This is a genomic window from Ammoniphilus resinae (genome assembly GCF_017873965.1).
Taxonomy (GTDB): domain Bacteria; phylum Bacillota; class Bacilli; order Aneurinibacillales; family RAOX-1; genus Ammoniphilus_A; species Ammoniphilus_A resinae.
The window spans coordinates 287,972-345,642 of sequence record NZ_JAGGKT010000001.1 but is presented as its reverse complement, the minus strand read 5'-3'; the positions used below and the strand labels follow the sequence as shown (position 1 = coordinate 345,642).

Sequence of the window (57,671 nt, the reverse complement as noted above, 5' to 3'; positions counted from 1 at the left end):
CTGATCACCAGGCATGGCTGCTATCAAGTTGATTGCAATCATCGAAATAATGATGACCTGCAAGCACCCAAACAACGCACCTAACCATCGATTAAAATAAGAAATGACAGGAAGGTCGGCTAAGCTGTCAACTAATTTTCCAAATATATTCCACAGAATCTTAGCAATTAAAAAAAGTAAAACAAAAGCAACGGCTGAATAAATCATATTCTGTAAGGTTACCATACCTAAGACAGCTTGAATGAGAGGATTTGGACTATCCTTAGGGAGAGGAAATTGTTCTTGGAGGTATACTGCTGTACTTTGGGAGAACGTATAGGCGAAGGCTAAAGAAATCAGGATCCCTAATAAACCAATTGCCTGATTGACAAAGCCTTTACGGTACCCATAAAAACAGCTCATGATGAGAAAAGCAACTAAAACAAGATCCACCGCATTCATTCCATCTTTTTCTCCTCTTCTTCAAGGATTCGAAGTAATTCATCATATTCTTCCCTTAGCCGAAAATACTCATCAGCAATGTTAATTGCAGACAATACAGCAAGCTTAGCTGTATCTAGACGTGTATTCCCACCGGCAATTTGACGCATCTTTTCATCCACATAATTAGCGACAGCACGCAAATGAGCTGTACTAGCTTTTCCTACCATCCGATATTGTTGGCCATATATATCCACGTTTAGCTTATTTTTTTCCTCTTCACGCACAAATACCATTCTCCTTCACTTTTATCATATCCTTCCTTCGTATTATACATACTTTATCACTTGAAAAAAAGAAGGAGCTGACAATTCAATCAGCTCCTTCCCATTTTGTTTTACATCCTAAGCTCCGCCTGATATTTTGCTGTAAGTTCCTGAAGGACCCGTTCCTGCGCTTCATTTACTTCCTGATCAGTCAGGGTTGCTTCTGGGTTTCGATAAAGCAGAGAGAAGGCCAGGCTCTTTTTCCCGGCTCCAATTTTTTCCCCGGTAAATACATCAAACAGGTGAACATCTTCCAATATCGCTCCTGCAGCTTCAACAATCGTTTGTTCGATATCTCCTGCAGAAATTGCTTGGTCCACGACGATACTAAGGTCGCGGGAACTTGCTGGATATTTTGGAAGTGGTGTGTAATCATTTGTGCGTTTGACAAGTGGAAATAACTTTTCTAAATCTATATAAAATACGTAAGCCTCTTGTATATCGTATTTATTTTGTAATTCCGGATGAATTTGCCCGGCATATCCGACAGGTATATTTTGAACCAAAATTTCTGTTGTTCTTCCTGGGTGCATTCCTTTTAGGTTCTCAGCTGAACGATAAACGACTTGCTCAGCTCCGATTGTGGCAAACAACATCTCCAGGATCCCCTTCATGTCATAAAAATCAACAGACTGAGGCTTGTTGGTCCATTGCTGTGGCAGCCAAGTCCCTGTCAAAAGTCCTCCAAGACAAAGTTTTTCCTTCGGAAGTTTTGTCAACTCCGCTTCTTCGGTCAAGAACACCCTGCCCATTTCAAAGATGGAAAGATCGTTGTTTTGTCTATTTTGGTTATAGGACGCTGTCTCCAGTAAATGAGGCAAGAGATGCACTCTCAGATGGCTTCTCTCTTCACTCATTGGCATCGTTAATGGAATTCCCTTATGTTCAGCTTCGAATGGAGCGAAGTCATACATCACCTTTTCGTCAGAAAAAGCATAAGTAAAAACTTCAAACAATCCTGCAGACGTTAAGGTGTTGCGAATGGTACGCTGCCATTGCTGATAGTCCGTTAGCCCTCCTCTGGTTGTTCCACCTTCGGGAAGACTAATTGGAATCTGATCGTACCCATGCAATCTGGCGACTTCTTCGATTAAATCCACTTCCCTAGTGATATCCTGCCTTCTTAAGGGAACCGTAACTTGAAGCCCTTGCTCGGATTCAGCTGCCGCAAACCTCAAACGACGCATGATCTCTTGAACTTGCCCAACTTCTAATGAAGTTCCAAGGTAGCCATTTACCCGTTCCAATCGTAGAGAAATTGTTGGTTCTTTCCATTCTTTCGTCGTTTCAACCGCTACCCCTTTGGCAACTTTTCCGCCACCTAAGGTTATCATCAATTGCGCAGCCCGGTTTAAAGCATCCATAACGGCATCCGGATTCACTTCTTTTTCAAAGCGTGAACTTGCCTCGGAGCGCAGCCCTAGTTTTTTCGCTGTTTTTCGAATGGACACTCCGGAGAATTGTGCAGATTCCAAAAGGATCGAAACCGTATCGACGTTGACTTCTGAATTGGCGCCACCCATAACCCCTGCAATTCCGACAGGTTTTGAGACGTCTGTAATTAAAAGCATATCTGGATCCAATTTCCGTTCGATGTCATCCAAGGTTTGAATGGTTTCGTTTGGATGGGCAAGGCGAACGATAATTTTGCCATTTTCCACTCTGTCATAATCAAAAGCGTGCAACGGTTGCCCCTGTTCAAGCATGACATAGTTGGTAATGTCGACAATGTTATTAATCGGGCGAACTCCTGCAGCCATTAAGCAGCTTTGCATCCAGAACGGAGACGGTCCAAGCTTGATTCCCGTGATTAAACGTGCTGCATATTTTGAACAATGTTCAGGTGCTTCAATTTGCACATGTACTTTATCCTCAATGGATGCACCTTCTTCTTCAAGCGACAGATCTGGCAGTTTTACTTCACGGTCTAGAATGGCAGCAACCTCATAGGCCACACCGATCATACTTAAACAATCCGAACGATTTGGTGTTAACCCTAGCTCTAAAACTGCGTCATCGAGTCCCAGGTAGGAAATAGCATCCTGACCGACTTCGGCCTCTTCAGGCAAAACCAAAATCCCTTCTTGCTGGTCTTTCGGGAGTAATTTGTCATTCATTCCTAATTCTTTCGCGGAACAAATCATCCCTTGTGACTCTACCCCGCGAAGCTTTGCTTTCTTAATCTTGAGTCCGCCAGGAAGCTGTGCCCCGACGACAGAAACAACCACTTTCTGCCCAGCATCCACGTTTTTAGCCCCGCAAACAATTTGCAATCTCTCCGCTTGACCCACATCGACCTGACACACATTTAATTTGTCCGCATCAGGATGCTTTGCTTTTTCGGCCACATACCCGATGAAGATTTGGCTGACCCCTTTATTTCTATTTTCTATTCCTTCTACCTCAACCCCGCTCCGCGTGAGTTTTTCGGCAAGTTCCTCTGGAGACACACCCTGCAAATCAACATACTGCTTTAACCAGTTATAGGAAACCTTCATTTTTTACCCTCCGCTTTTCATTAAATCAATTATCTATCGGTTAAACTGTTTTAAAAATTTCAGATCATTGGTATAAAAATGGCGGATATCTTCAATTCCGTACTTTAGCATGGCAATCCGCTCTACACCCATCCCAAAAGCAAAACCTGTGTATTTTTCTGGATCATATCCCGACATTTCCAAAACCTTCGGGTGAACCATTCCGGATCCGAGGATTTCCAGCCATCCCGTTTCTTTACAAACCCTGCATCCCGATCCCTTACAAACAGCACAGGTCACATCAACTTCTGCACTTGGCTCGGTAAATGGGAAAAAGCTCGGACGTAAACGGATCTGCACATCTTCCCCAAACATCTCCCTGGCAAAGGCAAGCAGAACCCCTTTAAGATCGCTCATGCGGATGTTTTTATCAATATAAAGCCCCTCAATTTGGTGGAACATATGGGAATGTGTTGCGTCATCATCATCGCGGCGATACACTCTTCCAGGGCAAATAATTTTTACAGGGACTTCCCCTTTACGTGATTCCATTGTGCGAACCTGGTTAGGTGAGGTATGGGTCCGCATTAGGATTTCTTCAGAAATATAGAAGGAATCCTGCATATCTCTTGCTGGATGGTCTTTTGGAAGATTCAAGGCTTCAAAATTATAATAATCGGTTTCCATTTCCGGTCCTTCCGCAACCGTAAAACCTAAGCCAATGAAAATATCTTCTATTTGTTCAACGATCTGTGTTAACGGATGTGTATTTCCCTTTGCTACCTTTTTTCCAGGAAGAGTTACATCAATCCGTTCTTTGCTTAATCTATCGTTAATAGCAGCCTGTTCGAGGGAAACCTTTCTTTCCTCCAGCAATTGTTCAAGGGCATCCCTTACTTCATTGACCAATTGCCCAATCAAAGGCCGTTCCTCCGCAGGGAGTTTTCCCATTCCTTTGAGGATTTCGGTGAGTTCACCTTTCTTCCCCAAATATTGGACCCGTAATTCATTTAAACTGTTTAAAGATGAAGCCTGTTGGAACTGCTCAAGTGCTTCTGTTTTCAGTTGAACTAGTTTATCACGCATCTTCTTTTCCTCCTGTCATCACATAAAAAAGACCTCTCATCCCAAGGGACGAGAGGTCGCGGTACCACCCTTTATTAGAACAATGAAAGATTCATTGGTTCTCACTTCATTTCTTTAACGATGCTTCTACACCGGTACCCTCTACATTAAAACGGTTCAAGGGACAGCTCCAGAGCGAATTCCATAGTTACCACTGTAGAGGACTTCCAGTCGCGTTCCTCATTCCCTGCAGAGCATGGGTTCCATACTCCTTACAGTTTTTATGCTATGTACTATTCTCTATCATCACTTTTCAATCTTTTGCATTTTAAACCTTATTATAATAAATATGCATTAACCTTGCAACTTCCTTCGCTGCCTTGCCGCCTCATAGAGAATGATTCCCGCTGCCACCGCAGCGTTCAGAGATTCTGCCTGACCGTAGAGGGGAATTTTGACTTTTGTTGTAGAACACTGCAAGATTTCTTGTGAAACGCCGTTTGCTTCATTTCCGATCACGATCACAACAGCATCCGCATACTGAGGTTCATCATAGGCGACAGCACCTTCTAGGGAAGTCGATACAATGCGAAAGCCTTTTTCCTTCAAGCGTGGAATCTCAACAGTCAAATCCAATTGAAAGATAGGTAAATGAAATATAGAGCCCATTGTCGAACGTATGACCTTTCCATTATAAAGATCAACTGTCCCTTTCCCCAAGATTACCCCATCGATCCCAGCAGCATCTGCCGTCCGAATGATTGTTCCTAAATTCCCGGGATCCTGCAACCCATCAAGGGCGAGTAAAATTGGCCTTCCCTCCGTTAATTCGCTCAAACTATGCTTGTTAATCTGAACAACAGCACAAATTCCCTGTGGAGTTTGTGTTTCGGAAAGCTTGTTCATTACTTGTTCAGATACCAAATAACTCGGTGCGCGGCATTCATCAATCCACCCCTGGTATTTCTCCTGCATGGTTTCTTGTATAATCAAGCACTGTATGAGTTCCTCAGCTTTCATTGCTTCTTCTACAAGATGCTCGCCTTCAACAAGAAAAGCGTGCTCCTGTTCCCGGCCTTTTTTGCTAATAAGTTTAGCCCATTGTTTGACCTTAGAATTCTGGATCGATTGAATAAATTCCATCCCTCTTTAACCTTTCTATTATTTAGCTCTATCCTCCAACTTTTGCAAATCCTCATTGTGTCCAATTACAACAAGGATGTCATCTTCCTGGATTGTATCTTCCGCTTTTGGGGCAATATTAATTTTTCCCCCACTTTTAATGGCAACAACGTTCACGCCAAATCTGGCGCGGATATTCAAATCAATTAGACTTTTGTTGTACATCCGGCTAGAAGCAACAATCTCAGCGACACTATAATCCTCTGCAAGCTCAATAAAATCCAAGATATTAGGTGACACAAGATTATAGGCTACACGGTGTCCCATGTCCCTTTCCGGAAAGACAACACGATCGGCTCCAACTTTATATAAAACTTTTCCGTGTCGTTCATTTTGAGCCTTTACAACAATTTGCTTTACCCCAAGCTCTTTTAAAATTAATGTGGTTAAAATGCTTGCTTGGATATCTTCACCGATGGAAACGACGACCACGTCAAAATTTCGAATTCCCAACTCTTTTAAGGCTTTTTCATCTGTAGAATCGGCTTGAACAGCATAAGTAACATACTGAATGTGTTCCTGAATTCTTTCTTCATTTGCATCAAGTGCCATCACATCATGACCCATTTCATATAATGTTTTTGCAACACTAGAACCGAAACGCCCCATGCCGATGACAGCAAAAGTTTCAGACATCTGTTCTCCTCCAAAAGCGAATTAATCTGATCTTTCCCCGACATTAAGAGGTCAGGCCTCAGCCGGAATTTGCGAAGGTAAAAAGCCGTTCAAAAGATTAATCAGTTATTTCTTTGTGTAAATTTAACAAATTCTGACTGAGGTCTGACCCCGTTTGACACATTATACCACAACCCTTATTTCTAGTTTAGATATTTGGATGAAAATGATACATAGCGTAAAAAATACAAATGATTACGGAAAAAGTGATAGGGAGGTGCTCGTGGTGAACCCTAGTCAAGTCGATCTGAGACAGGCTGTACTCGATAACGTGGCTGATTCATCCACAACGGATTTGAAAAGTACGGTGGTTGATGCCGTGCAAAGTGGTGAGGATAAAATCCTCCCAGGGCTTGGCGTGCTTTTTGAGGTATTGTGGAAAAACTCTGATATACAGGGACAAGAACAGATGATCCAGTCCATTTATCAGGGGATGCATAGTACAAGAGGTTAGAAGGTGAAGGTATTTTTATAACAGACCTTCCTTCCCAGTGCCACACCTTCCAGCTTCGGAGGGGGTGGCCTTTTTATTAATTAAGAAGGATAGGACGCGTGTAAGTATAGGTATTTCTATTCCTTATAGGCACTATCCCATTGAGTAAGGAAGAATGGGATGTTGTCGGGTTACCCCAATTTTTTATGTTTGGAGGAGGGCAGATAAGGAAATATGTTTTTAGATCCTTTTGACTACTATTCCATTTACTCAGGTTAAATCCTTTCTAGTATTCCACTTTTATAAATTTAGGTTTAGAACTATTTAATGGAACAAACGCTCTGTGCCTCTTAACAGCCAGAAGGGTTCATAACAATTAAACGTATGCCGGCATTTTCTTTTGTTTTTTCCTCCTTCTTGTCACCTGCCAGTAGTTCGCCTTTTTTGTTGTTCCACACAGCTGAATAAGACTCTCGAAAATAGGAGCCTGATCCAGTGCCTGATTGACCCGAAAACAAAACTCATCTAAATAAGCCTGCAAATGGCGTACGCCCAAACCATGAAAGGTGTCGTTTATCCACTGGGAAGCTTTTTTAAAATAGGGGTACCCGATCTTCAGTCTGCGTGGTTTGAGTCGTTGCGTGATATATTCCACTTCAGAATCCGCTGCCTCAATATACCTCTCCGCAAACGACTTTTTTTCTGGAGTCGAAATAAACTTCTCTCTAGGTGATTCCATGAGAAGCTTCATTTTGATATAGGTAGGTTGTTTTTGTTCATTCAGGGATGTACCCACAAGGAGAAAATGCTCTTTGGGATGGGTCTGGTGGGTTATGTTGTAGGGGTGGCCGTAGCAAGCATCATGCACTTGGACCATGCCGGACAAGAGGTGTGTGGCATCAGACGTACTCATGGCCCGACGGATCTTCTGAAGGATTAGCCAGGAGGTTTTGTAGGTGACTTGGATGATCTCTTTCAGTTGCACGGCGTTGATCCCAGGAGAGGGACGGGAGGCCAAAAAGATGGCAGTAAACCATTTTTGCAAGAGGGTCGGGCTCCCTTCCATAACGGTTCCAACAGTTAAAGACGTTTGATGGCTGCAGTGGGTACACTCGTAGAGGGGAAGCCGGCGGGTAGTGATCCGATAGAAATGCCGATGGCTGCATTTGGGGCAAACAAACCCATGGGGCCATTTGATTTGAAACAAGTAATCGACACAGACATCTTCCGAATGAAAACGATCTTGAAATTGATCTAGGGTTAGCGTATCCATTAATGAATCCTCCTCCAAACCAAACATTCATTCTACTTGCACGATATCAAACGTGTGTTCTTATGTAAAGAAGAAGTTTTCGACAAAGTGGCTGAGCTAGCACCTGACAAAGAGGGATAGTGGCCAGAGGAAGTGGGTAGTTAGGTTGATCAAAGCGGTCGAATGAATGCTGAGCAAGCCTCCTGAACGAGAGGGATAATGGTAATAAGGTTGAGGAAGTTAGGATACTCAATGATGGTGCTGACAAAAACAAAATCTACGTTGCCTTCCTGACAGGGTGGGATAGTGGTCAAAAGGACGCAAAAGAAAGACCTAATAGCGGAGTAACTTTTTCGCTATTAGGCCTAATTTCGATCAAAAGAAGATTGCTAAACGCTTCTAATATCATTCAATTTACTTTGATCCAATCGCTTAATGACTTCCACCAAAAGCTGGACGGCGTTTTCGAAGTCATCGCGATGTAAAATGGCTGCATGGCTGTGGATGTACCTAGTCGCTATACTGACAACTAACGAAGGAACACCTTTATTATGAAGATGCATCTTTCCCGCATCGGTTCCCCCGCCTGACATCATGTCAAATTGGAAGGGAATTTTACATTCTTCAGCGACATCAACCACAAAATCTCTCAATCCGCGGTGAGGAATCATGGACGCATCATAGAGAAGAAGTTGCGGCCCTGCGCCAATCTTGGATTGAACGTCTTCTTTTTTGATTCCCGGTGTATCTCCAGCAATTCCTACATCAACGGCAAAAGAAATATCCGGCCCTACTGCATTGACAGAGGTTTGCGCTCCTCGTAATCCAACCTCCTCCTGAACTGTTGCCACACCATAGACCGAATTAGGGTGACTTTCCCCTTTCAATCGTTTCAGTACTTCAATGGCAATGGCACACCCAATGCGATTGTCCCAGGCCTTTGCCATGAGAAGCTTTGGATTTTTCATTACGGTAAACGGACAAATAGGAATGACGGTATCCCCTGGACGAATGCCGAACTCCTCCGCTTCTTCCTTGCTTGAAGCGCCAATATCAATAAACATGTTTTTCTTCTCTACGGGCTTTTTCCTCGCCTCCGGCGATAGAATATGAGGTGGCGTCGAACCGATAACCCCTTCAATCGGACCTTTCCTTGTATGCACGGTAACTCTTTGCGCTAACATGACTTGTTCCCACCATCCGCCAAGCGGCTGGAAACGTAAGAACCCTTTTTCCGTGATCATCGTAACCATAAAAGCAACCTCATCGAGGTGCCCTGCAACCATAATTTTCGGTCCACCTTCTGGACCTGCTTTTTTGGCAATTAAACTTCCTAGGTTATCCGTATAGATTTCATCAGCATAGGGGGATATGTACTTCTTAACAACTTCCCGAACCGGCCCCTCATGTCCGGGTGCTCCGGGTGTTTCGGTCAATTCTTTAAACATCGACAACAATTGGTCTTCCATCGAAGCCCTCCTTATCAATGGTAAAATTACCCTTCCCCTTATTATACTCTACAAATCCAATATTTTCACACCAAGGGATGTGCAAGGGGAATCTCTGCCACATCTTCCGAGACACTGTAAAACCGCGGCCCTTGTCCCAGTTCATAGTATACAATTAACAAACAAGTTGATTCATAAATTTCCCCAGTTTGTAGATATTTCTTTAGATCAAAAGGAAGGATTTCCATGATAGTATGCTTATGAAGTTCTTTTTCATCAAGTTTAAGGGCTACAAATTCCTCTCCCAGAACTTCAGGACGTTCTGCAATCCATCGCATAATGTGCTGCATATCTTGTTTTTCCACTGCGAATTTCCACCAGGTTTTTCGCGGTTTGTTCTTTTGGGTTAGAAAATAATCAAGCTGCATTAAACCTTTAATGACTGGTAGTTCATGGATTTGGCGCTTCTCTAGAAATTCATACAGATGGCTAAACAAATCCTCCAGCTGATGCCCTATGCGCTGCCAACCCTGTGACTCCCAGTAATCCCCAAACTCCTGAAAGAAATCAAAAGGAGTTTCAAACACTTTCGTTACTAAAAATTCTACCGTGTAGTCCATCCGATGTGCATTCCAATATTTCTCCAGCACATCCTCCACCCGTTTAATTCGGATGATATCCGTAAAGGGAAGAATATCGTTGCCTAGTATTTCGTAAGGTGCACGTTTCATCCAGACATATCCATATTTTTCAGCACTTATTCTAATACCAGTTCCCCTTAACATCTTTAAGAAACCAAGCTGCAGTTCTTCCGGCCGAAGGGCAAACACATCGTTAAATGTTTTTCTGAAAGAAATATAATCTTCTTCCGGAAGACCCGCAATTAAATCAAGATGTTGATCGATGTTCTTGGCATTTTTTATCGTTTGTACGGTACGTGTGAGTTTGTTAAAGTTTTGTCGGCGGTTTACCAATAAATTTGTTTCATCGCGTGTAGATTGTACGCCGATTTCAAATCGAAAAACTCCAGGTGGCGCATTTTCCGTTAAATAATCCAGTACCTCAGGACGCATAATATCTGCGGTAATTTCAAACTGGAAGACCGTCCCCTGATGATTCTCGATGAGGAATTGGAAAATCTCCATCGCATAATCACGCTTAATATTAAACGTCCGATCTACAAATTTAATGAGTTTAACACCACTGTCTATTAAATACAGGAGTTCCTGCTTCGTCCGTGCAATGTCAAAATAGCGTACACCTACTTCAATCGAAGAGAGGCAGAAGCTACAGGAAAAAGGGCAGCCTCTTGATGTTTCAAAATAAACCACGCGATTCCGCAATTCCTCAATGTCATCAAATCCCTGATATGGCGAAGGAATTGTATTCAAATCCAATTTAGGTCTCGGAGGATTAATCAGGATTTCTTCATTTTTCCGATAGGCAATTCCAAAAACCATATGGTATTTCTGGTCTGTAGAAATTTCCGTCAACAAATGATGAAATGTTTCTTCCCCCTCACCAACGACAATAAAATCAACTTCCGTTAATCTCTCCATCCACTCTTTTACATCGTACGAAACCTCAGGGCCACCCAACACGATCTTTATTGAAGGATTAATCTTTTTCAACATATCGATAACAACAATCGTTTCTTCGATATTCCAAATATAACAGGAGAATCCGACGACATCCGGGTTGTGCAGGACGATATCTGTAACAATATTCATCGGTGTATCTTTGATCGTAAATTCAACCATTTCTATATCGAAGTCTTTTTGACAATAAGCCTTCAAGTACCTTAACGCTAAAGAAGTATGTATGTATTTTGCATTTAATGTGGCAATCACAGTTTTCATTGTTCAGCAACATTCCTTTCCAACTCATGTGATTTATGATATCAAAGAAGCATTAAAAACAAAAACAAAAGAAAAATGAATCGATTTTGTCTTTAAAACGTATAGAATGATGATCAAGTAGTGATCGGAGGAATACTGACATGCCAATCTTTTTTCGTTTTATCCTGTTCATAGTATTTGTGGTTTCTCTTATTTGGATCATTACCTATTTAATAAATCCCAAACGAAAGCTGCAATCAGCTTTGGAATCCGGTACAACTTTGTTAATGGATAACCGAAAAAGTGTTCATCAAAATCTGTTTTTGGCCTACAAAGGGGTTCTATTTGAAGGAGAAAAATATATGGGAACGACCGATGATGCCTTCCACATTATTAAAATCCACCTCTGGCCCAAAACAAAGGATAGCTTAGTCGGATTGGACAAAGCGGATTTCAAACGTATTGAGCAGATCATCCTAACCCATTACCCCCACAGTCAGGTTTTGTGGGGCACCCCGGTTCGGGAATTCTTAAATGAGCAGAAAGATTAGGAGGGGGAACAGCGAACAGTTGGTTGGGGACTCCCACTCGTAAACAACAAAAAAGGCTGTCCGTAAAAGGATCGGTTTAACGACCCTTTATAGGACAGCCTCTTTTATTTGCCTGTTAATACAGACAAGATTTGCTCTGTCATTTCTTTGGTGCCAATTGCCTTTTCCCTATCTTCCGCAATATCGGAGGTGCGAACACCACGATTAAGTACTGTTTCTACCGCTTCTTCAATTCTTTGGGCTGCTTGATCTAAACCAAAAGAATAACGGAGCATAAGTGCTGCGGAAAGGATGGTTGCAATCGGATTAGCTAACCCCTTGCCAGCTATGTCAGGTGCGGTTCCATGAATGGGCTCGTAGAGTCCGAAGTTACCGTCACTTAAACTGGCAGAAGCAAGCATTCCAATCGAGCCGGTCAACATGGAAGCTTCATCACTGAGAATATCGCCAAACATGTTCTCAGTCACGATGACATCGAATTGTTTAGGAGCCCGGACGAGCTGCATGGCACAGTTATCTACTAACATGTGGCTGTACTCTACTTCGGGATAATCCTTCGCTACTTTTTCAATGATGCTTCTCCATAAACGAGAGCTTTCCAAAACGTTGGCCTTATCAACAGAGACAAGTCTCTTATTTCGCTTCATCGCAATTTCAAACGCTTTGCGGGCAATACGATCGATTTCATCTTCCTGATAAATCAGGGTGTCTGTCGCCGTCTCTTTCCCATCTTCCGAAGTAAAGCGTTTTTTATCACCAAAGTAGATGCCGCCTGTCAACTCTCTCACAACCATCAAGTCAACACCTGCGACGACTTCTTCTTTTAGCGAGGAAACTTTCGCCATGCACTCATAGGTAATGGCCGGCCGCAGGTTAGCATATAAACCTAAAGCCTTGCGTATCCCTAAAATTCCAACCTCTGGACGAAGATGACTTGGGTTTTGATCCCACTTTGGTCCGCCTACCGCACCAAGTAAAACAGCATCTGCAGCTTTGGAAATTTGTACTGTATGTTCTGGCAGAGGCGTACCATCCTCATCGATCGCACATCCACCAAGGCGGCCATATTGATAATGGAATTTTACATTTTCCTGTTCTTCTATGACAGCAAGAACTTTTAATGCTTCTTCAACAACCTCCGGTCCGATTCCATCCCCCGGTATAACAGCTATATTAAATGATTTCATTTTCTCACGGCCTCTTTTCGTGATTCCTTAGATCGTGGCGATGATTGATAGTCTTTTACTTCTTAATCCAAGCCATCATTTCTCTTAATTGCTTACCAACTTGCTCAATCTGATGTTCTTTTTCAATTCTGCGTCTAGCGCTGAATGCTGCACGGTTGGATTGGTTTTCAAGGATCCAGTTTTTAGCGTAGGTTCCATCCTGGATCTCAGCTAATACTTTCTTCATTTCTGCTTTTGTATTTTCATTGATGATACGCTTACCAGTGTTGTAATCACCAAATTCAGCTGTATCACTGATGGAATATCTCATGTATTCCAATCCGCCTTCATACATTAAGTCAACAATTAGCTTCAATTCATGTAAACATTCGAAATAAGCAACTTCTGGCTTATATCCTGCTTCAACAAGTGTTTCAAAACCTGCTTTTACAAGTTCAGAGGTTCCTCCGCAAAGTACTGCTTGCTCACCGAAAAGATCGGTTTCTGTTTCTTCACGGAATGTTGTTTCGATAACACCTGCACGAGTAGCTCCAATACCACTAGCATAAGCAAGTCCGATTTCTTTCGCTTGACCGCTAGCATCTTGCTCAATAGCGATCAATGCAGGTACACCAAATCCTTCAACATATACACGACGTACAAGGTGTCCAGGTCCTTTAGGAGCAACCATTACTACGTCAACGTCTGCAGGAGGTTGAATCTGTGCAAAGTGAATGTTGAAACCATGAGAGAAGAAGATTGCAGCACCTTTTTTAAGATTAGGCTCAATTTCTTCTTTGTAAGATTTTGCTTGAACTTCGTCTGGGAGCAAAATTTGTACAACATCAGCGCGAGAAGTTGCTTCTCCTACGCTATATACTTCAAATCCATCTTCTTCAGCTTGTTTCCAAGAACGACCTTGACGAAGACCGATAATAACATTGAACCCACTATCTCTTAGGTTTTGTGCTTGGGAATGCCCTTGGCTACCATACCCAATAACTGCAATTGTTTTGCCTTCCATTACTTGACGATTAACATCCTTTTCATAATACATGGTTACCATAATTTTTTCTCCTCCTAGGCCTTGTTTATTAGTTGAATTTTATGATGCAGCAAATCCAGATTCTTGCTAAGCTCTTACAGTAGCAATCCCGCGAGACATGGCGGTAACGCCAGTTCTCGCTAATTCGCGGATGCCGTAAGGTCTCAGAAGCTCTGTCAATGCGTCAATCTTCTCAGAATCTCCTGTCGCTTGGACAATCATCGATTGAGGACCAACGTCTACGATCGTAGCCCTGAACGGTTCTACGATCCCAGAAATTTCAGCACGCGTAGCAGGGCCGGATTCTACCTTAAGCAGAAGAATTTCTCTAGCAACCATTGGACCACTGCTCAATTCCTGTACTTTAATAACGTCAATGAGTTTATGAAGTTGCTTTGTAACCTGCTCAATTGTTTTATCATCACCTGTTGTTACGATGACCATACGAGACAAGCCTCTTTCTTCAGAAGGACCGACAGTAATACTGTCGATATTAAAGCCCCTTCTTCCAAACAGGTTGGCAACGCGGGCCAATACACCAGGCTGATCATTTACTAGTACAGATATGGTATGCCTCTCCATTATTTCTCATCTCCCATATGCATTTGATCCAGTGTAGTCCCTGCTGCAACCATCGGATAAACATTCTCACCAGATTCCACAACAAATTCAACCACAGCAGGACCAGGGTGTTGCAGTGCTTCCAACCATACTTTTCTTGCCTCTTCTTCTGTTTCAGCACGCAATCCTTTAACACCATATGCCTCGGCAAGTTTAACAAAATCAGGGCTATGTGTAAGATCTACTTGACTATACCGATTATCATAGAAGAGTTCCTGCCACTGTCTGACCATTCCTAAACATTTATTGTTCAGGATTACAACTTTCACCGGAATATTGTGTCCAGAAATGATGGCCAGTTCCTGCTGATTCATCTGGAATCCGCCATCTCCATTGACGGAAATGACAAGTCGATCTGGATATGCGAATTGAGCACCGATTGCAGCCGGGAAACCAAATCCCATGGTTCCAAGACCTCCTGAGGAAATAAAGGAGCGCGGCTGATTAAATTTATAAAACTGCGCTGTCCACATCTGGTGCTGACCAACGTCGGTTGTGACAATCGCATCACCATTAGTTGTTTCATAAATCATTTCGATCACGGCTTGTGGCTTCAGATTTCCTGTATCACTCTTGTAAGAGAATGGATGTTTTTCATTCCAATCCTTTAATTGTTCAATCCAAGCAGCCGTATCTGCCTTCTCAACCTTTTCCAAGGCCGCTTCAAGAACCAATTTCACGTCGCCAACAAGTGGAATAAAGGTGTCAACGTTTTTCCCGATTTCCGCTGGATCGACATCGATATGAATAATCTTAGCATTTGGAGCAAATTCTTTAGTCCGCCCCATGGTAATCCGGTCATCAAAGCGGTTTCCAATCCCGATTAACAGATCGCAATTGAGAATCGCTTGATTGGAAGCATAGTTTCCATGCATGCCCGGCCAGCCTAAAGCGAGTGGGTGTGTTCCAGGGAACGCTCCTAATCCCATCAGGGTGCAAATGACAGGGATCCCTGTTTTCTCAGCAAACACCAATAGCTCTTTCTCCGAACCGGAAGCGATGACTCCGCCGCCTGCCATAATGACAGGCTTCTTCGCTTCAGAGATCGCTGAAATCAAGCGATCTACTTGCATTTTATTAGGTTTTAAGGTAGGGTTATATCCTCTGATGTTCACTGTTTCAGGATAGTAGAATGGTGCTTTGGCATTGTTTACATCCTTGGGAATATCAATGAGAACAGGACCAGGTCTACCTGTTGTAGCGATATGAAACGCTTCCTTAACAACTCTTGGCAAATCTTTAATATCACGAACGAAATAGTTATGTTTTGTTATCGGCAAAGAAATTCCGGTAATATCCGCCTCTTGAAAGGCGTCCGTACCAATTAGGTTTTGTGCTACATTCCCAGTGATCACTACTAAAGGAATAGAGTCCATTTGAGCCGTTGCAATTCCTGTAACCAGATTTGTTGCACCTGGTCCTGAAGTAGCAATGACAACCCCTGGCTTTCCTGTTGCCCTCGCATAACCATCTGCGGCATGTATCGCACCTTGTTCATGTCTACTGAGAATATGCTTTAAGTGGCTTCCATATAAAGAATCATAGATAGGAAGAACGGCACCACCTGGATAACCAAAAACATATTCGACATTTTCAAGCAGCAGTGACCTTAGCAATGCGTCTGCACCCGTGATCACCTCACCTTGTTTGATCGGTGGAACCTCTGGCTTTTGAGCAACTAGCATGTCTCCGCTCATGACTTCTCCTCCTTCATCTTGTGAACTACGTCGATTTGCCCTCTTCCGCAAACCATGTAGTTGTCCTTTAGGGCTTCTATACTGCAGGAATTTGATTTATCATTTATCTTGCCATAAAAAAAGAAAGCCCTTTCACCCCGAGCACGAAACTTGTGCTACTTGTTGGGGCGAAAAGGTCCGCGTACCACCCAAATTTACTGTCCCCTCACGGGTAACAGCCTCAGCAGGTGCAATAAAAATTATACACCTCGATACTTAACGCATATCAAACGGCCATTCCTAATTGGTTTCCCTTTCAGACGGCGGCTCAGAGGTGACTAGAAATAAGGTTCACTATCCGGTTCCCACCATCCCGGACTCTCTTTGAAGTAAAGTTCTTATCCTTTGTCCTCGTCAATGCCTGTAAAAAAATTGTTAAAAAAGGGTCTTAATCAAATATGATGTTACGAGTAATTATAGTAATTTCACCCGATTTCGTCAACTCTTTTTCCAGATAATTATTAGCATTTAGATTGGAAATTATTCACTCCAAAGCAAATGGAGCCTTTATAGATTGATTATCTAAAGGCACAATTCTTATATCATACCCCTAATTTAGGCTCATCCCTCACCATATTTCGCCATCTATAGGTATCAACCTAGAACGATATATGCATAAACTGAAAACGGGTAAAGGAAAGGGAGGGTACCATGCAAAAAGATACACCTGATTTTTCAAAGGATATGATCATGGAATTAAGAAGACTGGAGGATCCACAAAAGCTGTTGAAGGAAGCTTACCAACTCTTTGCTGAAGAGATGGTTTTGGCATGCAGTTTTGGAGCTGAAGATGTCGTTTTGGTAGATATGGCAAGCAAAATCATTGATTCACCAAAGATTTTCTATTTGGACACTGATTTACACTTTCAGGAAACTTATGATACCCGTGATCGTTTAAAAAAGACCTACGGAATTGAATTTATTCAGGTGAAGCCAGACTTAACCCTGGAGCAGCAAGCAGAAAAATATGGAGATAAACTTTGGGAAAAGGAGCCTAATCAATGCTGCGCAATGAGAAAAGTCGAACCTTTACAGCGGATCCTAAGCCAAAACAAAGCCTGGATTACAGGTATCAGAAGAGAACAATCGATCACAAGAGCCAACGCGCAAAGAGTAGAATGGGATGATAAATTCAAACTCCTGAAATTCAACCCATTAGTTGAATGGACAAATGAGCAAGTTTGGACGTATATCAAAACCCATCAAGTTCCTTATAACCCTTTGCACGATCAGCACTACCCAAGCATTGGCTGTTCGGTTTGTACTAAACAAGTCAAACCTGGGCAAGATCCCCGTTCCGGAAGGTGGGCGGGTTTTACAAAAACGGAATGCGGACTGCATAAATAGGGGGACTAAAAATGAATATTTCAATCCCACACGGAGGGAAACTAATCGATCGAATCATTCAAGATGAGCAAAAAGAATATTGGTTAAAAAAATCAGTTTCACTGCACGGGATCGAGTTGGATGCCTGGGCACTATCAGATATTCAATGTATTGCCATAGGGGCCTTCTCCCCGTTAACAGGCTTTATGAATAAAGAGGATTATGACCGGGTTGTACAGGAAATGAGGCTTGCAAACGGGGAAATCTGGAGCATCCCTGTTACCTTGGCTGTAACCAAGGAACAGGCAGAGATTCTGTCCCCAGGGGAAATGATTGTTCTTACCCACCAGGGCATGCCCTACGCCGTTATGGAAGTACAAGACCGTTACAAACCAGATAAAGAGCGGGAAGCTGCTCTTGTCTATAAAACGACAGACCCTGCCCATCCGGGGGTAAAGAAAATGCTTCAGCGACCGGAGTATTATCTCGGCGGCCCGATTCAGGCATTGGTAAAACCTCACGGTGGAGAATTTCATGAACACTTTTACACACCAGTTGAAACAAGGGAAGCCTTCAAGAAAAAGGGGTGGAGAACCGTTGTGGGCTTTCAAACGAGGAACCCCGTCCATCGTGCCCATGAATTTATTCAAAAGACAGCATTAGAAATGGTAGATGGATTATTTCTTAATCCCTTAGTCGGAGAAACCAAAGCAGATGATATTCCAGCCCCTATTCGAATGAAGAGCTATCAGGTGTTGCTTGATCAATACTATCCAAAAGAACGGACCTTCTTCGGAGTATTCCCCGCGGCAATGCGCTACGCCGGACCACGTGAAGCTGTGTTCCATGCGCTCGTCCGCAAAAATTATGGATGTACACATTTTATCGTTGGTCGCGACCACGCAGGTGTAGGGAATTACTATCAGACATATGAAGCACAGGAATTACTAAAGTCTTTTTCCAGTGAAGAGTTAGGCATTCAGATCTTATGTTTCGAAAATAGTTTTTATTGCAAACGCTGCGCTGGAATGGCCTCTTATAAAACTTGTCCACATCCGGAAGAAGATCATGTGATATTGTCTGGGACAAAGGTGCGCTCCATGCTGCGGAACGGAATTTTTCCTCCTCCTGAGTTTTCACGCCCCGAGGTTGTAAAAATTTTAATTGAAGGAATAAAAGAAAACCTCCCAACCTGACCAAAAAAGGGTGACCCAAGACCGCCATGTAGCGATTCTTGAGTCACCCTTTAGTTATGCTTAAGCATTCACTTTTTGCTTTGCTACGTTAGCAAGCTCAGTGAAAGCCGCTTTATCGTTGATAGCTAAATCAGCAAGCATTTTGCGATTTACATCAATTCCTGCTTCTTTAAGTCCAAACATTAATTTGCTGTAGGATAATCCGTTAGTCCGAGCAGCAGCGTTGATCCGTGTAATCCAAAGCTTACGGAAATCACGTTTACGCTGGCGACGGTCACGGTAAGCGTAAAGCAAGGATTTCATTACTTGAGCTTTTGCTGTTTTAAATAAACGGTGTTTCGAACCGAAATAACCTTTAGCTAACTTAAGGACTTTTTTACGACGTCTACGAGTAACAGTACCACCTTTTACTCTTGGCATAGCATTTCCCTCCTAGAATCTTGCATTAATTTCTGCGTTTAATTTTGCATTATAGATAAGTTAATAATTGTTCGATACGCTTCTGATCGCCCTTGCTCACTAGCGCTCCCTTACGAAGCTTACGCTTACGCTTAGGGCTCTTGGATTCTAACAAGTGGCTTGTATAAGCATGGTGGCGTCTTAATTTACCGGAACCCGTTCTTTTAAAACGCTTCTGAGCTCCCTTATGGGTTTTCATCTTTGGCATAGTCATTTCCTCCCATCTATTGCTACAACTACTTCTCGTTTTTTGGCGCCAAAATCATTAACATACTGCGTCCTTCCATTTTTGGAGAACGTTCAACAACGCAAAGGTCCTTAACCTGCTCAGCAAGTTTTTCAAGGACACTCCTCCCAATATCAGAGTGCGTAATCGCCCGTCCGCGGAAACGAATGGAAAGCTTCACCTTGTCACCCTGCTCCAGGAATTTCTGAACATGGCGCAATTTAGTTTGAAAATCATGCTCCTCAATGGTAGGCGATAAACGTACCTCCTTGATGCTGATCACTTTTTGGTTTTTTCTTGCTTCTTTTTCTCTTTTGCTTTGCTCATATCTGAATTTCCCATAGTCCATGATGCGGCATACTGGTGGTTTTGCTGTTGGAGCAACAGCAACCAAATCCAAGTTAGCATCTTGTGCCATTTGCAAAGCTTCTCTAAGCGAAATAATACCAAGTTGCTCCCCGCCAGCACCGACTACACGAACTTCCCTTGCACGAATCGCCTCATTGATTAAATGTTCCTTACTAATTGCCTGCCACCTCCATGAAATGTTACTCCCGGAAGGGGAGTTTTGAATTAATACATTTACTTTATCGGTTCATTACGGATAACAAAGCAAAAAAGTGCGCACGCAAACCGTCCGCACTAGGTTTTCATGATCATATGAAAACTTTCGTTCCATAAACCCGTTAACAGCCAAAATGGGCGTCAATACAGGTGAGAAGCGGACGCTTCTGCTTTCATTAGCCATAATTCACTTAACAGTATTAAATTATATCAAAGGAAAACCAAATGTCAAGACTGTTATCGATCATTTAATTCGCAGATTTGTCCCATCTGAATTTTACCGATTAAAGACTGGCATCCTTGGCAGTCGCGACAGATAGCAATTTTATCTTCAAATACTTTCTTTATTGTATAAATAATATGATGGTTCTCCTGATCCGTATGCAAAATAATGTGATGAGGGGCTATCGAAATGAGTTGGCTTAGCACCAATTCTTCGTAATGGACTTTATTTTCCCCTTCCGCCAAAAGGCCGTTTCCGCTAGACATGGTGGAAATCTCCTGCCAATCCTGATCAAAAAGCCAAAAGTTTTTATCATCAATATGGATGACATGCAATAACTCAATCGTCGGGACCTGGATGGAGACTAAATGTCGTACAAATTCGATGAACTCCTTATACTCTTTATCCATTAAAAATTCATCGACGGCATGCTCTGTGACAAGCTTCCATTCTTCCCATTCTTCTTTTAGTCTAAAACGAATAAACCCATCTATGGCCAGGGTGTTTTCCAGTAACAAAAAATCCTCAGCTTTCTTCTTTATCTTTTCTTGCATTCTTCGTTTTCGTTCGAGTTCTCCTTCCCCACCATATTCCTCTTCATTTAACAAATGAAAAACAAAAGGTAAGACTTGGTCCTGCTCTTCGATACTTTTGAAACCAAACTCTTGGGTAAGAATATCACGGATAACTTCTTCCTCTTTACAATTCATTATGTATTCTGAAATGCTTTGAGTTATGATTGCGTAAATCTGATCAAAGAATTCAATTGTATGTTCAAACCGAGGCCAGAAGCGGCAATAATAATATGTCCAGTCCATATCATCTCGTCGTTCTACTTCATATTGGAAGGTCTTTGTGTTCTCCCCCAAGATCATAAAATTATTTTTTACTATTTCTTCGAAATGTGGAAGTGGCTGAATTTCTTTTTTCATAACGATTTTATATAGTTTCAATCGCTACACCTCCTCTTTACCCGCCTTTTAGAAACCATAATGATGAGTACATAAGTGCCCTTTAGTTTCTAGTATATGACCTTTTAGTAAGGTTATACTTGATGCTTTAACAGGAGAAAGGAGTGTTTAACAAGTTAAACAAATTTACCATTCCTCGGCATTTCTTTTCAAAATTGTTTAACAGTTTATTGACAAAGTATTCTAATTAATGTAAGATTAAATCATCATAAATTGTGACAGATTTGTGAAATTTAAAACCGCATAAGGAGCGATGAGAAATGATCCATTCAGTTAGAAGTGTCTTTAAAGGTATTGCCATGGCTGTTGTAGCCCCCTTAGCGGCACCCATTATTGCTTTAATTGAAATCACCAAGTCATTCTCAACGTTCATCGGGTAGATCCACATTTAGCCTCATTACATTCACTGTTATGTCCCGCTTTTTTGTACTTTTCTTTTCATTTTTTCTAAAATAAAAAAAACTAGGCCATGGCCTAGTTTTTTTATTTTAATAATTGCTATTAATTTTGCATCACAAAATCCTGTTCCGCTGATTCCCCTTCTTTAAACACACGCAAAATGTCATATTTGGTGTTACGTTGTGCTGGGATTTTACCGGCTTCTCGAATCAATTGAAGAATATGATTCGTATTCACCTTATAGGTACAAGCCGCCGCCGAAACGACGTTCTCTTCCATCATCGTTGAACCAAAATCATTGCAGCCATAGCTTAGCGATTTTTTTCCGGTTTCAGGTCCCATCGTTACCCAGGAAGATTGGAAATTAGCGATGTTATCAACCATCAAGCGGCTGATCGCAACATTTTTAAGATATTCTTCGGCGGTTACTTTCTCCGCCTTCAAATTGGTATTATCAGGCTGGAAGGTCCAGGATATAAAGGCTTTAAACCCATTCGTTTCATCTTGTGCTTCGCGGATCCGGAGCATATGGAGAACTCTTTCCTCATAGGTCTCTCCGAAGCCAATGACCATTGTAGCGGTCGTGGACATTCCAATCCGATTAGCTTTTTTCATGACGTCGATCCATTCGGTCCAGGAACCCTTCTTGCGGCTTATTTTCATCCGAGTACGGTCATCTAATATTTCTGCTCCTGCCCCTGGCAATGAATCCAATCCTGCCTGATGAAGTTCTTTAAGCACGGTTTCTACTGGTAACTCGGATACTTCAGCAATCCTCACAATTTCCGCAACAGAAAGAGAATGCATCTGTATTTGTGGGAAATGCTGCTTTATTTTGCGAAGTAAGCTCGTATAATAATCAAGCTTGAGATTGGGGTTTGTTCCACCCTGCATCAAGATCTCTGTCCCATTCACATCTACAGTTTCCTGAATCTTGGTCAAGATGACATCATCGGAAAGAACATACCCTTCGTCATGTCCCGGCGGCCGATAAAAAGCACAGAAACGGCAATATGTGTCACAAATGTTTGTATAATTAATATTGCGCCCAATCACGAATGTAGTGATCGGTTCAGGATGCCATTTCTGCATCACTAGATTGGCTGCATGCCCAATTTTTTCAATTTCATCGCTTTCGTATAGACGAATTCCGTCCTCCAGCCCTAATCTTTCTCCTTTTAGCACCCGTTCCAAAATATGATCAATTCCCAAGATATAATCCCCCTCCCTGATTCTCGGGGTCAGACCCCAGTCGAAATTTATCCAATTCACTTAAAGAAAAACTACCGCTTTGACAGGCTCGAATTACGGCAACTCCTTTTTTTGGATAAATTTCAACTAGGGTCTGACCGCCTTGTTACCCGTTTGCTCGACGGTTCATTCCATCAACCATATAGGCATTTGTATAATGGATAATCCTCTCCATTATTCTTTTTGCCTTCATCAACTCAATTCCACCCTTAGCAGAATGGGAGAAGTGCTCTTCCAACAGTTCATAATTATAGTTAGATGTGTATAATGTCGGTAAATTTTCTGTGATTCTATACTGCAGAATTGCCCCTAATATTTCGTCCCTGGCCCAAGGAGAGATGCTCTCAGCCCCTATATCATCAAGAATAAGCACGGGAACCTTTTTTAGAACTGTCACCTTCTCCTGTAGAGAATTATCTTGCAGGGATTCTTTCATTTCACGAAAGAAATCGGGTGTATATACCATTAAAGAGGAAATCCCCCGATCCGCCAATTTCCGGGCAGTAGCCGCCATTAAATGACTTTTTCCTACCCCCAGTGGCCCGTATAGATAAATCCCTTTTGTTCTCACTTCTTTACTTCCCGGTTCCGCCTTTAAACAAAACTCCAATAAAGCTCGAAAGGCTTCAATTCTTTTTGTATCTTGCGTAAAATTTTGAAAGGAGGCAGATAAGACATCATGTGGAATATGATGGGATTTAATTAACTCTTCCCTTTTCTGTTGCTGCTTTTTCTGTATCCATTTCGCACATGGCGTATACACGGCTTCAATATAGTTTCCCGTCCAAGTTGGACGGGCCTTGTGTCCTTTAACCAAGTTGGGACAATTCGCTAATGTCGAGCATCGTTCACAATTCTTTTCTTCACGGATCACTTGATCAAGCTTACTGAGTGAGCCTTCTACAATGCTTGAGTCAAGATCCGGATGCTGCTGACAAAATTGTTTAACTAGGTCGCTTTCTAAAATCTCTTGTTTAATTTCTTCTAGGGTAGGAATCCCTTTCGGCTTGTTCCGCTCAATCTGCGATAATGATTTTTGAATGGACTGCATCATCTACGTCACCTTCAGATTAATCTATTTCACCTAATGCCTTTAACAATTCGGCAATTTCTTGTTTTTGCACCTCATCCACCACTTCATCCACTGTCTCTTTAGCTGGCTGCTCGATCTGCCTTACAACCCATTCCGGAAGATCACTTTTCTGTGGGGTTGCTGGCTTGCGGTAGGTGGAGGGATTTTTTGTTGATTCTTTCGGTCCACGAGTTTTCGCCTTATTTTCTTGATAAAGCTGTTTGGCTTGTGTTAACGCTTGGTCGACTGTTTCTATCCCTAACCTCTTCCAATGAGTGGCAATTTTAAATATCAATGAGCGAGGGAGTTGCTTATTGTTTGTAATCATGACATATTCAAGAAGCACATTAATCACTGCTGGAGGAAGCTTGTAGTTATGCAGTAATTCTTCTATGATTTTCAGGTCTGCAGGGGAATTCTTCCCCCCATCCTGATATTGCTCCAACAAAGCAATCGGCGATAATTTTTCCAACGCTGCCTTGTGTTCTTCTTCTTTAGTTCGTTTTGGTCCGGTCTCGGTTTCCTCCGTTACTTTGGCCTCTTCCTTTGGGCGAATCACTGCGTCAGGACCTTGCCCATTGTTTTGTCTGTGATACCAATCGCGAATTCGCTGTCTCAACAAGGAAGCGTCTAATTCATTGCTATCATTATAGCTGTAGGGATCTTGCAGAAAATAGGAAATTTGCATATCATCCAATTGATAAAAAAAGGCCAGTTCTTTAATCGCAGCTCTCATTTCCGCATTTAATGTACGGTTACCATAGGATTTTGGTAAAGCTGCCTCCAGAAAGGCAAAATCATGTTCAGACTTTTTCAGTTGAATAGCTGAGGCAATTTCTGGATAAGCAGACAGTTCACCAGCTGGGTACCTCTCATCCATTTCAGTTAAAAATTGTTCTGTTTCTGAACCAGAGGTTACCATAATTTCCGAAGGGGTGATACTGTGAAAAACCTCATCAAAACTTTTGGTAAGCTCTGTCCGCTCCCCTTCTAATGGTTGAACCTTCCCTACGAACTTCATGCGCAAATACTGATATTTTGTCTTCCCTACCCGATTCAATAGAATCATGCTAAGCATATCATCTCCGAAAAAGGCCGTTGGCTGCAGCGGCGGATGCAGCTCGTATTCAAAAATGTTGTTTCCATCTTCAACGCGAATTTTGGATGTGCAAAGCAAACCCATTGCCTCCAAAAATTCACGCGCTTCTACGATTTTATCCAGAGAGGTGCCCATTACACTCATTAACCAACGGTGGTTCCCATAAGCGGTCCGATCCACAGCAAGTTCATGCACCAATGTTATATACAGAGAGGCAGAAAGCGACCCTATTAGCGGTTGATAGAGATGTGTTATGTAAGCCAGTTCTGTTGAACTGACTGTCCTTATCGCCCGCACGCAATAAATATCGCTTGGTACTATCTCTTTCCAGCCAAACCCCATGTTAAAGAACTCCCCTTGTTCTGTGTTCTACATTATTTGATCTTAACATTATAACATTGTTAGCAAGAGCTACCCACCCTCAAATTTTTCAAGGACAATCCTTTATCTTTGTGTTACTTAGCAGTTCTTCCAGTTCCTTAATAAACACATTAATGTCCTTAAATTGACGATACACCGAAGCAAAACGAACATAAGACACCTCATCCACTTCATACAAGGCTTTCATTACAAGCTCACCAATTTCATCACTATGGACCTCTACTTTTCCAGAACTGCGCAGTTCCTGGCCGATCTTGTCCACAATATTCTCCAAAACCTCCAAAGGAACAGGCCGCTTCTCACAGGCTCTGACTATACCTCGCAAAACCTTCTCACGACTATACTCCTCCCGAGTCCCATCTTTTTTTATAATTAATAACGGAGTTTCCTCCACCATTTCAAATGTTGTAAAGCGATGACCGCAATCTTCACATTCTCTCCTTCTGCGAATCGATTTTGCTTCGTTCACAGGCCTAGAATCCAATACACGGGTACCATTAAAGTGACAAAGGGGGCAACGCATATCATTTCATCTCCCTATACCAGATTGCTTTCCCCTATTTTAACACAACTCGTACAGGAGGTTGGGGGGAAAAACTGTTAGCTAGGCAGATTGGGGAATTTGGACTGAAATGGGCTGGATTTTCGGGATATCCGAATCAAAAATCAGTCTAACATCAGCTAAGTTTTATAAAATGACAAAAAAGGGCCTCTTTGAAAGAGAGCCCTTCTCCATTATTTTTTACACTGTCATTGCCATTTCTTCTAAAGCACGAGATGATTCTGCAACATGTTTAACTAAGTCCAACACGCGGCAGGAATATCCCCATTCATTATCATACCAAGCTAATACTTTAACCTGTTTATCCCCCATTACCATGGTGGAAAGACCGTCTACAATCGAGGAATGCTCATTTCCATTGAAATCACTGGAAACCAATGGTTCTTCAGTGTATTCGAGGAAGCGGCTCATTGAACCTTCTGCTGCTTCTTTAAGAGCTTTATTTACACTATCTCGAGTGACTGAATCCTTCAAATTAACAACTAAATCAACAATCGAAACATTTGGAGTTGGTACTCGTAAGGACAATCCATTTAGCTTGCCTTGTAACTGTGGAAGAACCCTAGATACTGCCTTGGCTGCACCAGTTGAGGTAGGAATAATTGAGTTTCCGCAAGCTCTTGCTCTTCTTAGGTCCTTATGAGGATTATCCAAATTTAACTGGTCATTGGTATAGGAGTGAATGGTTGTCATCATTCCACTCTCAATTCCAAAGGCCTGATCTAATACTTTGGCAACAGGTGCAAGACAATTGGTTGTACACGAAGCGTTGGAAATAATAAAATGTTTTTGCGGGTCAAAGTCGGCTTCGTTAACCCCCATTACAATCGTAACATCATCATCTTTCCCAGGAGCTGTGATAACAACTCTTTTCGCTCCTGCAGCCAAATGTTTCCCTGCGCCTTCTTGGTCACGGAACTTCCCAGTTGCTTCCACAACAATCTCAACTCCAAGTTCACCCCAAGGAAGTTTGCTTGGATCGCGATCACTTAGTAATTTTGTTTCTTTTCCATTTACAATGATGGTATTCTCAGTGAATTCAATTTTATCGTTAATCGTCCCATGAATGGAATCGTATTTAATTAAATGGGCCAGGGTTTCAGCGGGATAGCTGGCGTTAATTGCAACAACATCTATTGTTGGATCAGAAATAGCTTTTCGAAAAACCATTCTTCCAATACGTCCAAATCCATTAATCCCAATTTTCGTTTTCATACATCAGTTCCCCTTCCACCATTATCACACACTATTTACTATCTTTATTATAATAAGTATGACACATTTGGCAATAGGTTCTGGGAAAAAACTTTTTTTAGGAATATTTCGGCTCCCGCCCACCAACCTCATAAACCCCTGGTTCTACTAGTATTTACTTAACTCAGGGAGAAAATTATGCATGTCCCAGTTCAAACCGATAGGGACGTCGCATGACCCGATACAACAAAAACCCCCAGGCTGTCCACCTGAAGATCATTGATAAATCTCTCTATATTTCCCATAAAAGTATAGAACTCTTTGCACATAGTGACGCGTTTCACCAAACGGGATATCCCCTAAATGCTGGTAAGATCCATCCCAAATGTCTTCCCTCAGCCATTTTTCGACATTACCTTGGCCCGCATTATAAGCAGCGATCACGGCATAATGATTTTGATGGAATTTTCGTTCGAGAAAAGCAATATACCATGCACCGATTTCGATATTTACCCGTGGATTGTGCATTTGTTGAATCATAGTTGCAGGCAAGTTTGCCTGCTCGATGGCCCATTCCGCTGTGTCAGGCATTAATTGCATTAAGCCTGAAGCCCCTTTATTGGAAATGCGTTGATTTTTAAAGTTACTTTCTATCTGGATAATCGCAAAAATCAAATAGGGGTCTACATTATATTTTTTCGCGGCCTCTGTCACTTCCTGCTGGAAGTAAATCGGATACATGGCTTTCCAAAAGAAGGAACTGTTAAATAAAAAGAACAAGGCAAACAATAAGAAGAGTAGTGTAATCTTACGATTTAACATAATGACCATAAATTAAATACCCTTGCTCAATTTTGTAAATATGTCTTCAACCAGTCTTTTGGTTTCCTCGATGGATCCGCTATTATCAATCACGAAATCAGCTAACTCCTTCTTTTTTTCAATATCCATTTGGGAAGCAATTCTCTGTTCTGCCTCCTGCATAGAAATTTGATCCCTTTCCATCAATCGTTGCAATTGCAGCTTCCTCGGAATATAGACAACAACAACCTTCTCTACCATTTGCTGTAGCTTAGATTCAAAAAGCAAGGGAATGTCCAAAACAACTAACGGCGGGTTCAAAGCAAGAGCTTGCTCTTTCCTTTCTTTCATCACTTGACGAATAAGAGGATGCAGAATTTGATTTAAGTCTTGCCTAGCCGATAAATCTGAAAAGACAATAGCACCTAATGCTTTTCGATTCAAAGTGCCATCCGCAAATAAAACTCCTTCTCCAAATCGCTCCACGATTTGGAGAAGCCCTGCCTGTCCGGGCTCAACAACTTCACGGGCAATCTTGTCCGCATCAACTATGATGCTTCCCAAATCCGATAACATTTTAGCAACAGTACTTTTCCCACAGGCAATGCCACCCGTCAAACCAATAATCATCTTTACTCCTCTTTCATAGCAAATTCTATATGACTTTGGGGTTGAGCTTTTAGTTTTTTTCCATCCTCAACTTTTGACATCGAGGGCAAAAATGTGTCCCACGCCCACCAACGACTGTTCGTTTCATTAAAGTTCCACAACGCAAGCAAGGCTCGTTATCTCTTCCGTATGCTTTTAGCTGCTGTTGAAACATTCCCATTTCCCCTTGGCCATTTACATAGGATTTTATTGAGCTTCCCCCTTGTTCTATGGCCTCCTGCAGTGTTTCCTGAATCGCTTGATACAACTGCCTAATTTTAATCGGGGAGAGCATGTGTGCCTCTGTTTCGGGGTGGATCCTTGCCCGATATAGGGCCTCATCTACATAAATATTCCCAAGCCCTACTAACCATTCCTGGTTTAGAAGCAGGGGCTTAATTTTTGTTTTTCTTCCCTTCAGTCTTTCTTTAAATATAGCCAGTGTGAAATCTGGATCAAGAGGCTCCGGACCTAGTTTGCGTAAGGAAGGAGCGTCATCCTCCTGCCCCTTCGGCCAAATTTCCATTGTTCCAAATTGTCTTACATCTCGATACCGCAGCTCTTTTCCATCTGTAAAATGAAAAATCACATGGGTATGTTTTTCAATTGGCTCATCTAAATGATAAACCCCGTAACGTCCTTCCATACGCAAATGGGAAACCAACACAAGGTCATCGAGGATAATTTTCAGGAATTTCCCTCTTCGCCCAACTCCTTGAATGGTTTGTCCTTGAAGCAGCAGGGAAAATTCCAATATTTCTGCAGGTCTTCTAATAATTCTTGGCAAAAAGACTGATACATTGCGAATTCTCTTTCCAACAACCAAGCCTTCCAAGGTTCTTCGAACCGTCTCCACCTCAGGTAATTCCGGCACCTATTTCCCTCCTTGGGCTTAACGTCCGCCATTATTTAGCTTCATACCAAGTTTCGCCAACACTGACATCCACTTTTAACGGTACATTAAGCTGTATCGCATTCTCCATGACCTGTGCCACTAATTCTTTTAGTTCTTCCAGTTCCTTTGCGGGTACTTCAAAAACAAGCTCATCATGCACCTGTAACAGCATTCTGCTGTGTAACCCTTTTTCCTCAATCGCTTTTGCCATGTGGATCATAGCCAGCTTGATAATATCTGCAGCCGATCCCTGAATCGGAGTATTCATTGCTGTACGCTCAGCAAAACTGCGCAAATTAAAGTTGCTACTATTAATTTCCGGAAGATATCTCCTGCGCTGCAACAGTGTCGTAACATAGCCGTCTTTTTTAGCCTTCTTCACGATATCCTCCATATATTGTTTAACCCCTTCGAATACAGAGAAATAGCGCTCGATAAAGGCTGCAGCCTGTTTTCGCGTAATATTTAGATTTTGAGACAAACCATAATCACTAATTCCATACACAATCCCAAAGTTAACTGCCTTGGCCTGTCTCCTCATTTCTGAGGTAACCTCCTCTGGGGATACTCCAAAGACATCCATGGCCGTTTTACTATGAATATCTGCATTATGATGAAAAGCATCGGTCAACCTCTCATCGTTTGCAATATGTGCTAACACCCGCAATTCAATCTGAGAATAATCCGCGGCAAGAATATACCATCCTTCTTCAGACGGAACAAAGGCTTCCCTGATTTTCCGCCCCTCCTCCATTCGAATGGGGATATTCTGGAGGTTTGGCTCCACACTGCTTAATCGTCCAGTAGCCGTTGTAGCCTGGTTATAGGAGGTGTGAATCTTTCCCGTTTGCGGATTGACCTCTTTCGTTAATCCTTCAATATAAGTGGAATACAACTTTCCTAATTGGCGGAAGTAAAGAATTTTCGGTATGATTTCATGCATGCCTTGCAGCTTCTCCAATACTTCAGCATTCGTGGAATAACCCGTCTTCGTTTTCTTCACGACCGGTAACCCTAAGCGGTCAAATAAAATTTCCCCTAGCTGCTTTGGAGAATTAATATTAAAAGTGTCCCCTGCCAACTCATAGATTTCTTTTGTCAACTGACTTAATCGTTCCTCTAGCTCTCGCCCCATCGTGGAAAGTTTTTCAATGTTTACTGCGATTCCTGTATACTCCATTCTCGCTAAAACCAAAGCAAGTGGCATCTCAAGGTCATAAAACAATGGTTGGAGGTCATTTCCCACGAGTTTAGGCTCTAATATTCCCCAGATTTTCCGAACAGCATCTGCTTTTCTGCAAACATGCTCAGCGATAATTTCTAAAGTAGGGAGCGGCTCCTTCTTATTCTTTTTCCCATATATCGAAATGTCATTAGGTAGCAGGCCACCCGTTTCTCTTTTATAAATTTCCTGCAGACTAAAGTCCGTTTCTGAAGGGTTTATCAAATAGGAGGCCAACATGATATCCCTGGAAACTCCTGCTAAGTTGATTCCATGCCAATGAAGACTCACGGTTGCCCTTTTCAGATCGTATATAATTTTGCCATTTTCCTCGGCGAGCCATTTTTCAAATCGCTCCCAATGGGTCGCAACGGAAAATGGAACAAAAAAGAACTTCTCGTCTGTTTCAAAGGAAAACCCAATAATCTCCGCACGATGATAACTTTCTCCGTCCAGCTCTACATGCAGTGCAAGATCCTCTTTTAGATAGGATTCAAAGGACTGTTTATTCTCTTCATCTATGATCGTAAACGCGATTGGCCGGACAGGTTGATCCTCTTGGACCTCCTCAACCCCTACACGATCATAAAGGGACTTAAATTCAAACTTTTTAAAGGCTTCAAGGACGTTTTCCTTTTGATAGCCAGCGTACTCAAGTTGATCTAATTTCACCTCGATCGGTGCTGCGCGTAAGATTGTCGCTAATTCTTTGCTTAACAATGCCTGCGATTGGTGTTCCTGCACTTTTTCCTTCAATTTTTTCCCTGAGATCTGGTCAATATGTTCTAGTAAATTTTCAACAGAATTAAATTCATGCAGTAATTTCAAAGCAGTTTTCTCCCCAACCCCAGGAATTCCCGGAATATTATCGGAGGCATCTCCCATTAATCCTTTCAGATCCTTAATTTGATCAGGATTTAACCCGTACTTTTCTTGTATAGCGTTAGGGTTGAACCACTCAATTTCACTAATTCCTTTTCGCGTTAATGCTACATGCACCCGCTCTGACACAAGTTGCAGCATATCCTTGTCACCTGTTACGATGACTGTCTGGATCCCCTGATCATCAGCCTCTTTTGTGAGCGTCCCGATAATATCATCTGCTTCATAACCAGCCAACTCATAATGTGGGATACTAAAGGCATCCAATAGCTCACGAATATAAGGAAACTGCTCCGATAACTCATTTGGCGTTTTTTGCCGACCACCCTTGTATTCCGCAAAATCTTGATGCCGAAAAACGACCTTGCCCGCATCAAAAGCAACCAGTACATGGGTCGGTTTCATTTCCTCAAGAACCTTTAAAAGCATAGTGGTAAAACCAAATACTGCATTTGTATGTAAACCGTTCGCATTGCTTAATAATGGCAGCGCATAAAAGGCCCGATTGGCTATACTGTTCCCATCCAACACAACAATCTTTTTTTCCAAAGTTCTGCACCCCCGAATCATTCCATTCCTTCATCTTATCATAGGGGAAATAGACTAGCAAAACACCCTTTTCCTAAAATTTCTTTGAAACCAAAAGAGTTTTTTTACGTACATTCATATAGTGGTCTAAAAAAAGGGGGAAAGCTTAATGGATGAAAGAGTAGTTGATTTTAATCCGAAAAAATTTGCTTCCAAAGGAATAGCCTTTATCGTCGTACTTGCCTTACTTGTTATCATAGCCTTTCAATCCTTTGTGATTGTACCTGCTGGACACAGTGGGGTTGTGTTACAACTCGGAGCCGTTCAACCAAATGTGCTGGCGGAAGGAATGCACTTTAGAATCCCATTTGTTCAAACGGTAATTCCGGTGGACGTTCGTGTCAGTAAAACAGAATCCAGCCAGGCATCTGCCAGTAAAGACTTACAAACAGTAACTACAACTGTAGCAGTTAACTACCATTTGGATGCTGCAACAGTCAATAACTTATACCAACGCGTTGGGCTAGAATTTCAAACACGTATTGTTGACCCTGCGATTGGTGAAGCCCTAAAGGCTGTTACAGCGCAATATACCGCAGAAGAACTAATTTCAAAACGATCTGAGGTTAGTATCAAGGTAAAAGAAGTTTTAGCGGCAAAACTAAGTGCTTATAATATGATTCTCGATGAAATCAACATTACGGAATTTATGTTTTCTGAGGATTTCAACCGGGCCATTGAGCAAAAACAAATTGCAGAACAACAATTCTTGAAGAGTAAACTGGATTTAGAAAGAATTAAAGTAGAGAAGGAACAAGAAATTACAAAAGCCCAAGCCCAGGCTGAGGCTTTAAGATTACAAAAGCAAGAAGTAACACCTGAATTGATTAAACTTAGACAAATCGAAGCTCAATTAGAAGGAATTAAAAAATGGGACGGCAAGCTGCCAAATGTCACTGGTGGAGCTACACCGTTTATCAATGTAGGGCAGTAATCACTAGTATAAATAAGAACCCGGCAACTACCGGGTTCTTTTCCTTTTTCCACTTATACATTTGCACCTTGTTCAACATCTTCTTTAACTTCTTTGCCCTCAGTCATCATTTTGTTGATGGCACTAAACAATGCTTTCACCGTACTTGTCATAATATCCGTATGAATTCCACTACCCCAATGGATCGTTCCTGTCGGGGAAGTGATTCCGATGTAACTAACTGCTTGTGATTTTGATCCGATTTCTAAAGCATGTTCCTTATAAACTAAATTATCAAAGGTGATTCCCAGGTTCTCCTGAAGCCCATTGGTGATCGCATCCAATCTTCCATTTCCGGTACCAACAAATTCTTGAACCTTATCATTCATTCGTACAGTAACCGTTGTCTGGAAATCATCATGCTGGGTATACCGATAACTGATAAACTCAATAGGGTCTTTAATATTCACATACTCAGTCATAAAGATCTGGTAAATTTCCTCAGGCATCAGTTCCTTATGCAGGCGGTCGGAGACACTCTTCACGCAATATCCGAAGTTTTCACGCATTTCCTTTGGAAGATCAAATCCAAAGTTTTGCTGAAGAATATAACCAATCCCCCCCTTACCAGACTGACTGTTAATCCGGATAATATCTCCTTCGTATTCTCTGCCAATATCTTTCGGATCAATGGGAAGGTAAGGCACCGACCAAAACTTGCAATCCTTCTCTTCGCGCCATTCCATCCCCTTAGCAATGGCATCCTGGTGTGAACCTGAGAAGGCAGTAAATACTAATTCACCGCTGTATGGATGTCTCTCATGAACTCTCATTCTTGTCAAACGTTCATAAACCGCACTGATCTCATGGATATGTTCAAAATTAAGCTTTGGATCTACTCCATGTGAATACATGTTCAATGCAAGGGTCACAATGTCGACATTACCGGTTCTTTCACCATTTCCGAAAAGAGTTCCCTCGACCCGATCTGCCCCAGCCAACATCCCTAACTCAGCATCAGCCACTCCGGTTCCTCTATCGTTATGCGGATGAAGGGAAACAATCACGTTTTCTCGGTATTTTAGGTGATTACACATATACTCTATTTGACTTGCGTACACGTGCGGCATCGACATCTGAACGGTGGCTGGTAAATTGATAATCACCTTATTATCAGCTGTTGGTTGCCATACATCAAGAACCTGATTACAAATATCAAGCGCAAAGTCGATTTCCGTTCCAGTAAAGCTTTCAGGGGAATATTGGAACTGGAAGTTTCCTTCGGTCTCTTTTGCATACTTTTCCAACAATTTTGCCCCTGAAACGGCAATCTCAATGATTTCTTCTTTTGATTTTCTAAAAACTTGTTCACGCTGGGCAACGGATGTAGAGTTATACAAATGAACAACCGCTTTTTTCGCACCTTCCAGCGCCTCAAATGTTTTTTGAATAATATGTTCTCTGGATTGTGTCAGTACTTGAATCGTCACATCATCTGGGATCAAATCCTGCTCAATAAGTGTACGCAAGAATGCATATTCCGTTTCGGAGGCAGCTGGAAAACCAACTTCAATTTCTTTAAATCCAACTTGCACAAGCATTTTGAAAAACTCAAGCTTCTCCTCTAAACTCATAGGTATAATCAAAGCCTGGTTTCCATCGCGCAAATCAACACTGCACCAAATCGGAGCTTCAGTGATATATTCTTTCTCTGTCCATTTCAAACTTTTTTCCGGTGGCATAAAATAATTCCTAGTATACTTTTCAACATTTTTCATTTTAACAGCCTCCTCTTTAATCATTAATTTGCCCTTAAAATGCAAAAAAGCCTTTCATCCTCTATTGCTAAATAGAGACGAAAGACTGCAACAGCCTACGCGGTACCACTCTAGTTTCATACCTAAACGGTATGCACTCTGACAGATACGGGTTAAATAATAACCTTATATCCTCCTATTGTAACGGTTAGGCTCCGGCTCCACCTACTGTGTTCTTTCAGCGAGCTACTCCAAGGTGAGTTCGAATTTGTTTCACGGCTGTTTCGCACCACCCAACAGCTCTCTGTACGTTTCACGAAATTCTACTATTCCTTTTCAACGTATTATATATTGATTACAGTTTACTTCATCTGCCTAATATAGTCAAGAGGGAAAGGGGGGGCGGATCCCAATCGAAATTCATCGAATTCATTCGGGGAAATTGGAAAAATCTCCTGTTATGAATTCGACAGATTCCGATTGGGATTCCGCCCCCCTTAGTAAATTCCAAGCAATTTTTTTGATTAGCTAAGAATAGCCATCACCTTACGAACAGAATCCGCAGATTTGTCTAAAGCAGATTTTTCCACAGCCGTAAGTTCTAATTCGATGATCTTTTCGATTCCATCTCCACCAAGAACGGTCGGTACGCCAAGGTAAATATCTTGGTATCCATATTCCCCTTCAAGGTAGGCAATGGAAGGAAGGATCCGCTTTTTATCCTTCAAAATGGCCTCAGCCATTTGCACTAAGGAAGCGGCAGGTGCATAATAGGCACTTCCGTTCCCGAGCAATGCTACGATCTCTCCGCCACCCTTACGTGTCCGTTCGACGATCGCATTCAAACGATCTTGTGGAATTAGTTTCTCAAGCGGAATTCCTCCCGCATAAGAGTACCTAACCAATGGAACCATGTCATCCCCATGCCCACCTAGAACGAAACCTGAGACATCTTCCACAGAAACGTTCAGCTCTTGGGAAACAAAGGTATTAAAGCGGGCTGTATCCAACACGCCCGATTGGCCGATGACTCGGTTTTTTGGGAATCCTGTTGTTTTGTAGCAAACGTAGGTCATAGCATCAACTGGGTTGCTAAGGACAATGATGTAGCTATTAGGAGCATACTTTGCAACATTCTCAGAGACTGCCTTCATGATTCCAGCATTGGTATTCACCAAATCATCACGACTCATCCCCGGTTTACGGGCGATTCCTGCTGTAATGATGACCATATCTGCATCTTGAATATCTTCATAGTTGGAAGTACCGATAATATTAGCATCGAAACCTTGAACCGGACTTGCTTCAAGTATATCCAAAGCCTTTCCCTTGGTTGGGTTCTCCAGGTTTGGAATATCAACTAAAACTACATCTCCTAATTCTTTTTGACCAAGCAAAAAGGCTGTTGTTGCCCCGGTAAAGCCAGCGCCAATGACGGCAATTTTTCTACGTTTGAAACTCATAACAGATGCCCCCTACATATTTTTGATTAAAGCATCACCAAATTCGGATGCCTTTAACTCTGTAGCACCTTCCATCAAACGTGCAAAATCGTAGGTGACTTGCTTGCTTGCAATGGTTTTTTCAATGGAATTAATAATAAGATCAGCAGCTTCTGTCCAACCCAAGTGACGCAACATCATTTCTCCGGAAAGAATAACGGAGGATGGGTTAACTTTATCTAAACCAGCATATTTTGGAGCTGTTCCATGTGTTGCCTCGAAAATAGCATGACCTGTTACATAGTTGATATTTGCACCTGGTGCGATTCCGATTCCACCTACTTGGGCTGCCAATGCGTCAGAAACGTAGTCTCCGTTTAGGTTAAGAGTGGCCACTACATCGTATTCAGCAGGGCGAAGTAGAATTTGCTGTAAGAAAGCATCTGCAATAACATCCTTCACGATAATCTTGCCAGCAGCTTCCGCATCTGCTTGGGCTTTGTTAGCTGCGTCTGCACCTTGCTCATCCTTAATGCGGTCATATTGTGCCCATGTGAATACCTTATCACTGAATTCCTTTTCAGCAAGTTCATAGCCCCAAGTTTTGAATGCACCTTCCGTAAACTTCATAATGTTCCCTTTATGAACAAGGGTTACATTCTTCCGCTTATTATCGATGGCATACTGAATAGCAGCACGGACTAAACGGCTTGTTCCTTCCTTCGAAACTGGCTTAATGCCGATCCCGGAAGTCTCTGGGAAGCGGATTTTCTTCACTCCCATATCGTTTTGCAAGAAATTGATCAGTTTACGAACGTCTTCAGTTCCTTCAGCCCACTCGATCCCAGCATAGATATCCTCAGTATTTTCACGGAAAATGACCATGTCTGTTAACTCAGGTTGTTTTACAGGGGAAGGAACTCCTTCAAAGTATTGTACGGGTCTTACGCATGCATATAGGTCTAATTCCTGACGAAGTGCTACGTTAATCGAACGAATCCCTCCGCCAACAGGAGTTGTCAACGGACCCTTGATCGCCACGAAGTATTCTTTTATTGCAGTTAGTGTATCCTCAGGCAGCCATTCTCCATATTTGTTGAAGGCCTTCTCACCGGCGAAAACCTCGTACCAAGCAATTTTCTTTTCACCTTTATAAGCCTTTTCTACTGCTGCGTCTAGTACGCGAACAGATGCATTCCAAATATCCGGGCCTGTACCATCTCCCTCGATAAAAGGAACGATAGGATTATTAGGGACATTCAACTTCCCATTTTCGATGGTAATTTTTTCGCCGTTTGTTGGCATTTCATATTGTTTAAATAGTGACACCTTAACCCCTCCTATTATGTACATAGCTTTTAACAAAAGCTTCTATTGAAGCCCTTTTGAAGATAATAATGCCCCCCTATTTAGGGGAAGCTTTTCATGCCGTTAGAAGAGTCTTATTCATTTTGTAAATGACATGAAACTCTCCTAAAAAAACTTATCAAAGCATTGTGTTCGAACCAATGGCCGAACACAATGTCATTGTCAATGAATAATTATCGCTGGTCAACTGGAACGTAATGGCGCTTCTCTGGTCCAACATATTCAGCTCGTGGGCGAATTAGACGATTATTAGCATATTGCTCGAGAATGTGGGCTGTCCAACCAGATGTCCGGCTCACAGCGAAAATAGGCGTGAACAAATCTCTTGAAATGCCTAAGCTATGGTAAACGGATGCTGAGTAAAAATCAACATTTGGCAGCAATCCTTTTTCTTTAGTAATAATTCCTTCAATCCGCACAGACATATCATAGAGTTTGCTCTGTCCAGAAATGGTGGTTAACTTTTGAGACATATTTCTCAAGTGTTTAGCACGTGGATCACCGGTTTTGTATACACGGTGTCCGAATCCCATGATCTTTCGCTTTTCTGATAGTGCCTGGTTGATGTAAGAATCAACATTTTCAACACTTCCAACTTCTTCGAGCATAGCCATAACTGCTTCGTTCGCACCGCCGTGCAATGGACCGCTTAACGTACCAATTGCAGAAACAATACCTGCATGAATGTTAGCTAAGGTTGCAACCGTAACACGTGCCGAGAAGGTTGAGGCATTTAATTCATGGTCCGCATGAAGGACAAGGGCCTTATTAAAGGCTTCGATCGCAATTGGATCTGGTTCAGCGCCCGTTAACATATATAAAAAGTTTTGTGCATAGCCATATTCGGGATTCGGAGAGAGGATTTCCTTTCCTTCACGGACTCTCTGTATAGCTGCTACAATTGTTGAAATTTGGGCCTGCAGTCGAAGCGCTTTAAGCTGGTTAGCCTCTGGTGTCATTTCCTGTTCCTGAGGATCGTACATGGCCAATGCAGAAACAGCTGTTCGAAGAGTTGTCATAGGATGTGCCTGTTTCGGCAGGGTTTGTAAAAGAGTGATGATCTCCTCAGGTAAATTTCCGTTTTCTGCGAGGTCTTTTTTCAGTTGGGCCAAAGCATCAGCATTCGGAAGCTCACCATTCCACAACAAATACACAACCTCTTCGAAGCTTGCGTTATCTGCTAACTCATCAATGTCGATTCCACGGTAAGTTAAGACACCATCAATGATCGAGCTAATCCCAGACTGGGTTGCCACTATTCCTTCTAATCCAGCAGTTGACATAAGATCTCTCCTTTATCCTTTATTTCTAAACAAAGAAAGCAAAAAATGAAGACTCATTCATTTTTTAGGCATACGAAGCTGTCTATCCACCCATAATTATAGAATAATAACCCCGATTTGTGAATCTTTTTATTCCAAATATTGCATTCGCCCCCTCTTTTACCTTAACCTAAGAGTTAGGAGGATTGATAAGAATCCTTTCTATTTCGCCCAAAAATATAGAACAAAGGAGTTAATCTATGGACCATTACTGGAAAATGCGGGCGTTTCAAGTCTTACGATTGCTTTTCGTTTTAGCCATAATTTATCTGAGTATAAAAGTTCTCCAATTCGTGACACCCTTAATTTACCCATTTATTTTAGGTTTCATCATTGCGATTATGATAAATCGGCCCGTGAACTGGATTCAAAAAAGAGCGAATATTCCACGGTGGATTTCTGTATCTATTGTTTTAGTCATTGTCATTCTGCTCGTTCTTGGAAGTATTACGCTTTTAATTACTCAAGTAGTCATTGAAATTGGCCACTTAATCACGGTTATGCCTTTATACATTCAGGATGCAGTTAATTATTTAAAACATTTGATCACTAAGGAGATTATTACCAACTTTTACGATCGTATACAACTTTTGTATAGCTCACTTGATGAAAGTTACAAAACTACAATTGAAGAAAATATCGGTGCTGCACTTTCGAAAATTGCCCAAACAGGTACATATCTTGTTAATTCATTTCTTAAGGGCTTGCAATCATTTCTCACATCCCTGCCAAACACAGCAACTGTCCTTGTTATTTCAACCTTAGCTTCTTTCTTTATCAGCAAAGATTTCTATAAAATGAAACACAAAATTTCTTCCTTGGTACCACCCGCAGTAAAAGACAGATCAGTACGTGTCCTCTCTGATTTAAAGTCGGCCCTGTTCGGGTTTGTAAAAGCCCAGTTTACTTTGGTTAGCATCACTGGATTTATCATTATTATCGGGCTACTGATTCTGCGGGTCGATTATGCTTTTACAATAGGAATTATTGCGGGTATCCTGGATCTGCTACCACTTCTAGGGACAGGTTCCGTGTTTGTCCCATGGATTATTTATTTGTTTATTAAACAAGATTTCCAACTGGTTATTGGATTATCGATCCTCTATGCGGTTGTTGTGGTTCAAAGACAGATTATGGAACCAAAGGTGGTCGCTGACAATATCGGTTTAGATCCTTTGATTACCCTTATTGCCTTATTTGTAGGGCTTCAGCTGTTTGGGGTTATCGGCCTCATCATCGGTCCGGTCGCGGTCGTGATCATAAATGCCTTAATGAATGCGGGTGTCCTCCGGGATATTTGGACGTTTATTATTGGAGAGCAAAAGGCTTGATGACTGTGGGAAATAATTTCAGATTGAAAAGACCCCATTAAAGAGAAGATATTAATGGTCCATGACCATCATCTACCCTTTGGGAGGGATTCTTTCATGACAGTAGGAAGCAAAATGCAGCAAGCACTTGCAAGCGCAGAAGGGCTAAAAGCCGACTTAAAAACTTTTTCGTTAGATACCCAGGATCAACAGGCAAAACAAATGTACAGCCAATTGGCGACAACAATGGAAAACGTAGTCAATACGTTACAGGCTCGGGTTACTTATGTAGAGCAGCAGGAGCCACAGTATAAACAGCAATAAGCTTTTAAAAGGAAAGACCGAGCTATGCTCGGTCTTTTTTTATTCCACTACTTCCGCTAGTTTCTGATAAAGATCTGGCATCGCTGAGCGCAAGTTAACTGGGCGAAGCTCCGGAGTGGTAAAAGCATGTCGGGTAAACCCTTCTGCCAGGATCTCCCCATCCTTAACTACTTGATAATGAAAAGTCAGCCGGGCTCCTTTTAGTTCTTGAACCGAGGTTAAAACTGTTAATTCATCCTCATATTTTGCCGGCTTTCTATAAGTACAATTGGCTTCTAAAACAGGCAAGAGCAACCCATGTTGTTCCAATTCCGAATAACTCATTCCCTGTTCCTGGATAAATTCCGTTCTGCCAATTTCGAACCAGACCAAGTAATTGGCGTGGTAAACGATTTTCATTTGATCTGTTTCTTGGTACCTTACCTTCACATAAGACTTGCAAACCTTTTTCATCTTTTTCCCTTCTATCTTTTACGTTTCAATCCTCATCCCTCTTCTTAAAAAGAGGGATGCCAACTAACGAGCGTTTTAAGAACTGTGAACAAACGTTGTATATTCACCTATTTTTACAAACTTTTGATACCGTTCTTCTTTTAATTGTTCGCCTGATTTTCCAGTTAGTTCTTTTAGGGAGTTAACCAAGGCTTCCTTCATAAATTGACATTGCTTATTGATATCTTTTTGTGCCCCACCCATCGGTTCCGGAATAATTCCGTCGATTACCCCAAGCTCCAACAAATCTTTGGCAGTGATCTTCATATGTTCTGCAGCCCGCTGGGCTAAACTTGCATCTTTCCACAACAGCGCAGCAGCACCTTCCGGAGATATGACGGAGTAAAAGGAGTTCTCCATCATCAACAGCCGGTTTCCGATTCCTAATGCTAATGCCCCGCCGCTTCCCCCTTCACCTGTAACCACACAAATAACGGGAACACTTAGTGCAGCCATCTCTAATAAATTGCGGGCAATGGCCTCACTCTGTCCGCGTTCTTCGGCGGCAATCCCTGGGTATGCCCCAGGTGTATTGATAAAACAAATGACTGGACGGTTAAACTTGTCTGCCTGTTTCATTAAACGAAGGGCCTTGCGATACCCTTCGGGATGCGGCATTCCAAAATTCCGTGCGATATTATCTTTCGTGTCTTTCCCCTTTTGATGGCCGATGACGGTAACGGGTTGATTTTCCAATCTGCCAATTCCACCAACAATCGCTGGGTCATCACCAAAGAGTCGGTCACCGTGTAACTCCAAAAAGTCAGTAAAGATATGCTTAATATAATCAAGTGTTGTCGGTCTTTCCGGATGGCGGGCAATTTGAACTCGCTGCCACGGAGTGAGACTCCCGTATATTTCTTTTTGCAAATTTCTCGCTTTTTCTTCTAGCTTAGAAATTTCTTCTGTAAAATCAATTCCTTTTTCTTCCGTAAATTTCCGTAGCTCCGCAATCTTTGCTTTAAGCTCAACAAGGGGTTTTTCAAATTGTAAATCGCTTGGCATTTTATTCATCCCCCCTGTCCGAATGGATACTTAATATTTTCCCTAAGACATTTTTCATTTCTTTTCGGTTAACGACCATATCCAATTGACCGTGCTGGAGAAGAAATTCAGCAGTTTGGAAATCTTTTGGAAGCTCTTGACGAATCGTTTGCTCGATAATTCTACGCCCCGCGAAGCCAATCAATGCACCTGGTTCAGCTAAATTATAATCCCCTAAAGAGGCAAAACTTGCGGAAACTCCTCCTGTTGTAGGATTCGTCATAATCGATATGAAGAGCCCCTTCTGTTCGCTCATACGCGCCAAAGCTGCACTTGTTTTAGCCATTTGCATAAGGCTTAATACCCCTTCCTGCATCCTGGCTCCACCTGATGCCGAAAAAAGGATGAAAGGATATTTTTTAGCCATGGCCTTTTCAATTGCCAGATAAATTTTTTCTCCAACAACCGAGCCCATACTTCCCATGCGAAATCGAGAATCCATCACACCAAGAACCACTGGGTAGCCAAAAATCGTTCCTTCTCCCGTCAGTACCGCTTCATTGAGACCTGTTTTTTCTCTGTCCTTTTCCACTTTTTCAGGATAGTCAGGGAAGGACAGTGGATCAACAGAGATCATTTCGCTGTCATATTCAAAGAAATGGCCATCATCAAGCGTAGCAATGATCCTTTCAAAAGCATTCATTGAAAAATGGTAACCACACGAAGAACATACCTTTAAATTCTTTTCTAATTCTTTGGTATAGGAAATAGCTCCGCATTGATTACATTTCACCATTAACCCTTCGGGAATTTCCTTTTTTTCCGTAGAAGTTGAACTTGACGGATTTGTAATTGTAGCGTACTTACGTCTTTTTGAAAAAATATCTCTTAGCAAAACTTACACCTCTCATGAAGCAAAACTTCATTTGCTTCAAATTTTTCACATTTTCATTGATTATCTATGAAGGATGGAATTTAACACTTCCAGAGCTTCGTCTAACTCGCTTTCTGGAACAAGCATCTCATACTGTTTCGATACAGCGGCTTGTTTGACCTTGACAAGGAACCCTTCGGCAGTCAATCGCTCTTGGATTTTTTCGGCCATCTTGACGCTGGGTGAAATGTAGATAACCGTCCACATCACGTGGTCCTCCTTCTCTGCAGCATAAAGAATTAGACAAGCATTATTATATTAGGAGCTCATTTTCCAAATTCTCGCGCATACACGCCTCTGCTTTTTCCATATTCCCACTGCGTATTGCTTCCAAGATTTCTTCATGCTCCTGTATCATCTTACTATACTCTATCTTACCCTCTTTAGGTGCGGAAGCATCACGAGCGGTCCTGCTATATTCAATTAACGGAATCCAAATACGGCGCAGAATTGAATTTTTGCTGGCCCTTGCAACAGCGCGGTGGAAATCATAGTCCTCTTCGATGGGAATAAACCCCTCATTTAACTTTTTCTTTGCTTGTACAATCGTTTGCTCCATTTCTGACAGGCTTTTTTCGGTAGCCCTTTGGCAGGCAAGTCTCACTGCGTCTAATTCAAGCAACATCCTCATTTCAAATAGGTCTTTACTTGTTTTTTTATCCCGCAACAAATAATAGCCGAGTATATCAAAAAATTTATTATCCCGGTAGTTTTGGATAAAAGTTCCTTCACCACGCCTGGTTGTGATTAACCCCAACAATTCAAGAGCGCGCAAAGCTTCTCTTACAGAGGATCTGCCTACTTTCAAACGGTCGGATAATTCCCTCTCAGAAGGAAGCTTATCCCCAGGACGAAGGCCGTCCTCTTCAACGATCCGATTTAATTCTAACAAAATCCCATGATAAACTTTATCTCCGGAACTGGGGCTTAGCATAAAGTCACCCACCTTTTACTGGTTCAATCCATTCCATCCCTCAAGAAAGAAAAACTTCCATCAGAAGGGGAATTCCTCCACCCCCTCTGTTGGTTGCACTCATCCGGTGTCTATCGGCAGTTCCCCCAATTTCCAAAGCTGAAGAGGGGGATTCCTGCCTATTAACTCCCGACAATAGCAAAAGAAGGACATATACTCCTTCTTTTGGCTGCCTTGCTATTCAATCGAGGTTAAACGAATTGTTTTTTGCTTCACTTCTTCAGGGTCTACAGTACGCCTAGCCACTCCCGAATCCATTGCCGCTTTGGCTACGGCTGCAGCGACCTGTGGGGCAACCCTTGGGTCAAATGCTTTTGGAATCACGTAGTCTTCATGCAATTCATCTTCAGAGATTAATTCAGCTAAGGCCATGACCGCTGCAACTTTCATGTCCTCGTTAATTTCTGTGGCATAAACATCCAACGCGCCGCGGAAGATACCTGGGAAAGCTAACACATTGTTGACCTGATTTGGATAATCAGAACGACCTGTTCCAATAACTTTTGCCCCTGCTTCTTTAGCATCAGCTGGTGTAATTTCTGGATCTGGGTTAGCCATCGCAAAAATGATTGGATCACGTTCCATGCTTTGCACCATCTCTTTGGTTACTGCACCTGCTGCAGAAACACCAACAAATACATCGGCGCCTTTTATAGCATCGGCAAGTGTTCCTTGCAACCTTTGGGGATTGGTGTGCTTAGCAACAGCATCCTTGATCGCATTCATTCCGTTTGGACGACCTTCGTAAATAACCCCGCTTCTATCGCACATAATGATATCTTTTACACCCATATTAAGCAGCAGCTTAATAATTGCAATTCCAGCCGCTCCTGCACCGTTCACAACAACTCTAATTTGCTCAATGTGTTTGTCGACGACTTTGAGGGCATTAATTAACCCAGCTGCCGTAACAATCGCTGTACCATGTTGATCATCGTGGAAGATTGGAATGTCACATTCCTTTTTGAGTCTTTCTTCAATCTCAAAACACTCTGGCGCGGCAATATCTTCTAGGTTAACTCCACCAAATGTAGGGGTAAGCATCTTAACTGTTTTAATGATCTCTTCAGTATCTGTTGAATCAAGACAAAGTGGGAAAGCATCCACTCCTGCAAACGCTTTAAATAGCACGGCTTTTCCTTCCATTACCGGCATTCCAGCTTTCGGTCCGATATTTCCAAGACCAAGTACAGATGTACCGTTAGAAACAACAGCTACCAAATTCCCCTTCATGGTATAATCGAAAACCTTTGCCTCGTCTTTATAGATCTCTTTACAAGGCTCAGCAACACCTGGCGAATAGGCAAGACTTAAATCCTTTGAATTCTGTACTGCAACCTTAGAACGGACCGACAATTTTCCTTCATTGACCTTGTGCAAGTGTAGTGCTTCGTCTCGTAGTGACACCCTTCTCTTCTCTCCTTCTTGTAGTGGTCAGACCACTATTTTCTTGTTCTTATTATAGCAGAAGTTATATCCATGTAAACCATAAATAATCGATTTTTTTCGAGGATTTCTGCAGTTCCTCCTCTATTTAAGTTCCTTTACATGGATAGATTGGTGTCCTACAAGCTTTTCCAGGTCTTCCAGCAAAACATCATTTATCTCCACACTATATTTTCCCTGCAGCTGTCTTGTCACTTTTTTTGTCTCGTAATAGAGGAAAACAGGCACATTTCCTTGATGCTTGATCAATTTTTGCTGCAGTACCAAAAGCCCTCCCGAACTCTCCAGATCTTCTGTCACCCTAATAAATAATCCTTGATTTTTAGGTCTTGGCAGTTTCGTCATATCCCAGATCTTGGAGACAATGATCTTTAGTTCCCCTTCCCCCTGCTCCTCCAATTTCCCTTGCACAAGAAGCAAGCCTTCCTTTCGTAAAAGAGGAGAGTAGGTTTGATACACATTTGGAAAAACAACCAAATCGATTTCCTTCACCTTATCCTTCAGCGAAGCAAATGCCATTGCCTGCCCCTTCTTGGTTGTAATAATTCGCATATCAACCAGGATTCCGCCAACCAGAACTGTTTCATTTCTTCTTCTTTCCGCTAGTTCATTGATGGGTAAAACTGTTTTATGTTGAAGAACATAGTCAAAATCATCTAATGGGTGCCCTGAAACGTAGAGACCTAATAGTTCTCTTTCGAACTCCAATTGTTCTTTTGCTGTAAAAGGAGGGATCTCCGGAAAAGAAAATTCCCCATTCTCAACTGGATTGATCGAAGGATCGGCAAATAAACTAAACTGACCCAACTCATGTTCCTTCTTCCAATTTGCGCCTTTCTCCATGGCTAAATCCAGGATGCTTAATTTTTGGGCCCGATGTTCCGGGATCGAATCCATCGCACCACATTGAATCAATGCTTCAATCACCCGACGATTACAGTTCCTAAGATCAACCCGACGACAGAAATCAAATATATCCTTAAACAACCCGTTCTTCTTTCGTTCAGCTAAAATCTCACGAATCGCATTTACCCCTACATGTTTAATCGCAGCCAAGCCAAATAGAATACGTCCTTGATGAATTGAGAATGAGATTTCACTACGGTTGATATCTGGAGGTAGGATATGGATCTGCTTTTTCCGGGATTCTTCCACATACTCTGCTATTTTCACCGGGTTGCCCACCGACATCCCGAGCAGTGCAGTCATAAACTCTATCGAATAATTAGCCTTCAAGTATGCCATTTGGTAAGCAATTAGGCTGTAAGCCGCACTATGGCTCCGATTAAATCCATAGTCTGCGAAGCGAACAATTAAATCATAAAGTTCATGGCCTAACTTTTCAGTGTAGCCCTGTTGGACACATCCATCCTTGAACCTTGCCCTCTGCTCTTCTAACACTTCCCGTTTCTTTTTGGAAACAGCTCGCCGCAGCACGTCTGCCTGTCCCAAGCTGTAGCCGGCCATTTTGGAGGCAATTTGCATGATTTGTTCTTGATATAAAATGAATCCATAGGTATCTACAAGAATCGGCTCTAAGTTAGGATGTAGATAACGAACAGGTACACGCCCATTTTTGGCAGCGGCAAACTTCGGGATAATTTCCATCGGCCCTGGTCTATACAGGGCCAGAATCGCAATAATATCCTCGAAACAGGTAGGCTTCACCTCACGCAAAACATTTCTCATTCCCGCTGATTCCAATTGAAAAATCCCCGTTGTATCACCTTTTTGCAAAAGTTCAAAAGTGCCTTTATCATCATGTGGAATATCAGCTATTTTCAAGGATTTTCCATTGCTTTGCTCAATGAAACGCAAGGTATCTTCGATGATCGTCAAATTACGCAGTCCGAGAAAATCCATTTTCAAGAGGCCCAATTCTTCCAGATTCTCCATCGGATACTGGGTGAGCGAGAATCCTTCATTTCCTTTTTGTAAGGGAACATGTTCTGTTAGTGGATCCTTCGAAATCACAATCCCTGCTGCATGTGTACTGACATGGCGTGGGAATCCTTCAATCTTCTGCGCGATTTGAAGCAAGGCTTGGACCTTCTCATTTTGTTCATAGAGCTTTTTTAATTCGCTGTTTTCCATTAGTGCCTTTTGGATGGTGCTTGCTGAGATCAGCTTCGCTGTTTGGTCTACGATATCCAACGGATAGTTCAGGACCCTGCCAAGATCACGGATGGCCGCCCGGGCAGCCATTGTTCCAAAAGTAACAATTTGTGCTACATGGTCACTCCCATATTTACTTGAAACATACGAAATGACTTCGCTGCGACGTTCTACTTCAAAATCGATATCAATATCAGGCATACTAATTCTTTCCGGGTTAAGAAAACGCTCAAAAAGCAACTTGTACTTCAACGGATCAATATTTGTTATCTGTAAAACATAGGCGACAAGGCTCCCTGCCGCAGAGCCTCTCCCAGGTCCGGTTATAATGTTCTGCTCATGGGCGTATCGCATGAAATCCCAGACAATAAGAAAATAATCCGAGAAACCCATTCGATCAATAACCCTGAGTTCATAATTTAGACGCTCCACGGCCGCAGTTGATGGCTGTAGATAACGCCTTCGCAGCCCCTCTTCACAAAGCCCACGAAGATAAATGCTTGCCGATTGTCCATCCGGAACAGGAAATTCAGGTAAAATATATTCCCCAAATGTGATTTCCAGGTTACACCTCTCCGCAATAGTCCAGGTATTCTGTAGCGCTTCCCTCGCATAAGGAAAGAGACGAACCATTTCTTCTTTGCTTTTTAAATAAAATTGATCGTTTGGAAATCTTTCCCGGTCAGGGTCACTTACAAGCTTTGCGCTACCGATACAAAGCAAAATATCCTGAATTTTAGCATCCCGCTGTTCAACATAATGCACATTGTTCGTGACAACCAATGGAACGTTATATTGGCTGGAAAACTGCAAGATTCTTTGATTCAACACACGCTGCTCGGCAAGCCCTTGGTCTTCTAAGGCAAGAAAAAAGTTCTCATGACTAAAAATACTAAGGTATTCCTGACAGATTGCCCAAGCTTTATCTATTTCACGTTTTGCCAGGTTCATTTGGATCGGGCCCGTGGACGAAGGACTAATCGCAATAAGTCCCTCACTGTACCTGGATAGAATCTGTTTGTTAATTCTGGGATTGCCTGTGGTTATCCCCATATGTGAAGCAGTGGTCAAATTCATTAGATTTTGATAACCGGTCCGATTTTCAGCAAGTAAAACCAACTTCTGTCTAATCTTTTCATCTTTCATTTGGCGGTCCGCCAAATCCCCTTCTACCATCTCTACTTCCATACCAATGATCGGTTTTATACCGGCTTTAAGACATGCCTTGTAAAAGGGGATCGTTCCGTACATCGTTCCTTCGTCTGTAAGCGCGAGTGAGCGCAACTTTAATTCAGATGCCCTTTGTACCAATTCGTCGATACGGCATGCTCCTTTAAGCAGGCTATATTCACTGTGCACACGAAGATGGACAAATTCTTGCATGGGGTTTCTCCTTTTCCAAACTCTTTCTTTGCCCTAAATTATACACCGATGCAGCAAATATTCATATTTCATAGCCTGCCCCCATAAATATATAGGGATCTTAGGACAGGATGTGTTTTCCGTGAGCCTACTAGCAAATATGTTTCTGCACTTTTTTATCGCCTTTGGCATTGTGGTTGGGGGATCGCTGATGGGAGGATTAGGGTCCTTTTTGATTCGCCAGCCGCCGATTTATAACATGACCACAATCGCCGACAATTTAAAAATTTGGGGATTGGTTGGGGCACTTGGCGGAACCTTTGATTCCTTTATGCAAATTGAGAGAGTATTCACCGAAGGACAGATATCAGCAATCATCAAGCAGATTATTCTGATTATCAGCGCCTTCGCAGGGGCCCATTCAGGAACGGTATTAATTCAATGGCTGGGGAAGATGGATTAATGCGGGTCCCAAATTCGTTCACCTACAAAAAGTGGATCAAGTATGAGATGTTTTTCTTCCTAGGAATGATTGTTGGAGCATTAATTATGCTTCTTTTCTTTGGCAAAGAATTAGATCGTCTTCACCTGACCATTGACAGTTTGGAAAATGAAAACAAAGCCTACTTGGAGGACGTCCAAAAATACAAGGAGGAACAGGCCAAATCACAGAAAAACTATCAACTTGCCGTTAAGGATGTGGAAATTCATCTTCTCGATATCCAACCCAAAGCAGACCCCTTTATCGAAGCGGAGGTCATTAAGCTGGTTAAACGGGACACAAAATTTCTTGAGGGGAAACCCTTGAACAGTGTGAATGATCTACACCTCCTTCTTCGGCAGCATTTTAGAGACAAGCAATTTAAGATCGGTACCCGAAACGTCCATTTAGACTTGAAAACTATTACGATTTATACGACGGTTCATCTTTATTTCACGGCCAAAGTAGAAACGATAGCGCCCTAGATTTGATTAAATTTTGAAACTCCTTCCCGTTTATTATCGTATACCATAGAAAAGGTGAAGGAGTGAATATCATGTTAAAGAAGTTAATTAAAAAATGGCTAGGTCTAGGTTCCTCCAACAAATATCACAAATACAGCAGCAGTGACTATCACGGACGTAAACACTATCCGCATAACAAACATGGTCATTCCTATTACGGACACTCCCACTATAAAAAGAAACGGTCCAGTTTCAGCTTTTTTAGCAGCTAGAAATATAGATCGATATGGAACACTTTTCTAGGCTTAAAGATTGGACGAAGAAGAAATGGGAAGCTTGGATTGATTGGCCGAGTGCCGTTGGGAAGGTGTTTGCTGATCGGTATCAAGTGATTAACGTTCTGGGAATGGGAAGTTACGGAATTAGCTATTTGTGTGAAGATCTGCAGAGTGGCCAAAAATGTGTTGTAAAACAAGTAAAACCCAGTAAAAAGGGTACAACATTAGGAATCCAAGCCTATCATTATGAGGCCATGCTTCTTCAACAATTGAACCATCCGGCGATTCCAAAATTTTATACGAAATTTGAAGATCATGGAAATCTGTTTATTTCTATGGAGTATGTAACGGGAAAAAATCTCGAGGATCTAATTTTTGATGAGGATGTGAAATTCTCAGAACAGCAAGCCTTACAAATCATGATCTCCCTTCTAAACACTATTGAATACCTTCACACCCAAGGTGTGATTCATCGGGATATTCGAATTCCCAATGTAATGGTCGATGATAACCAACAATTGCGGCTAATTGATTTTGGGTTGGCTAGGCGAATTGGTGATCCGGATGATCACGGTATTCATCTGGATTCCCCGATCGAGCAAAAGCTGCGCAGGGCCATTGAGGTTAGAAGTGATTTTTATGCACTTGGACACTTCCTGTTGTTTCTCCTGTACACTACCTTTGAATCTTCTGAGGAAAGCGAAGATCTTGGGTGGGAGGAAGAACTGAACTTACATCCTGCGACACGAAGCTTGATTAGGAGGTGCCTTCAACTTGATATGCCCTTTTCAGATGTTCAAGAATTACGGAATAGCGTGTTGCTCGCTTTGGATCCCAACTGTTAAGGTTGGGATTTTTTTGTTGGATATAGTATAATAACTTAGGTAAAGTCAAGGTCGACATCTCGCCGATGAAGTTAACGGAAAAGTTTTCCGTTATTTAATTTTTCTGAGGTGAAAATAGGCAAATAACGGAGTTTTTTTCCGTTATTGCAACGAATAAGCGTTAAAATACGGTTTCAGACCCTCTTTACGGAAATTTCTTCCGTTATTTGCCCTTTTGGGGCAGGATTTTTGATGATAGCGGAACTTTTTTCCGTTATCTACTTGAAGGAAAGGTGATTTTTATGTTTCTTACGGGGTTAACCCTAGCCGCCCTTGTACTGACCGTTGCCTTTGGCATTCAATACCGGATGGTGAAGCAGCCACTCGCTAGAAAAGTTGGACAATCCTTGATGAACATCTTCATGGGTAGCACCCTGATTCTATTTTCTATTAACCAGTTTCTCTTCCCTGATTTATCGACCACTCGTGTTGTAATAGCTATCTTTCTTGGAGTACTAGGTATTTTCAACCTATGGATGGGGATTAAGAATTATCGGTTTTATAAAACCAATATGCAACAATGAAAAAGGGATCAAATGGATCCCTTTTTTCTTTTTGCACGTCCTTTCTTCTGGGGACTATACGATCACCTTTTCATACAGTTGACTGATCATGTTCGTGTCATATCCAAGCTCTTCCAATATCTGTTTCGTATGTTGGCCAACTTCCGGAATTGGATTCATCACGGGCTCAACCCCCTCCATCGTAACGGGGGGAATTAGTGCTTTTACAGCACCAACCGGTGTATCAATGTTTCTCCATCTATTCCTAGCTTCTAACTGAGGGTGGTGGAAGAATTCTTGCATCGTATTCATTCGGGCATTGGCAATTTGGGCTGACTCCAACCGCTTTACGATGTCATCAGCAAGTAGGGTAATAAACACGTCTTCCATAATAGGCTGCAATTGTTTCTGATTGAGGAATCGATTGAAATTATTTTCAAACCTTTCATCCATTGCAAGCTCAGGTTTTTTAAGAACTAGTTCACAGAAACGAACCCATTCTCGTTCGTTTTGGATCCCCAAAAAGACTTTTTTTCCATCCTTGCTGGCAAAGGCACCATAAGGGTAGATCGTAGCATGGCTGGCTCCTGTACGACTGGGTTCGATTCCACCATATCCTGCATAATACATAGGGAATCCCATCCATTCTGCTAAAGCCTCAAGCATAGAAATTTCCAGCACAGTTCCTTTACCTGTTTCTTTTCTTTGCAGCAAAGCCGTCAATATTCCACTATAGGCGTACATTCCAGCACAAATATCGGCAATCGAGATCCCTGCCTTTGATGGCGTTTCCGGGGTACCCGTGATCGAAACGAGCCCCGCCTCGCATTGAATCAACAGATCATAGGCTTTTTTATCGCGGTACGGTCCAGATTGTCCATATCCAGAGATACTGCATATAATCAGCTGTGGGAACTGCTCTCGTAGTTCTTTCTCTCCAAAACCTAAACGATCAACAGCCCCTGGAGCTAAATTGTGTATAAATACATCGGCTTTTTCCAATAACTTAACTAATATTTCCTTTCCTTCAACGCTTTTCAAGTCCAAGGTAAGAGATTCTTTCGATCGATTACACCATGTAAAATGACTTGACATGCCCTTCACTGTTTCGTCATATTTACGGGCAAAATCCCCATCACCCGGCCGTTCCAATTTGATAACCCTCGCCCCGAGATCTGCTAATTGCCGCGTTGCAAATGGGGCAGCAACTGCTTGCTCAATCGCTACAACCGTGATTCCCTCTAAAGGTAACATCCTATACTCCACCCCTTATCCATTACGATTCAATCCGAAATCTTTCTTCTCCTTCTTCATACAGATCCGAACCATAAATATCGTTAATCACGATCACAGGAAATCTCTCTACTTCTAAATGGTAAATCGCTTCGGAACCGAGATCATGATAGGCAATGACCTCCGCCTTTTTAATGGATTTGGCAATAAGCGCAGCAGCCCCTCCTACAGCAGCAAAATAGACCGCCTTGTGTTTCTGCATCGCATCCTTTACTGCCTGCTGTCTTCTGCCCTTGCCAATCATTCCTTTTAAACCTAGTTCAATCAGTTTAGGGGCATATTTATCCATTCGACCGCTTGTTGTTGGTCCCGCGGAACCAATGACCTGGCCCGGTTTAGATGGTGTTGGACCGACATAATAAATGGTCTGGCCTGTAATGCTAATAGGAAGATCTCCCCCTGCCTCCAGGGTTTCAAACATCCGCCTGTGTGCAGCATCCCTTGCGGTAAACAAGCTCCCTGTTAATAGGACGCGATCACCGGATCGCAAATCACTTAATTGATCTTCGTTAAAAGGCAGACTTATCTCTTTCACCGACATCTTTCCCTCCTATAAAGAAAACTTCCATCAGAAAGGGCCCTCATTCCCCCTCTGATGGTTAGTTGCACTATCGGGCAGTTTTCCCTTGATGTAGGGGGTTACTGCCCGTTAATGCCGGATAAAACAGTTGTTTTATGTCTGCTTGCATGACATTGAATATTTACTGCCACCGGTAGCCCGGCAATATGTGTTGCATAGACTTCCACATGAACATCTAGTGCCGTTGTCCGTCCCCCCATACCTTGAGGACCTAGTCCTAATTGGTTGATTTTATCCAGCATTTCATTTTCGAACTGGGCTATATCTTCCCGAGAGTTTCTTTCTCCAACTGGTCTTAGCAAAGACTTCTTGGCTAGGTAAGCTGACTTTTCAAAATTACCACCTAACCCAACCCCCACGATCATCGGAGGGCAAGCATTGGGCCCAGCAAGTCTAACCGTTTCGATAACAAAATCCTTTACCGCTTCAATCCCATCGGCCGGCTTCATCATTTTCAATCGACTCATGTTTTCGCTACCGAAACCTTTGGCCGTTATATGAATCGTACATTTGTCTCCTTGTACGAGTTCCAAATGAATGACACCCGGCGTATTGTCCCCTGTGTTCTGACGCTGCAGGGGATCCCCCACGATCGAATTCCTGAGGTAACCCTCTCGATACCCCTCCCTTATCCCTTGATTAATCGCATCATAAAGTCCCCCTCCAACGATCCGACAGTCCTGACCAAGCTCGACAAAGGCGACAACCATCCCCGTATCCTGACACATGGGAACCCTTTCGGTAGTTGCAATTTCAGCGTTCTCGACCAATTGTTTTATAACTTCCTTTCCAGTAGCTGACTCTTCCGTCGATAGCGCCTCCTGAAAAGCTTGAACCACGTCAGAACCTAAATGGTAATTGGCATCCATACACATGTTTTTGACAGCTTCGGTAATCTCGTTTACATGGATTTCCCTCACGAGCTAGCCCCCTTGGTTCCCTGATATGAAAAGCTTCCATTGAAGCCCGTTCGAAGAAATTGCATCTTACAGTTCCAAATAGTCTAAAATACTAATTTAATATTTAAAATAATTATACTATAACTAATTATTAAACATCATTCCGTATTTTTCAATCTATTGCACATACAGGTCCTGACCATGGGCGTTAGTGAGCAACCCGAAAAATAAATAATACGACAGTGGAGCAACCCTCTGTCGTATCTTCTTATCCGGTCAACGGTATTATCTCTCAATAACCTGTGCGGTCATCATCGCTTTCCCTACCAAAATCCCCTGATGAAAAACTTCAATCTCTACTTTTCCAAATTTCCGACTGATTTCCATTACCTTTGGACGTACTTCAATGATACTCTCGATCTGAACCGGCTTAAGGAAATAGACCGTAATATTTTCCGGAACCATGTCCCCTTTACGCAGCTGACGAAGGGCTCGGCAGCCTGACTCGGCTACAACGGTTGTTAAAACACCGCTCGCTATATTACCGAGATGGTTTGTCATTTGTGGTGTGATTTCTCCTCTAAATACGAGGTTCCCATTTTCTAATTTCTCCTCTTCAAAGTGCGAAGTAATTTGGTCTGCAAAGGTTTCACCAATCTGCGGCTGCTTCTGGATATACTGCATTGCTTTCAGTACATCCTGACGACTGAGAATTCCTAATAGCTTCTTGTGATTATCGACTACGGGCAGTAGCTCAATTCCTTCCCAAACCATCAGATGTGCCGCTGAGGCAACCGAAACCCTAGGCATCACGGTAATCGGGTTTTTAGTCATGACTTTATCTATCGATAAGTGTTCTTCACGGCCCATAATATCCTTCGTCGTGATGACCCCTTGAACCCGAAGCTGTTCATCAACCACTGGAAACCGGCCATGTCCCACCTTTTGGTTCAAAAGATGCCAATCTTTCACTTTGTCATGGGTGAATAAATGATGTGTTTCTTCCGAAGGAATTAATATGTCCTCGACCATTACAATTTCTTTTTTAATCAGCCTGTCATAAATCGCCCGATTAATGAGCGAAGCTACGGTAAACGTATCATAGCTGCTTGAGATAATCGGTAGCTGCAGATCGTCTGCCAGTTGCTTGATATCTTCACTCGTATCAAAGCCACCTGTGATGAGTACAGCAGCTCCATGTTCAAGGGAAACTTTCTGCGCTTCATAGCGGTTCCCAACGATGAGCAGGCTTCCAGCGTCGACATAACGCATCATGGCCTCTAGCTTCATTGCACCAATCACAAATTTATTCAGCGTCTTATGAAGCCCTTCCCTTCCGCCAAGGACATGCCCATCAACAATGTTCACAACCTCAGCAAAGGTCAGTTTTTCTATATTTTCCTTTTGTTTCTTTTCAATCCTAACCGTCCCAACCCGCTCAATTGTACTCACAAGCCCTTGGGTCTCGGCCTCCTTAATCGCACGGTAAGCTGTCCCTTCACTAACCTCGAGATCTTTGGCAATTTGTCGAACAGATATCTTACTGCCGACCTCTAACGACGCAATGTGTTCTAGTATTTGTTCATGCTTTGTGGCCACCATGTATCACCCTGACTTTCTCTTCTGCAACAACTTCTCCCCATTCCTGTTGCCATCTGTACCACTATAATTATAGCCAGTTACTATAACACAAGCAACTAAAAAAGCTGAACGAGGCATGTTCCCACGCCCGTTCAGCCTTATTTAGATCCTGCTCCTTCTGTAGCCTTTTTCGACCATAACTGGTCTCTTCCATTCTCCCAATCTGCGGCTTCCGCGCTTTCTTGCTCTCCTGTCTAGCCCTGTTCGATCTGTACTAATCACTTGATATAGGTTACTTCCAATGACTAGCATGGCAAAAGCCGTCCACACAAGACTAAATCCGCTTGCTTGATCCAACATTCCATCAAACCCTTGCAGAGGCAGCCTTGGCAAAGCATAAAACACCAAACACAACGCCAAGATAAAACAGCTTAAAGCACGAAATTTTTTCATTCTCCCATCCCTTATACATGATAATGACATGGTTTATCCCTCATATCAGATATATATGATGAATAACCTGTGTTCATTCCTTGATGGGACTAATGGCTTCTACCCGATAAATTTTCATTCCCAGGTTCACAAATTTTTGTTCGTATTCTGTCATCACAGACTTTTCCTCTTCAAACTGGCTGTGGTGCAAATCAAAAGTTATATTTTTTAGACGAAACCCACTATCACAAAATTCATTTAGTGAAAACTCGAACAGCTTTTCATTATCTGTTTTCATATGTATTTCCCCACCGTGTGGCATCATGACCTTATACTTTTCAAGAAATTGACGATAGGTCAACCTCCGCTTGGCATGACCTGATTTTGGCCAAGGATCACTAAAATTCAGATAGATTCTTGCCACTTCTCCCTCGGCAAAAACTTCCTCGATTTTGTTTATGTCCATCCAAAGAAAAGCAATATTATGCAGATTCCTCTCAGCGGCCTTTTTGACTGCAGAATATAGAACTTCTTCCCGAATCTCTACACCAATAAAAGAAATATCCGGGTTCTGTTCAGCCAAAGTGGTGATGAAATTTCCTTTTCCCGTACCTAATTCCACATACAGCGGATTATTTCCAAACCGCTCCTTCCATTTTCCTTTATATTCTTCGGGGGTTTCAATTAATTGATCAAATTTAACAATCTCATCCTTAACCCAAGGCTTCTTTCGTAATCTCATCCTATCATGTTCTCCCTACTCGATGTTTTTGATTTTTCTATTTCGAATAATTTTTAACATAAAGGATCCGTTCATGTAAAGTAGGATGTCCATATAAAGCATATTTTACCAGTGCCGGAGGGTTGACTTCTGAAAGTCCTTCGACTGCGAGTTTTTGAAAGGTTCTTATCGCCACATCCGGGTCATTTCTTAACTGCATCGCATACACATCTGCCGCATGTTCATATTGTCTAGACACCGTATTTTGAATCGGCATGGTGATAAAAGAAAGAACCGAGAGAATCAAAAGAATCACAGGCAGAGACGCTAGATCCGTTACCTGATGAATCCCCCAGTATTTCCCGCAGCTTCTTACGGTCCATCGGAGCAGGTAATAGACAACAAGCAGAGCAGCAAGCACCATAAAAATAGATCCCAAAAATAACCATGCCATATGATGAAGGGTATAGTGTCCCATCTCATGAGCCATGATGAATAAAATTTCATCCTTCTTCAGTTTTTGCAGCGTTGTATCCCAAAGAACAATCCGCGTGTTGCTGCCAATCCCGTTCACATAAGCATTTAATGCGTTGGTCTTCCGCGACATGTCTACTTGATA

56 protein-coding genes and 2 other annotated features (2 of these 58 running past the window's edge) are annotated in these 57,671 nt (G+C 42.2%); of the genes, 12 read left to right on the top strand and 44 right to left on the bottom strand.

Annotation, left to right across the window (positions count from 1 at the left end; translation table 11 throughout):
• The 6 genes from J2Z37_RS01620 to J2Z37_RS01595 form a co-directional block, all read right to left on the bottom strand.
• Window positions 1-441, bottom strand: partial view of a CvpA family protein gene (locus J2Z37_RS01620; protein WP_209808256.1) — the 5' portion only. The gene continues 141 nt to the left of window position 1, outside the view; only the first 441 of its 582 coding nucleotides appear in the window; its start codon is at window positions 439-441; the stop codon falls past the left edge of the window.
• A complete protein-coding gene (gene zapA / locus J2Z37_RS01615; protein WP_209808255.1) occupies window positions 438-707 on the bottom strand; it encodes a cell division protein ZapA in 270 nt (89 codons plus the stop codon). The genes J2Z37_RS01620 and zapA overlap by 4 nt, the downstream gene beginning before the upstream one ends.
• Before the next feature lie 110 nt (window positions 708-817).
• Window positions 818-3,244, bottom strand: a complete 2,427-nt coding sequence (gene pheT, locus J2Z37_RS01610; RefSeq protein WP_209808254.1) for a phenylalanine--tRNA ligase subunit beta — start codon at window positions 3,242-3,244, stop codon at window positions 818-820.
• Window positions 3,245-3,277: 33 nt separating this feature from the next.
• Window positions 3,278-4,309, bottom strand: coding sequence for a phenylalanine--tRNA ligase subunit alpha (pheS, locus tag J2Z37_RS01605; protein WP_209808253.1), 1,032 nt, complete (start codon window positions 4,307-4,309; stop codon window positions 3,278-3,280).
• A 41-nt stretch (window positions 4,310-4,350) separates the two neighbouring features.
• Window positions 4,351-4,604: a binding site (T-box leader), on the bottom strand.
• A 38-nt stretch (window positions 4,605-4,642) separates the two neighbouring features.
• Window positions 4,643-5,431, bottom strand: coding sequence for a TrmH family RNA methyltransferase (locus J2Z37_RS01600; RefSeq protein ID WP_209808252.1), 789 nt, complete (start codon window positions 5,429-5,431; stop codon window positions 4,643-4,645).
• 18 nt (window positions 5,432-5,449) lie between these two features.
• Window positions 5,450-6,106, bottom strand: coding sequence for a potassium channel family protein (locus J2Z37_RS01595; protein WP_209808251.1), 657 nt, complete (start codon window positions 6,104-6,106; stop codon window positions 5,450-5,452).
• A gap of 265 nt (window positions 6,107-6,371) precedes the next feature.
• Here J2Z37_RS01595 and sspI point away from each other — a divergent pair, with 265 nt between their 5' ends.
• A complete protein-coding gene (gene sspI / locus J2Z37_RS01590; protein ID WP_342453762.1) occupies window positions 6,372-6,599 on the top strand; it encodes a small acid-soluble spore protein SspI in 228 nt (75 codons plus the stop codon).
• A gap of 355 nt (window positions 6,600-6,954) precedes the next feature.
• On the opposite strand, the gene J2Z37_RS01585 is transcribed toward sspI, so the two are convergent.
• From J2Z37_RS01585 to J2Z37_RS01575, 3 genes are all read right to left on the bottom strand, one after another.
• Window positions 6,955-7,851, bottom strand: coding sequence for a transposase (locus J2Z37_RS01585; protein WP_209808250.1), 897 nt, complete (start codon window positions 7,849-7,851; stop codon window positions 6,955-6,957).
• Window positions 7,852-8,219: 368 nt separating this feature from the next.
• Window positions 8,220-9,299, bottom strand: a complete 1,080-nt coding sequence (locus J2Z37_RS01580; protein ID WP_209808249.1) for a M42 family metallopeptidase — start codon at window positions 9,297-9,299, stop codon at window positions 8,220-8,222.
• 65 nt (window positions 9,300-9,364) lie between these two features.
• The gene (locus J2Z37_RS01575) at window positions 9,365-11,137 is read right to left on the bottom strand and encodes a B12-binding domain-containing radical SAM protein (protein ID WP_209808248.1); all 1,773 of its coding nucleotides are present in this window, start codon (window positions 11,135-11,137) and stop codon (window positions 9,365-9,367) included.
• 140 nt (window positions 11,138-11,277) lie between these two features.
• Between J2Z37_RS01575 and J2Z37_RS01570 the strand changes: the two genes are divergently transcribed.
• Window positions 11,278-11,667, top strand: coding sequence for a sigma-w pathway protein ysdB (locus tag J2Z37_RS01570; protein WP_209808247.1), 390 nt, complete (start codon window positions 11,278-11,280; stop codon window positions 11,665-11,667).
• Between the two features lie 104 nt (window positions 11,668-11,771).
• Here J2Z37_RS01570 and leuB read toward each other — a convergent pair whose 3' ends face one another.
• The 4 genes from leuB to ilvB form a co-directional block, all read right to left on the bottom strand.
• A complete protein-coding gene (leuB, locus tag J2Z37_RS01565; protein WP_209808246.1) occupies window positions 11,772-12,854 on the bottom strand; it encodes a 3-isopropylmalate dehydrogenase in 1,083 nt (360 codons plus the stop codon).
• A gap of 55 nt (window positions 12,855-12,909) precedes the next feature.
• A complete protein-coding gene (gene ilvC, locus J2Z37_RS01560; protein WP_209808244.1) occupies window positions 12,910-13,899 on the bottom strand; it encodes a ketol-acid reductoisomerase in 990 nt (329 codons plus the stop codon).
• A 66-nt stretch (window positions 13,900-13,965) separates the two neighbouring features.
• Window positions 13,966-14,460 (bottom strand): acetolactate synthase small subunit, encoded by a 495-nt coding sequence (ilvN, locus tag J2Z37_RS01555; RefSeq protein WP_245203475.1) that lies wholly within the window; start codon window positions 14,458-14,460, stop codon window positions 13,966-13,968.
• Window positions 14,460-16,196 carry a biosynthetic-type acetolactate synthase large subunit gene (ilvB, locus tag J2Z37_RS01550; protein WP_209808242.1) on the bottom strand — a complete coding sequence of 579 codons (1,737 nt, stop codon included), beginning with the start codon at window positions 16,194-16,196 and terminating at the stop codon, window positions 14,460-14,462. Before ilvB ends, ilvN begins: the two co-directional genes overlap by 1 nt.
• A 723-nt stretch (window positions 16,197-16,919) precedes the next feature.
• On the opposite strand from ilvB, the gene J2Z37_RS01545 reads away from it, so the two are divergent.
• Together J2Z37_RS01545 and sat are read left to right on the top strand one after the other, a co-directional pair.
• A complete protein-coding gene (locus J2Z37_RS01545) occupies window positions 16,920-17,582 on the top strand; it encodes a phosphoadenylyl-sulfate reductase (RefSeq protein ID WP_425340302.1) in 663 nt (220 codons plus the stop codon).
• 11 nt (window positions 17,583-17,593) lie between these two features.
• On the top strand, window positions 17,594-18,757 hold the full coding sequence (gene sat, locus J2Z37_RS01540; protein WP_209808240.1) for a sulfate adenylyltransferase: 1,164 nt from the start codon (window positions 17,594-17,596) through the stop codon (window positions 18,755-18,757).
• Between the two features lie 60 nt (window positions 18,758-18,817).
• Here the strand turns inward: sat and rplT are convergent, their stop codons facing one another.
• The 13 genes from rplT to polA form a co-directional block, all read right to left on the bottom strand.
• Window positions 18,818-19,177, bottom strand: a complete 360-nt coding sequence (gene rplT, locus J2Z37_RS01535; protein ID WP_209808239.1) for a 50S ribosomal protein L20 — start codon at window positions 19,175-19,177, stop codon at window positions 18,818-18,820.
• A 49-nt stretch (window positions 19,178-19,226) separates the two neighbouring features.
• Entirely contained in the window at window positions 19,227-19,424 is a 198-nt protein-coding gene (rpmI, locus tag J2Z37_RS01530; RefSeq protein WP_209808238.1) for a 50S ribosomal protein L35, read from the bottom strand.
• A 28-nt stretch (window positions 19,425-19,452) separates the two neighbouring features.
• Window positions 19,453-19,989 carry a translation initiation factor IF-3 gene (gene infC, locus J2Z37_RS01525; protein WP_209808889.1) on the bottom strand — a complete coding sequence of 179 codons (537 nt, stop codon included), beginning with the start codon at window positions 19,987-19,989 and terminating at the stop codon, window positions 19,453-19,455.
• A gap of 254 nt (window positions 19,990-20,243) precedes the next feature.
• Window positions 20,244-21,182 carry a putative sporulation protein YtxC gene (gene ytxC / locus J2Z37_RS01520; RefSeq protein ID WP_209808237.1) on the bottom strand — a complete coding sequence of 313 codons (939 nt, stop codon included), beginning with the start codon at window positions 21,180-21,182 and terminating at the stop codon, window positions 20,244-20,246.
• A gap of 519 nt (window positions 21,183-21,701) precedes the next feature.
• Window positions 21,702-22,811 (bottom strand): cyclic dehypoxanthinyl futalosine synthase, encoded by a 1,110-nt coding sequence (gene mqnC, locus J2Z37_RS01515; RefSeq protein ID WP_209808236.1) that lies wholly within the window; start codon window positions 22,809-22,811, stop codon window positions 21,702-21,704.
• Window positions 22,812-22,956: 145 nt separating this feature from the next.
• A complete protein-coding gene (gene dnaI / locus J2Z37_RS01510; protein WP_209808234.1) occupies window positions 22,957-23,904 on the bottom strand; it encodes a primosomal protein DnaI in 948 nt (315 codons plus the stop codon).
• A gap of 16 nt (window positions 23,905-23,920) precedes the next feature.
• Window positions 23,921-25,363: a replication initiation and membrane attachment family protein gene (locus tag J2Z37_RS01505; protein WP_209808232.1), complete on the bottom strand. Its 1,443-nt coding sequence runs from the start codon at window positions 25,361-25,363 to the stop codon at window positions 23,921-23,923.
• 88 nt (window positions 25,364-25,451) lie between these two features.
• Window positions 25,452-25,925, bottom strand: a complete 474-nt coding sequence (gene nrdR, locus J2Z37_RS01500; RefSeq protein WP_209808230.1) for a transcriptional regulator NrdR — start codon at window positions 25,923-25,925, stop codon at window positions 25,452-25,454.
• 219 nt (window positions 25,926-26,144) lie between these two features.
• Window positions 26,145-27,179, bottom strand: a complete 1,035-nt coding sequence (locus tag J2Z37_RS01495; protein WP_209808228.1) for a glyceraldehyde-3-phosphate dehydrogenase — start codon at window positions 27,177-27,179, stop codon at window positions 26,145-26,147.
• Window positions 27,180-27,434: 255 nt separating this feature from the next.
• Window positions 27,435-27,989 (bottom strand): lytic transglycosylase domain-containing protein, encoded by a 555-nt coding sequence (locus tag J2Z37_RS01490; protein ID WP_245203474.1) that lies wholly within the window; start codon window positions 27,987-27,989, stop codon window positions 27,435-27,437.
• A gap of 3 nt (window positions 27,990-27,992) precedes the next feature.
• The gene (coaE, locus tag J2Z37_RS01485; RefSeq protein WP_209808226.1) at window positions 27,993-28,589 is read right to left on the bottom strand and encodes a dephospho-CoA kinase; all 597 of its coding nucleotides are present in this window, start codon (window positions 28,587-28,589) and stop codon (window positions 27,993-27,995) included.
• A 49-nt stretch (window positions 28,590-28,638) separates the two neighbouring features.
• Window positions 28,639-29,481 carry a DNA-formamidopyrimidine glycosylase gene (gene mutM / locus J2Z37_RS01480; RefSeq protein ID WP_209808225.1) on the bottom strand — a complete coding sequence of 281 codons (843 nt, stop codon included), beginning with the start codon at window positions 29,479-29,481 and terminating at the stop codon, window positions 28,639-28,641.
• A gap of 31 nt (window positions 29,482-29,512) precedes the next feature.
• Window positions 29,513-32,176, bottom strand: a complete 2,664-nt coding sequence (gene polA / locus J2Z37_RS01475; protein WP_209808223.1) for a DNA polymerase I — start codon at window positions 32,174-32,176, stop codon at window positions 29,513-29,515.
• Window positions 32,177-32,303: 127 nt separating this feature from the next.
• On the opposite strand from polA, the gene J2Z37_RS01470 reads away from it, so the two are divergent.
• Entirely contained in the window at window positions 32,304-33,128 is an 825-nt protein-coding gene (locus J2Z37_RS01470) for a prohibitin family protein (protein ID WP_209808221.1), read from the top strand.
• A 53-nt stretch (window positions 33,129-33,181) separates the two neighbouring features.
• Here J2Z37_RS01470 and leuA read toward each other — a convergent pair whose 3' ends face one another.
• From leuA to citZ, 4 genes are all read right to left on the bottom strand, one after another.
• Window positions 33,182-34,885 carry a 2-isopropylmalate synthase gene (gene leuA, locus J2Z37_RS01465; RefSeq protein ID WP_209808219.1) on the bottom strand — a complete coding sequence of 568 codons (1,704 nt, stop codon included), beginning with the start codon at window positions 34,883-34,885 and terminating at the stop codon, window positions 33,182-33,184.
• A gap of 70 nt (window positions 34,886-34,955) precedes the next feature.
• Window positions 34,956-35,213: a binding site (T-box leader), on the bottom strand.
• A 175-nt stretch (window positions 35,214-35,388) separates the two neighbouring features.
• The gene (gene mdh / locus J2Z37_RS01460) at window positions 35,389-36,327 is read right to left on the bottom strand and encodes a malate dehydrogenase (RefSeq protein WP_209808218.1); all 939 of its coding nucleotides are present in this window, start codon (window positions 36,325-36,327) and stop codon (window positions 35,389-35,391) included.
• A gap of 12 nt (window positions 36,328-36,339) precedes the next feature.
• The gene (icd, locus tag J2Z37_RS01455; RefSeq protein ID WP_209808887.1) at window positions 36,340-37,611 is read right to left on the bottom strand and encodes an NADP-dependent isocitrate dehydrogenase; all 1,272 of its coding nucleotides are present in this window, start codon (window positions 37,609-37,611) and stop codon (window positions 36,340-36,342) included.
• Window positions 37,612-37,847: 236 nt separating this feature from the next.
• Window positions 37,848-38,957, bottom strand: a complete 1,110-nt coding sequence (gene citZ, locus J2Z37_RS01450; protein WP_209808216.1) for a citrate synthase — start codon at window positions 38,955-38,957, stop codon at window positions 37,848-37,850.
• 239 nt (window positions 38,958-39,196) lie between these two features.
• On the opposite strand from citZ, the gene ytvI reads away from it, so the two are divergent.
• Together ytvI and J2Z37_RS01440 are read left to right on the top strand one after the other, a co-directional pair.
• Window positions 39,197-40,327 carry a sporulation integral membrane protein YtvI gene (gene ytvI, locus J2Z37_RS01445; RefSeq protein WP_209808214.1) on the top strand — a complete coding sequence of 377 codons (1,131 nt, stop codon included), beginning with the start codon at window positions 39,197-39,199 and terminating at the stop codon, window positions 40,325-40,327.
• A gap of 96 nt (window positions 40,328-40,423) precedes the next feature.
• A complete protein-coding gene (locus tag J2Z37_RS01440) occupies window positions 40,424-40,630 on the top strand; it encodes a DUF1657 domain-containing protein (RefSeq protein ID WP_209808212.1) in 207 nt (68 codons plus the stop codon).
• Between the two features lie 39 nt (window positions 40,631-40,669).
• Here J2Z37_RS01440 and J2Z37_RS01435 read toward each other — a convergent pair whose 3' ends face one another.
• The 7 genes from J2Z37_RS01435 to J2Z37_RS01405 all read right to left on the bottom strand — a co-directional run bounded on the left by J2Z37_RS01435 (window position 40,670) and on the right by J2Z37_RS01405 (window position 48,957).
• Window positions 40,670-41,083 (bottom strand): acyl-CoA thioesterase, encoded by a 414-nt coding sequence (locus tag J2Z37_RS01435; RefSeq protein ID WP_209808211.1) that lies wholly within the window; start codon window positions 41,081-41,083, stop codon window positions 40,670-40,672.
• A 75-nt stretch (window positions 41,084-41,158) separates the two neighbouring features.
• Window positions 41,159-42,127, bottom strand: coding sequence for an acetyl-CoA carboxylase carboxyltransferase subunit alpha (locus tag J2Z37_RS01430; RefSeq protein ID WP_209808209.1), 969 nt, complete (start codon window positions 42,125-42,127; stop codon window positions 41,159-41,161).
• A gap of 1 nt (window position 42,128) precedes the next feature.
• The gene (accD, locus tag J2Z37_RS01425) at window positions 42,129-43,001 is read right to left on the bottom strand and encodes an acetyl-CoA carboxylase, carboxyltransferase subunit beta (RefSeq protein ID WP_209808207.1); all 873 of its coding nucleotides are present in this window, start codon (window positions 42,999-43,001) and stop codon (window positions 42,129-42,131) included.
• A 60-nt stretch (window positions 43,002-43,061) separates the two neighbouring features.
• Window positions 43,062-43,247 (bottom strand): glutamate decarboxylase, encoded by a 186-nt coding sequence (locus J2Z37_RS01420; protein WP_209808206.1) that lies wholly within the window; start codon window positions 43,245-43,247, stop codon window positions 43,062-43,064.
• A 46-nt stretch (window positions 43,248-43,293) separates the two neighbouring features.
• The gene (locus J2Z37_RS01415) at window positions 43,294-43,974 is read right to left on the bottom strand and encodes a FadR/GntR family transcriptional regulator (RefSeq protein ID WP_209808204.1); all 681 of its coding nucleotides are present in this window, start codon (window positions 43,972-43,974) and stop codon (window positions 43,294-43,296) included.
• Window positions 43,975-44,190: 216 nt separating this feature from the next.
• On the bottom strand, window positions 44,191-45,420 hold the full coding sequence (gene ystJ, locus J2Z37_RS01410) for an NADP-dependent malic enzyme (protein WP_209808201.1): 1,230 nt from the start codon (window positions 45,418-45,420) through the stop codon (window positions 44,191-44,193).
• A gap of 123 nt (window positions 45,421-45,543) precedes the next feature.
• Window positions 45,544-48,957 (bottom strand): DNA polymerase III subunit alpha, encoded by a 3,414-nt coding sequence (locus J2Z37_RS01405; RefSeq protein WP_209808198.1) that lies wholly within the window; start codon window positions 48,955-48,957, stop codon window positions 45,544-45,546.
• Between the two features lie 121 nt (window positions 48,958-49,078).
• Here J2Z37_RS01405 and J2Z37_RS01400 point away from each other — a divergent pair, with 121 nt between their 5' ends.
• From J2Z37_RS01400 to J2Z37_RS01380, 5 genes are all read left to right on the top strand, one after another.
• A complete protein-coding gene (locus tag J2Z37_RS01400) occupies window positions 49,079-49,399 on the top strand; it encodes a YtrH family sporulation protein (protein ID WP_342453761.1) in 321 nt (106 codons plus the stop codon).
• Window positions 49,378-49,902 carry a sporulation membrane protein YtrI gene (locus tag J2Z37_RS01395; RefSeq protein ID WP_209808196.1) on the top strand — a complete coding sequence of 175 codons (525 nt, stop codon included), beginning with the start codon at window positions 49,378-49,380 and terminating at the stop codon, window positions 49,900-49,902. Before J2Z37_RS01400 ends, J2Z37_RS01395 begins: the two co-directional genes overlap by 22 nt.
• A 71-nt stretch (window positions 49,903-49,973) precedes the next feature.
• Complete coding sequence (locus tag J2Z37_RS01390) at window positions 49,974-50,153, top strand: hypothetical protein (protein WP_209808194.1); 180 nt, start codon at window positions 49,974-49,976, stop codon at window positions 50,151-50,153.
• 14 nt (window positions 50,154-50,167) lie between these two features.
• The gene (locus tag J2Z37_RS01385; RefSeq protein WP_209808192.1) at window positions 50,168-51,004 is read left to right on the top strand and encodes a serine/threonine protein kinase; all 837 of its coding nucleotides are present in this window, start codon (window positions 50,168-50,170) and stop codon (window positions 51,002-51,004) included.
• Between the two features lie 281 nt (window positions 51,005-51,285).
• A complete protein-coding gene (locus tag J2Z37_RS01380) occupies window positions 51,286-51,567 on the top strand; it encodes a YtpI family protein (protein ID WP_209808190.1) in 282 nt (93 codons plus the stop codon).
• Between the two features lie 54 nt (window positions 51,568-51,621).
• On the opposite strand, the gene J2Z37_RS01375 is transcribed toward J2Z37_RS01380, so the two are convergent.
• The 7 genes from J2Z37_RS01375 to J2Z37_RS01345 form a co-directional block, all read right to left on the bottom strand.
• Window positions 51,622-52,800, bottom strand: coding sequence for a CaiB/BaiF CoA transferase family protein (locus J2Z37_RS01375; RefSeq protein WP_209808188.1), 1,179 nt, complete (start codon window positions 52,798-52,800; stop codon window positions 51,622-51,624).
• Between the two features lie 22 nt (window positions 52,801-52,822).
• Window positions 52,823-53,380 carry a Fe-S-containing hydro-lyase gene (locus J2Z37_RS01370; RefSeq protein WP_209808185.1) on the bottom strand — a complete coding sequence of 186 codons (558 nt, stop codon included), beginning with the start codon at window positions 53,378-53,380 and terminating at the stop codon, window positions 52,823-52,825.
• Window positions 53,381-53,478: 98 nt separating this feature from the next.
• A complete protein-coding gene (locus J2Z37_RS01365; protein ID WP_209808183.1) occupies window positions 53,479-54,339 on the bottom strand; it encodes a fumarate hydratase in 861 nt (286 codons plus the stop codon).
• Between the two features lie 264 nt (window positions 54,340-54,603).
• Window positions 54,604-55,920 carry a DRTGG domain-containing protein gene (locus J2Z37_RS01360; protein ID WP_245203473.1) on the bottom strand — a complete coding sequence of 439 codons (1,317 nt, stop codon included), beginning with the start codon at window positions 55,918-55,920 and terminating at the stop codon, window positions 54,604-54,606.
• Window positions 55,921-56,061: 141 nt separating this feature from the next.
• The gene (locus J2Z37_RS01355; protein ID WP_209808179.1) at window positions 56,062-56,352 is read right to left on the bottom strand and encodes a hypothetical protein; all 291 of its coding nucleotides are present in this window, start codon (window positions 56,350-56,352) and stop codon (window positions 56,062-56,064) included.
• Window positions 56,353-56,425: 73 nt separating this feature from the next.
• Window positions 56,426-57,073: a tRNA (guanosine(46)-N7)-methyltransferase TrmB gene (gene trmB / locus J2Z37_RS01350; RefSeq protein ID WP_209808177.1), complete on the bottom strand. Its 648-nt coding sequence runs from the start codon at window positions 57,071-57,073 to the stop codon at window positions 56,426-56,428.
• Window positions 57,074-57,110: 37 nt separating this feature from the next.
• Window positions 57,111-57,671, bottom strand: partial view of a M48 family metallopeptidase gene (locus J2Z37_RS01345; protein ID WP_209808174.1) — the end only. Its footprint extends 690 nt past the window's final position; 561 of the gene's 1,251 nt are visible here — the last part of the coding sequence; its start codon lies beyond the right edge, outside the window; its stop codon occupies window positions 57,111-57,113.

Bases quoted from the DNA above. Each gene is read 5' to 3' on its own strand.
- pheT (WP_209808254.1), bottom strand. From the start codon at position 3,244: ATGAAGGTTTCCTATAACTGGTTAAAGCAGTATGTTGATTTGCAGGGT.
- pheS (WP_209808253.1), bottom strand. From the start codon at position 4,309: ATGCGTGATAAACTAGTTCAACTGAAAACAGAAGCACTTGAGCAGTTC.
- J2Z37_RS01600 (WP_209808252.1), bottom strand. From the start codon at position 5,431: ATGGAATTTATTCAATCGATCCAGAATTCTAAGGTCAAACAATGGGCT.
- J2Z37_RS01595 (WP_209808251.1), bottom strand. From the start codon at position 6,106: ATGTCTGAAACTTTTGCTGTCATCGGCATGGGGCGTTTCGGTTCTAGT.
- J2Z37_RS01585 (WP_209808250.1), bottom strand. From the start codon at position 7,851: ATGGATACGCTAACCCTAGATCAATTTCAAGATCGTTTTCATTCGGAA.
- J2Z37_RS01580 (WP_209808249.1), bottom strand. From the start codon at position 9,299: ATGGAAGACCAATTGTTGTCGATGTTTAAAGAATTGACCGAAACACCC.
- J2Z37_RS01575 (WP_209808248.1), bottom strand. From the start codon at position 11,137: ATGAAAACTGTGATTGCCACATTAAATGCAAAATACATACATACTTCT.
- J2Z37_RS01570 (WP_209808247.1), top strand. From the start codon at position 11,278: ATGCCAATCTTTTTTCGTTTTATCCTGTTCATAGTATTTGTGGTTTCT.
- leuB (WP_209808246.1), bottom strand. From the start codon at position 12,854: ATGAAATCATTTAATATAGCTGTTATACCGGGGGATGGAATCGGACCG.
- ilvC (WP_209808244.1), bottom strand. From the start codon at position 13,899: ATGGTAACCATGTATTATGAAAAGGATGTTAATCGTCAAGTAATGGAA.
- ilvN (WP_245203475.1), bottom strand. From the start codon at position 14,460: ATGGAGAGGCATACCATATCTGTACTAGTAAATGATCAGCCTGGTGTA.
- ilvB (WP_209808242.1), bottom strand. From the start codon at position 16,196: ATGAGCGGAGACATGCTAGTTGCTCAAAAGCCAGAGGTTCCACCGATC.
- J2Z37_RS01545 (WP_425340302.1), top strand. From the start codon at position 16,920: ATGATCATGGAATTAAGAAGACTGGAGGATCCACAAAAGCTGTTGAAG.
- sat (WP_209808240.1), top strand. From the start codon at position 17,594: ATGAATATTTCAATCCCACACGGAGGGAAACTAATCGATCGAATCATT.
- rplT (WP_209808239.1), bottom strand. From the start codon at position 19,177: ATGCCAAGAGTAAAAGGTGGTACTGTTACTCGTAGACGTCGTAAAAAA.
- rpmI (WP_209808238.1), bottom strand. From the start codon at position 19,424: ATGCCAAAGATGAAAACCCATAAGGGAGCTCAGAAGCGTTTTAAAAGA.
- dnaI (WP_209808234.1), bottom strand. From the start codon at position 23,904: ATGATGCAGTCCATTCAAAAATCATTATCGCAGATTGAGCGGAACAAG.
- J2Z37_RS01505 (WP_209808232.1), bottom strand. From the start codon at position 25,363: ATGGGGTTTGGCTGGAAAGAGATAGTACCAAGCGATATTTATTGCGTG.
- nrdR (WP_209808230.1), bottom strand. From the start codon at position 25,925: ATGCGTTGCCCCCTTTGTCACTTTAATGGTACCCGTGTATTGGATTCT.
- J2Z37_RS01495 (WP_209808228.1), bottom strand. From the start codon at position 27,179: ATGAAAACGAAAATTGGGATTAATGGATTTGGACGTATTGGAAGAATG.
- J2Z37_RS01490 (WP_245203474.1), bottom strand. From the start codon at position 27,989: ATGGTCATTATGTTAAATCGTAAGATTACACTACTCTTCTTATTGTTT.
- coaE (WP_209808226.1), bottom strand. From the start codon at position 28,589: ATGATTATTGGTTTGACGGGTGGCATTGCCTGTGGGAAAAGTACTGTT.
- polA (WP_209808223.1), bottom strand. From the start codon at position 32,176: ATGATTCGGGGGTGCAGAACTTTGGAAAAAAAGATTGTTGTGTTGGAT.
- J2Z37_RS01470 (WP_209808221.1), top strand. From the start codon at position 32,304: ATGGATGAAAGAGTAGTTGATTTTAATCCGAAAAAATTTGCTTCCAAA.
- leuA (WP_209808219.1), bottom strand. From the start codon at position 34,885: ATGAAAAATGTTGAAAAGTATACTAGGAATTATTTTATGCCACCGGAA.
- mdh (WP_209808218.1), bottom strand. From the start codon at position 36,327: ATGAGTTTCAAACGTAGAAAAATTGCCGTCATTGGCGCTGGCTTTACC.
- icd (WP_209808887.1), bottom strand. From the start codon at position 37,611: ATGCCAACAAACGGCGAAAAAATTACCATCGAAAATGGGAAGTTGAAT.
- citZ (WP_209808216.1), bottom strand. From the start codon at position 38,957: ATGTCAACTGCTGGATTAGAAGGAATAGTGGCAACCCAGTCTGGGATT.
- ytvI (WP_209808214.1), top strand. From the start codon at position 39,197: ATGGACCATTACTGGAAAATGCGGGCGTTTCAAGTCTTACGATTGCTT.
- J2Z37_RS01440 (WP_209808212.1), top strand. From the start codon at position 40,424: ATGACAGTAGGAAGCAAAATGCAGCAAGCACTTGCAAGCGCAGAAGGG.
- J2Z37_RS01435 (WP_209808211.1), bottom strand. From the start codon at position 41,083: ATGAAAAAGGTTTGCAAGTCTTATGTGAAGGTAAGGTACCAAGAAACA.
- J2Z37_RS01430 (WP_209808209.1), bottom strand. From the start codon at position 42,127: ATGCCAAGCGATTTACAATTTGAAAAACCCCTTGTTGAGCTTAAAGCA.
- J2Z37_RS01420 (WP_209808206.1), bottom strand. From the start codon at position 43,247: ATGTGGACGGTTATCTACATTTCACCCAGCGTCAAGATGGCCGAAAAA.
- J2Z37_RS01415 (WP_209808204.1), bottom strand. From the start codon at position 43,974: ATGCTAAGCCCCAGTTCCGGAGATAAAGTTTATCATGGGATTTTGTTA.
- J2Z37_RS01405 (WP_209808198.1), bottom strand. From the start codon at position 48,957: ATGCAAGAATTTGTCCATCTTCGTGTGCACAGTGAATATAGCCTGCTT.
- J2Z37_RS01395 (WP_209808196.1), top strand. From the start codon at position 49,378: ATGGCTGGGGAAGATGGATTAATGCGGGTCCCAAATTCGTTCACCTAC.
- J2Z37_RS01390 (WP_209808194.1), top strand. From the start codon at position 49,974: ATGTTAAAGAAGTTAATTAAAAAATGGCTAGGTCTAGGTTCCTCCAAC.
- J2Z37_RS01385 (WP_209808192.1), top strand. From the start codon at position 50,168: ATGGAACACTTTTCTAGGCTTAAAGATTGGACGAAGAAGAAATGGGAA.
- J2Z37_RS01380 (WP_209808190.1), top strand. From the start codon at position 51,286: ATGTTTCTTACGGGGTTAACCCTAGCCGCCCTTGTACTGACCGTTGCC.
- J2Z37_RS01375 (WP_209808188.1), bottom strand. From the start codon at position 52,800: ATGTTACCTTTAGAGGGAATCACGGTTGTAGCGATTGAGCAAGCAGTT.
- J2Z37_RS01370 (WP_209808185.1), bottom strand. From the start codon at position 53,380: ATGTCGGTGAAAGAGATAAGTCTGCCTTTTAACGAAGATCAATTAAGT.
- J2Z37_RS01360 (WP_245203473.1), bottom strand. From the start codon at position 55,920: ATGGTGGCCACAAAGCATGAACAAATACTAGAACACATTGCGTCGTTA.
- J2Z37_RS01355 (WP_209808179.1), bottom strand. From the start codon at position 56,352: ATGAAAAAATTTCGTGCTTTAAGCTGTTTTATCTTGGCGTTGTGTTTG.
- trmB (WP_209808177.1), bottom strand. From the start codon at position 57,073: ATGAGATTACGAAAGAAGCCTTGGGTTAAGGATGAGATTGTTAAATTT.